The organism is Variovorax sp. SG517 (assembly GCF_013376045.1).
Taxonomy (GTDB): Bacteria; Pseudomonadota; Gammaproteobacteria; order Burkholderiales; family Burkholderiaceae_C; genus Variovorax.
Genome location: NZ_JABMJG010000001.1, coordinates 515,267 through 570,574 on the forward strand (window position 1 = coordinate 515,267; position 55,308 = coordinate 570,574).

The window sequence follows — 55,308 nt, forward strand, 5'->3', positions numbered from 1 at the left end:
TGGTGAACGCCATCGCGAAGAAGATCGGCGTGAAGCCGGTGCTCAAGCAGATCGCCGTGGCCGCGCGCATTCCCGAGCTGCAGCAGGGCCACGTCGACCTGGTGGCCGCCGGCCTCACGCACAACAAGGAGCGCGAGGCGCAGATCGACTTCTCGCTCACCACCTTCGTCACCGGCCAGAAGGCCATCGTGAAGAAGGACAGCGGCATCACCGAGGTGCCGCAACTCGCCGGCAAGAAGGTGCTGACCATCCGCGGCGGCACGCAGGAGCCGAACATCCGCAAGGCCGTGCCCAACGTCGAGGTCGTGACCTTCGACACGAGCCAGCAGGCCTTCCAGGCCCTGCAGCAGGGCAAGGGCGTGGGCTACGTGGACGACGAGGCCGCGCTGCTGCGCAGCTACGCCAAGCTGGGTCCGCAGAAGGCGCAGTACGTGGTGCTCAAGCAGAACCTGAGCACCGAGGCGCTGGCCATCGGCATCAAGAAGGGCGAGAGCGGGCTGAAGGCCGTGGTGGACGACACACTGCGCGAGCTCGAGAAGTCGGGCGACGCCGAGAAGATCTTCGTCAAGTGGTACGGCCCGAACACGGCATCGGGCTTCCAGTCGCGCGACTTCAAGCTCGACTCCGACAAGATCGACTGAGCCCGGCCTCAGGTCTTTCTCCTTCCCCCGCTGGGGGAAGGCCGGGATGGGGCAAGCGGCCTTCACATGAGCACCGCGTCTTTCCAGACGCCGCCGTGCCCCACCCCAACCCTCCCCCAGCGGGGGAGGAAGCCACCTCCCCTCGCGGCGGTGATACTGTCGCCCCCCATGCCCCTGTTCGACTATTCCTTGCTGCTGACCGGCAAGTACCACGACATGCTCGTCGCGGGCCTGCTGCTGTCGCTGCAGCTGCTCGCGGCCTCTCTGGTGCTGGCGCTGCCCATCGCGCTGGTGGTGGCGCTGCTGCGGCTGTCGCCCTTCGCGCCGCTGCGCTGGCTCGGCTTCGCGTACGTGGAGTCGATCCGCAACATTCCGCTGCTCGCGCACATGCTCTTCTGGTACTTCGGCGCGCCCGAACTGCTGCCGGAAGACATCAAGCAGTGGCTCTACGCAGGACACATCGAGGCCTACAGCGCCATCATCGCGCTCGCGCTGTACACGGCCGCCTTCATGGCTGAGGACATCCGAAGCGGCATCCGCGCGATTCCGACGGTGCAGTTCGAGGCCGGCCGGGCAATGGGCTTCAGCTACCTGGCCACCATGCGCCGCGTGGTGCTGCCGCAGGCGCTTCGCGTGACCATCCCGCCGCTCATCTCGCAGACGCTGAGCCTGTGGAAGAACACATCCATCGCCACCGTGATCGGCGTGGCCGAGCTGATGTACCAGGCCGGCCAGGTCGAGAGCGCAACCTTCCGCAGCTTCGAGTCCTTCGCGTTCGCGAGCGCGGCGTACCTGACGGTGTCGCTGGCGATCACGGGACTTGCCACCTGGTACCACCACCGTTACCCGGTGCGGACGATCTGAGGAAGGCGACGGCGCGATGCTTCAGATCATAAACGACTACTGGGTCTACTTCCTCATCGGCCAGTATCCGAACGGTCCGCTCGGCGGGCTGGTGCTCACGCTGATCCTCGCCTCCTGCGGTCTGGTGCTGGCGCTGCCGCTGGGCATCGTGCTCGGGCTGGCGCGCGTGAGCCCGTGGCGCTGGCTGCGCTGGCCCGTCACTGGCTTCGTGTACGTGGTGCGCGGTCTGCCTCTGCTGATGGTGATCTTCTGGGCCTACTTTTTCCTGCCCAGCGTCACCGGCGTGAAGACCGACCAGTTCACCACCATGCTGATCGCACTGGTGGTGTTCGACGCCGCCTACCTCGCCGAGATCGTGCGCGCCGGCATCCAGGGCTTGCCGCGCGGACAGATGGAAACCGCCCGGGCGCTGGGCCTGGGCTACGGCGCTGCGATGCGCCTCGTGGTACTGCCGCAGGCGCTGCGCAGCATGCTGCCTTCGCTGGTGAACCAGTTCGTCTCGACCATCAAGGAGACCTCGCTGGGCTACATCATCGGGCTGGCCGAAGTGTCGTTCATCGCGACGCAGATCAACACGCAGGTGTTCACCAAGCCCGCGCAGATCTACCTGATCCTGGGCGGCACGTACTTCATTTTGTGCTTCGGCCTCTCGCGCTTCGCCTACTGGCTCGAACGCCGGCTCGCACGCCGCGGCATCTCCACCGCAGCCACCAAGGTGTCCGCATGATCGAACTCGAAAAAGTCAACAAGTGGTACGGCAGCTACCACGCGCTGGTCGACGTGACCGAAACCATCCACAAGGGCGAGGTCGTCGTGGTGTGCGGGCCGTCGGGCTCGGGCAAGTCGACGCTGATCCGCACCTTCAACCGGCTGGAGCCGATCCAGTCGGGCCGCATCGTGGTGGACGGGCAGGACATCCATGCGCCGGGGCTGGACGTGAACGAATTCCGCTCGCGCATCGGCTTCGTGTTCCAGCAGTTCAACCTGTTCCCGCACCTCACGGTGCTGCAGAACTGCACGATGGCGCCGATGCAGCTGCGCGGCCTTACGCGCAAGCAGGCCGACGAGCGCGCGATGGCGCTGCTGCACCGCGTGGGCCTGTCGAACAAGGCCAACGCCTGGCCCAGCGAGCTCTCGGGCGGCCAGCAGCAGCGCGTGGCGATCGCCCGCGCGCTCGCGATGCAGCCGCCGCTGATGCTGTTCGACGAGCCCACCAGCGCGCTCGACCCCGAGATGGTCGGCGAGGTGCTGCTGGTGATGCGCGACCTCACGCGCGACGGCATGACGATGGTGTGCGTCACGCACGAGATGGGCTTCGCGCGCGAAGTGGCCGACCGCGTGCTCTTCATGGACGAAGGCAAGGTGCTGGAGCGCGCCACGCCCGACGACTTCTTCAACCGGCCGCAGCATCCGCGCGCGCAGCAGTTCCTGGCCGACATCCGCTCCCCCTTCGCGAGAGACGCATGACCAAGATGCAAGACAACGCCCTACCCCTCATCGACGTGTCCGCGCTCGTCGCGGGCGCCGCCGCACGCGATGCCGTCGCGGCGCAGATCGGCGCCGCCTGCCGCGCCCACGGCTTCTTCTACGTGACCGGCCACGGCGTCGACCCGGCGCTGGTGAAGCGGCTCGAAGACCTGAGCCACCGCTTCTTCGACCTGCCCGAGGAAACCAAGATGCAGTGGCGCATGGCCCTCGGCGGTCGCGCCTGGCGCGGCTACTTTCCGCTCGGCGGCGAGCTGACCTCGGGCCGGCCTGACTGGAAGGAAGGCCTCTACCTGGGCACCGAGCTGCCCGCCACGCATCCGCTGGTGCAGGCGAAGACGCCGGTGCACGGGCCAAACCTGTTCCCCGGCGTGGCGGGCTTTCGCGAGACCATCCTCGATTACATGGCCGCCGTCACGCAGTTGGGCCACCGGCTGATGGAAGGCATCGCGCTGAGCCTGGGCCTCGAGGCCGGCTACTTCGCGAAGCGCTACACGGCCGACCCGCTGATCCTGTTCCGCCTCTTCAACTACCCCTCGCAGCCGGTGCCCGAGGGCCTGGACGTGCAATGGGGCGTGGGCGAGCACACCGACTACGGGCTGCTGACGATCCTCCACCAGGACCACATCGGCGGGCTTGCGGTGCACACGCCGGGCGGCTGGATCGACGCGCCGCCGGTTGCGGGCTCCTTCGTCTGCAACATCGGCGACATGCTCGACCGCATGACCGGCGGGCTCTACAAGTCGACGCCGCACCGCGTGAAGCGCAACACCTCGGGGCACGACCGGCTGTCGTTTCCCCTCTTCTTCGATCCGAACTTCGAGGCGCGCGTGCAGCGCATCGAGGGCCTCGCGGGCGCGGAGGCCCGCGACGACAGCGCCGAGCGCTGGGACCGCGCCAACGTGCACGCCTTCAACGGGCGCTACGGCGACTACCTGCTCGCGAAGGTGTCGAAGGTCTTTCCGCAGCTGCGCGACGAAGTGCTCTGAGGCGCAGGAGCCGGCGCCGGCAGGAGACCGGGCTCTTCGAGGAACGCGTCTTCCCAGTGCTCGACGCGGGCGTCGGGGTCGGAAATGGGCACGAGCTTGTCGCTGCGGCAGTAGAAGGTCCAGCCCTCGAACAGCACGTCGTAGTAGGTGCCGGGCAGGTAGCGCTCGCTCGGCGCTTCATAGGGCGCGGACACCACCTCCACGATCCGCCCCACCGCACGCTCTGTGAAGGGCGACGCCAGGCAGCTGTCGACCACATGGCAGAGCGTGCCGATCTTGATCATGCCGTCACACCTTCTGCATGACCTGTTGGGGAAACCAGCGCGGCAGGTGCGCCAGTGCGTCGTTCAGCGAATCGAGCACGTGGAAGGCCCGCTCGACGATCGATGCGGGCGGATGCTTGAGGTCGGGAACCACCACCACCCGCAGGCCCGCCGCCAGCGCCGCCTTGGCGCCGTTCTCGCTGTCCTCGAAGGCGATGCATTCGGCGGGGTCCACGCCCAGGCGCTCGGCCGCAAGCAGGTAGAGCGCCGGATCGGGCTTGGCGCGCTGCACCTCGTCGCCGCCCGCGAAGGCCGAGAAATGGTGCAGCACATCGAGGCTGCCCAGGCAGGCCTGGATCTGCACACTGGTCGACGAAGAGGCGACGGCGCAGCGCGTGCCACGCTCGCGCAGCGCCGCCAGGAATTCGGCGGCACCAGGTTTGATGGGAAAGAGCGGCGTGCCATCGGAGCGCTCCAGCTGCAGGCGCTGGCGCACGAGGCCCACCGCGTGGGTGTAGGCGGCCGGTCCGCCAAGCAGCGAGGCGAGGACGATCTGGGACTCCGCCGTGGACAGCCCCACCACCTGCATGTACTGGCTGTGCGAAAGCTCGATACCGAGCGTGCGGGCGACATCGATCCAGGCAGCCATGATGGGGCGCTCCGAGTCGATCAGCAGCCCGTCCATGTCGAAGATTGCCGCGGCGAACATCGGGGCATCGTAATGAAAAACGAAAAAGGGACCTCGAAGGTCCCTTTTTCGTGGTTGCGCGGAAAAGACTCAGTCCCGTGCCAGCGCCCGGTTGAGCCCCAGTGCCGCCAGCGTGGCGATGGCACCCGAGAGCAGGTAAACGCTCACGTAGGCCAGGCCGAAGTGGGCCGAGAGGCCCAGGGCGACCACCGGAGCGAAGGCCGCGCCGATCAGCCAGGCCACGTCGGCCGTGAGCGCGGCACCGACGTAGCGGTACTTGGGCGCGAAGTTGGAGGTCACCGCGCCGGCCGCCTGGCCGTACGACAGGCCCAGGATCACGAAGCCCAGCAGGATGAAGATGTCCTGGCCGATGCGGCCGCCGTCGAGCAGCGTGGGGGCGAAACCGCTGAACGCGGCGATCACCGCGGCGAGGCCGCCCAGCGTGAAGCGGCGGCCGATGCGGTCGGCCAGCAGGCCCGAGGCCACGATGCCGGCGGCGCCGAACACCGCGCCGACCATCTGGATCACAAGGAACTCGGTGACCGACTGGTCGGAATACAGCGTGATCCACGACAGCGGGAACACCGTGATCAGGTGGAACAGCGCATAGCTGGCCAGCGCGGCGAAGGCGCCGATCAGGATGTTGCTGCCCTGCGAGCTGACGAGCTCGGTGATGCTGGTGGGCTCCAGTTCGCGCTCTTCGAGAAGGCGCGAGTATTCGTCGGTGGCCACCAGGCGCAGGCGGGCGAAGAGCGCCACCACGTTGATCGCGAAGGCCACGTAGAAGGAATAGCGCCAGCCCCAGTCGAGGAAGTCTTCCGAGGGCAGGCTGGAATACAGGTAGGCGAACAGCGCGCTGGCGATGAAGAAGCCGATGGGGGCGCCGAGCTGGCCCAGCATGGCGTACCAGCCGCGGCGGTTGGCGGGCGCGTTCAGCGCCAGAAGCGAGGGCAGGCCGTCCCACGAACCGCCCAGCGCCAGGCCCTGGCCGAATCGGAAAACCGACAGCAGCACGATGGCGGTGAATCCCAGGCTCGCATAGCCCGGCAGGAAGGCGATGCCGGCGGTGGAGGTGCCGAGCACGAAGAGCGCCAGCGTGAGCTTGGCTTCCCGTCCGAAACGTCGCTGGATCATCATCGAGATGACGGTTCCGAACGGACGCGCGATGAAGGCGAAGGAGAAGACCAGGAACGAATAGAGGACGCCCTCGAGGTGCTGCTCGAACGGGAAGAAGACCGCCGGGAACACCAGCACCGAGGCGATGCCGTAGACGAAGAAGTCGAAATATTCGGAGGCGCGGCCGATGACCACACCCACCGCGATCTCGCCGGGCGAGATGTGCGAGTGGTCGTCGCCCGGCCGGGCGCCGCCGTGATCGGCCGGGTTCGGCATCGGCTGTGCGCCTTGCGAAATGATGCTGGACGTCGTCATTGCTTGCTGTAATTCAGATGTAACGCCGCGGCGAGACACCATAGGACCATGGGAGACCCCAGAGCGTCGCACCGAATCACGTTTACCGCCATAGGACAAAACGTCCAATAGGCGAAACCCGTCTTCAGGCGTAGATTGTGGGGTCTTTTTGCGTCGCCCCCTGCGTCCCTGCATCTCTTTTCCCCGGCATGCACATCCTCAAGAACCTTCGCCGAGCACTCCTGCTGCTCCCCGCCATGCTCCTGGCGGGCTGCAACACGGTGCTGATGAACCCCTCCGGCGACATCGCCCATCAGCAGGGACGCCTGATCGTCGTCTCCACCGTGCTGATGCTGATCATCATCATTCCGGTGATCGCCCTGACCATCTTCTTTGCCTGGCGCTATCGCCAGTCGAACAAGGAGGCCACCTACAGCCCCGACTGGGACCACTCCACCCAGCTCGAGCTGGCGATCTGGGCGGCGCCGCTGCTCATCATCATCGCGCTGGGCGCCGTCACCTGGATCAGCACCCACACGCTCGACCCCTACCAGCCGCTGCGCCGTCTCGACGCCCAGCGCGCAATTCCGGCCGAAACCAAGCCGCTGACGGTGGAAGTGGTCGCCCTCGACTGGAAGTGGCTCTTCATCTACCCCGAGCAGGGCATCGCCACGATCAACGAGCTGGCCGCCCCGGTGGACCGTCCGATCAGCTTCAAGATCACGGCCTCCTCGGTCATGAACTCCTTCTTCATCCCCGCGCTGGCTGGCCAGATCTACGCCATGCCTGGCATGGAGACCAAGCTGCACGCGGTCATCAACAAGCCGGGCGAGTTCGAAGGCTTCTCCGCCAACTACAGCGGCGCCGGCTTCTCGGGCATGCGCTTCAAGTTCCACGGCCTGAGCAACGAAGGCTTCGACCAGTGGGTGCAGAAGGTCAAGACGGGCAAGGACGGCGAACTCTCGCGCGACCTCTACAAGAAGCTCGAAGTGCCGAGCGAGCGCGAACCCGTGCGCCACTACCCCACCGTTGCATCCGACCTGTACGACGCGATCCTCAACCAGTGCGTGGACCGCAACAAGATGTGCATGAAGGAAATGATGGCCATCGACTCCAGCGGCGGCATGGGCAAGCCCGGCGCCTTCAACGTTGCCACCAAGCTGGCATGGGACGTCGAATCCCTCGATACGCCCAAGCGCAAGTACGTCACCGCGATGTGCACCACTGAAGAATAAGATGTTGCAGAACCTAGACCTGACGAAGCTCGTCTTCGGCCGCCTCTCCTGGGAGGCGATTCCCCTACACGAGCCGATCCTGCTCGTGACCTTCGCCGGCGTGATCCTGGGCGGCCTGGCCGTGCTGGGTGCACTGACCTACTTCAAGCTGTGGGGCATGCTGTGGCGCGACTGGATCACCAGCATCGACCACAAGAAGATCGGCATCATGTACATCATCCTGGGCTTGGTGATGCTGCTTCGCGGCTTCGCCGACGCGCTCATGATGCGCGCCCAGCAGGCCATCGCCTTCGGCGACAACGCGGGCTTCCTGCCGCCGCACCACTACGACCAGATCTTCACCGCCCACGGCGTGATCATGATCTTCTTCGTGGCGATGCCGCTGGTCACGGGCCTCATGAACTTCGTGGTGCCGCTGCAGATCGGCGCGCGCGACGTGGCCTTCCCGTTCCTGAACAACTTCAGCTTCTGGATGACCACCTTCGGCGCCGGCCTGGTGATGGCGTCGCTGTTCGTCGGCGAATTCGCCAAGACCGGCTGGCTGGCCTATCCGCCGCTGTCGGGCATCCTCTTCAGCCCCGACGTGGGGGTCGACTACTACATATGGTCGTTGCAGATAGCGGGGGTGGGCACGCTGCTGTCCGGCGTGAACCTGCTGGCCACCATCGTGAAGATGCGCGCGCCCGGCATGACCATGATGAAGATGCCCGTCTTCACCTGGACCGCCCTGTGCACCAACGTGCTGATCGTCGCCGCCTTCCCGGTGCTGACCGCCGTGCTGGCCCTGCTGTCGCTCGACCGCTACGCAGGCACCAACTTCTTCACGAACGACCTCGGCGGCAACGCCATGATGTACGTGAACCTGATCTGGATCTGGGGCCACCCCGAGGTGTACATCCTGATCCTGCCGGCCTTCGGCATCTTCTCCGAAGTGGTCTCCACCTTCTCCGGCAAGCGCCTCTTCGGCTACGCCTCGATGGTGTACGCCACGGTCGTGATCACCATCCTGTCGTACCTCGTCTGGCTGCACCACTTCTTCACCATGGGCTCCGGCGCCAGCGTGAACTCGTTCTTCGGCATCACGACGATGATCATCTCGATCCCGACAGGGGCGAAGATCTTCAACTGGCTGTTCACCATGTACCGCGGCCGCATCCGCTTCGAGCTGCCCATGATGTGGACCATCGGCTTCATGATCACCTTCGTGATCGGCGGCATGACCGGCGTGCTGCTGGCCGTTCCCCCGGCCGACTTCGTGCTGCACAACAGCCTGTTCCTGATCGCCCACTTCCACAACGTGATCATCGGCGGCGTGCTGTTCGGCATGCTGGCGGGCATCACCTACTGGTTCCCGAAGGCCTTCGGCTACAAGCTCGACCCGTTCTGGGGCAAGTGCTCGTTCTGGTTCTGGATCGTCGGCTTCTGGTTCGCCTTCATGCCGCTGTACATCCTGGGCCTGATGGGCGTCACCCGCCGCATGAACCACTTCCAGGACATGTCGCTGCAGATCTGGTTCCAGATCGCCGCCTTCGGCGCCGTGCTGATCGCGCTGGGCATCGCCTCGTTCCTGATCCAGCTGGTGGTGAGCTTCATCCGCCGCGACCAGCTGCGCGACACCACCGGCGACCCGTGGAACGGCCGTACGCTGGAATGGGCGACCTCGTCGCCGCCGCCGGCCTACAACTTCGCGTTCACGCCGCGCGTGCATGACAACGACGCCTGGTCCGACATGAAGGCCCGCGGCTACCAGCGTCCGCTGGAAGGCTTCAGCCCGATCCACATGCCCAAGAACACGGCCGCCGGCTTCATCATCGCGGCGCTGAGCGCGGTGTGCGGCTTCGCCCTGATCTGGCAGATGTGGCTGCTGGCCGGCATCGGCTTCGTCGCCATGCTCGCCGCCGTGATCATCCACACCTTCAACTACAAGCGCGACTACTACATCCCCACGGAAGAAGTCGTCCGTACCGAAGAAGCGCGCACGCGCCTGCTGGCTGCCAATGTCTAACAGTACCGTCCTCAATTCCAGCCACACGAACACCGTGGGCAACGCCGCGAGCGTGCCCACCTTCGAGGTGTTCAACGTCCGCAACGAAGACCACCACCCCGAGAACGGCACGCTGCTGGGGTTCTGGCTCTACCTGATGAGCGACTGCCTCATCTTCGCCTGCCTGTTCGCGGTGTACGGCGTGCTGGGTCGCAGCTATGCGGCCGGCCCCTCGGGCGCCGACCTGTTCGACCTGCCGCTGGTGGCGATCAACACCTCGCTGCTGCTGCTGTCGTCCATCACCTATGGCTTCGCCGTGCTCGAGATGCAGAAGCGCCGCATGCGTGGCATGCTGGTCTGGCTGGCCATCACCGGCCTGCTGGGCGCGGGCTTCATCGGCCTGGAGCTCTACGAGTTCGCGCACCTGATCCACGAAGGCGCGGGCCCGCAGCGCAGCGCCTTCCTGTCGTCGTTCTTCGCGCTGGTGGGCACCCACGGCCTGCACGTGACCTTCGGCATCGTCTGGCTCATCGTGCTGATGATCCAGCTGCCCAAGCACGGCTTCACCGCCGCCAACCGCCGCCGCCTGATGTGCCTGTCGATGTTCTGGCACTTTCTGGACGTGGTCTGGATCGGCGTTTTCACCTTCGTGTATCTGATGGGATCGCTGCAATGAGCGCGCACACCGAAACCGCCGGCCACGGCGCACATGGCCATGGCCACGACGACCACGGGCACGATGACGGCCCGGTGAGCCACAGCACCTTCAAGGGCTACATGACCGGCTTCGTGCTGGCCGTGATCCTCACCGCCATTCCGTTCTGGCTGGTGATGGGCAAGGTCTTCGACAAGCCGAGCACCACCGCGCTCGTCATCCTGGCCTTCGCCGTGGTGCAGATCGTGGTGCACATGGTGTACTTCCTGCACATGGACGCCAAGTCCGAAGGCGGCTGGAACATGCTGGCGCTGATCTTCACGCTCGTGCTCGTGGTCATCACGCTGGCCGGTTCGCTGTGGGTCATGTACCACATGAACACCAACATGATGCCGCACTCGGTGCACGACATGAAGAACATGCCCTGATGGCGCAGCAGGCCGTCCGCCGGCGCTCCACCGCCGCACGGGTGGCGCTGGCGGTCTGCGCCGTCCTCGCCTTCGCCGGCTTCGTCGCGCTCGGCACCTGGCAGGTCGAGCGCAGGGCCTGGAAGCTGGATCTCATCGCACGCGTCGACCAGCGCGTGCACGCCCCGGCCACCGCGGCCCCCGGGCGGACCGAATGGCCCACGGTCAACGCGGCCAACGACGAATACCGGCATGTCCGCCTTGCCGGCACCTTCCTCCACGACAAAGAGACGCTGGTGCAGGCCAGCACGAAGCTCGGCGCCGGCTTCTGGGTGCTGACCCCGCTGCGCAGCAGCGCCGACGGCAGCGTCGTGCTCGTCAACCGGGGATTCGTGCCTCCTGAAGCGCAGAAACGCGAGGCGCGCACTGCGACCGAACCGCAGGGCGAGACCACCGTGGCAGGCCTGCTGCGCCTGACCGAGCCCAAGGGCGGCTTCCTGCGCAAGAACGATCCGGCCGGCGACCGCTGGTTCTCGCGCGACGTGCAGGCCATCGCCGCCGCGCGCGGCCTGAGCGATGTGGCGCCCTACTTCGTCGATGCCGAGGCCGCGCAAGCCCCTTCGTCAGCCGCCGACACCCCCGCCTGGCCCGCAGCCGGCCTGACGGTCATTTCCTTTCCCAACAGCCACCTCGTCTACGCCCTGACCTGGTATGGCCTGGCCCTGATGGTGCTGATCGCGGCCTGGTTCGTGCGGCGCAGCGAAAATGCGGCCCATGCCGACGCCCGCCCCGCCGACCAAGATGCCCGCCGCGACGGCTGAGTCCGCCGCAGTCGCGGGCGAGCTGCAGCCTCCCCGCGCCGGCGTCGCGAGCCTCGACAACGCCATCGGCCACCAGAACATGCAGCAGCTGATACAGCTGCGCTGGTTCGCGGTGGTCGGACAGGTCGCCACCATCCTGGTGGTGCACTACGGCTTCGAGATCCGGCTGCCGCTGGACCACATGCTGCAGGTGCTGGCCTGCCTCGCCCTCTTCAACATGGTGAGCCTGCTGCGCTCGCGCAGCCACCGGCGCGTGACCAACGGCGAGCTGTTCGTCGCGCTGCTGGTCGACGTGGCCACCCTCACCGCGCAGCTCTACCTGAGCGGCGGCGCGACCAACCCCTTCGTGTTTCTCTTCCTGCTGCAGGTGACGCTGGGCGCGGTGCTGCTGAAGGCCTGGTCGACCTGGACCATGGTGGTCATCACCAGCATCTGCTTCGCCGGACTCGCGCTGTTCTCGCGCCCGCTCGCGCTGCCGCTGGACCACGACCGCGGCCTGTGGAGCCCCTACATCCAGGGCATGCTGGTGTGCTTCGCGCTCAATGCGGCGCTGCTCGTGATCTTCATCACCCGCATCAGCCGCAACCTGCGCGCGCGCGACGCGCGGCTGGCCGACCTGCGGCAGCGCGCCTCGGAAGAAGAGCACATCGTGCGCATGGGCCTGCTGGCTTCGGGCGCAGCGCACGAGCTGGGCACGCCGCTTGCCACGCTCGCGGTGATCCTCGGCGACTGGCGCCGACTGCCGCATTTCAGCTCCGACCCCGAGCTGCTCACCGAGGTGGCCGAGATGGAACTGCAGATCCAGCGCTGCAAGAGCATCGTGAGCGGCATCCTGCTGTCGGCCGGCGAGGCGCGTGGCGAGTCTTCGGAGGAAACCACCGTCAGCACCTTCCTCGACGACCTCGTCGAGGAGTGGCGCACCACCCGCCCCGTGGAAGACTTCGAGTACGACAACCGCTTCGGCCGCGACCTGCCCATGGTTTCCGACTCGGCCCTCAAGCAGATGATCTGCAACGTGCTCGACAATGCGCTGGAGGCGTCGCCGCACTGGCTGCGCCTCGAGGCGGCGCACGACGCCGACGCGCTGACGATCACCGTCACCGACGCAGGCCCCGGCTTCCTGCCGGCCATCCTCAAGGAGTTCGGCAAGCCCTACCAGTCGAGCAAGGGCCGCGCGGGCGGCGGGCTGGGGCTGTTCCTGGTGGTGAACGTGGCGCGCACCGTGGGTGGACGCGTCGTGGCGGCCAACCGACCCGAGGGCGGCGCCGTCGTGAAGATCACGCTGCCGCTCGCGGCCATCGTGCTCGAGGAAGAAGAGACGGAAGTGGACGACGACGCGGACGACGAAGAAGCCCTCGCGGCCGCCGGCAGGACCATCGGAATGGAAGGCAATGAGCGAAACAGAAGCTGAAGCGCAGCGCCAGTTGCTGATCGTCGAGGACGACGGCGCCTTCGCGCGCGCGCTCGGCCGCTCGTTCGAGCGCCGTGGCTATGCGGTGGCGCACGCGAGCAATCTCGCGGAAGTGGAAGCCCTGCTGGCTGGCGGCACGCCCGGCTACGCGGTGGTCGACCTCAAGCTCAACGGCGAGGCCTCGGGCCTGGCCTGCGTGCAGATGCTGCACCGGCACAACCCGAAGATGCTGATCGTGGTGCTCACGGGCTTCGCGAGCATCGCCACCGCGGTGGAAGCCATCAAGCTCGGCGCCTGCCACTACCTGGCCAAGCCCTCGAACACCGACGACATCGAGGCCGCCTTCGGCCGCGCCACCGGCACCACCGAGGTGGAGCTGACCAACCGCTCCACCTCGATCAAGACGCTCGAATGGGAGCGCATCCACGAGACGCTGGCCGAGACCGGCTTCAACATCTCCGAGACCGCGCGCAGGCTCGGCATGCACCGGCGGACGCTGGCACGCAAGCTGGGCAAGCAGCAGGTCAAGTAGGCAAGCCCTCTCGGCTTCCAACCCGACACACTTCATTGCGAACGGACAGACGATGACCTTTTCACCGCCCTCTCCCTCATCCCCGCAACGCAGCAAAACCGCCGTCCTCGCCGCGCGCGACCAGACGGCGATGGAGGAGCTCTTCAACGCCCTGAGCCACGGCCTGGGCCTTGCGCTGGCGATTGCCTCGCTGCCGATCCTGGTCTACAGCGCCGCACAGAAGGGCCAGGCCGCGGCCGTGGTCGGCGCCAGCCTGTTCGCGGGCACGGCCATCGTGCTGTACCTGATCTCCACGCTCTACCACGCGCTGCCCATCGGCCGCGCCAAGGCCTGGTTCAACCGGCTGGACCACGCGGCCATCTACCTCTTCATCGCGGGCAGCTACATGCCCTTCCTGTTCGGCGTGCTGCGCGGCCCGCTGGGCTGGACGCTGTTCGGCGCCATCTGCGCGGCCGCGGCGCTGGGCGTGGGCGCCAAGCTGTTCAACCGGCTGAAGCATCCGCTGTGGTCCACTGGCCTGTACGTGGCGATGGGCTGGATGGCGCTGATGGCCGCCGTGCCGCTGTACGAGCGCATGTCGGCAGCGGGCCTTGGCTGGCTGGTGGCCGGCGGGCTGTTCTATACGGCCGGTGCGGTGGTGTTCCTGTTTGACAACAAGGTGCGCTTTGCCCACTCCGTGTGGCACCTCTTCGTGCTCGCCGGCAGCACCTGCCACTTCTTCGCCGTGCTCTGGCATGCGCATGGGTAACTCCCCCAGGCTTCGCGCACTTCGTGTCGCTTCGCCAACCCCCTCGCCGGGGGCAGCACCGGCGGCCCGGCAAAGCCGGTTCCGCGGTGCTCCGCGAAAGAGCCTCTACTAATAGTGCGGTGGGAGCTCGTCGCGCGGGTTGCGCGGCGCGCCATCCGGGCCTGTGCTCTGCATCTGTTCCTTCAGCTGCGTGACCTGCAGGATCAGCCGGTCGATTTGCTGCTGTTGGCGGTAGATCGTCATGTTCAGCTGGTCGAGCAGGTCTTCGGCGTAGCTAGCCTTGATCTCGAGCTCGGTCACGCGTTCGGCAATGAGGTCGTGGGACGGGTTTTCCATGCCGCTATTGGACAGGAAGACCGCCTCGCTCTTTGTGACGCCTTGCTTAGCGACGCACCTTCGCCTCCAGCAGGTCGGCCATGCCGATGCGCTTCGTGTCCGATGGACTCAAGCCAGGCCGCCATTGGCACGCAGGATCTGGCCATTGACCCAGCCCGCGTCGGGCCCGGCGAGGAAGGACACCACCGATGCGATGTCCTCGGGCTGGCCCAGGCGCTGCAGCGGCGGCATCTTTGCGAAGGCCTGGACCTGCTCCTCGGTCTTGCCGTCGAGGAACAGCGAGGTGGCGATCGGGCCCGGCGCCACGGCGTTCACCGTGATGCTGCGGCCGCGCAGCTCCTTGGCGAAAACGTGCGTGAAGGCCTCGACCGCCGCCTTGGTGGCGTTGTAGATCGCGTAGCCGGGCATGTTCAGCGCGAGCGTGGTGCTGGAGAAGTTGACGATGCGCCCGCCCTCGTTGAGCCGTGCGGCGGCTTCGCGCAGCGTGTTGAAGGTGCCTCGCACGTTGATGTCGAAGGTCTGGTCGTAGTGCGCGTCGCTGTGCTCGGCCAGCGGCAGGGTATTGAGCACGCCGGCGTTGTTGACCAGCACGTCGACCTTGCCGAGCTGCGCCTCGACGGCGTCGAACATCGCGCGCACTTCGTCGGCGCTGGCCACGTCGGCCTTGATGGCGACGGCCTTGCCGCCGGCGGCCTTCAGCTCGGCGACGAGGGCCTCGGCCTGGGCAGGGCTCGACGCGTAGTTGACGGCGACGGCGAAGCCGTCACGGGCGAGGCGCTGGGCGACGGCGGCACCGATGCCGCGCGATGCGCCGGTGACGATGGCGACCTTGGGGTTGGAAGAGGGGGTCATGGCGGGTGTCCTTTGGTGGAAGTTCGTTGGTGAGGCGAATCTTCGATCGTTCCACTCAAAAGATAATCAGCGCCATATCGCCATTACCATTCCATTTATTTCAACAATAAACCGGTGAATCGCCCATGGACCGCTTCCAGGAAATGCAGGCCTTCGTGCGCATCGCCGAGCGCCAGAGCTTCACGCAGGCCTCCGAAGACCTGCAGATTCCCCGCGCGACCGTCACCAACCTGATCAAGCGCGTGGAGCAGCGCCTCGGCACCCGGCTGCTGGAGCGCACCACCCGCACCGTGCGCCTCACGCAGGACGGCGAGGCCTACTACCGCCGCTGCGTGCGGCTGCTAGCCGACGTGGAGGAAGCCGAGGGCCTGTTCCGCGACGCGGCGCCCAAGGGCCTGCTGCGCGTGAACCTGCAGGGCACGCTGGCGCGGCATTTCGTGGTGCCGGCGCTGCCTGGCTTCCTGGCGCACCATCCGGAGCTGGAGCTGCACATCGGCGAGGACGACCGCCTCGTCGACCTGGTGCGCGAGGGCGTCGATTGCGTGCTGCGCGCGGGCACGCTGCAGGACTCGTCGATGGTCGGGCGGCGCGTGGCGCTGCTGCCGCAGGTCACGGTCGCGAGCCCCGCCTACCTGGCGGCGCACGGCGAGCCCCGCAGCCCGGATGAGCTGGCCTCGCACCGCGCCATCCACTACGTCTCCAGCGCCACGGGCAAGGCCCTGCCGCTCGAATTCACGGTCGACGGGCGGGTGACGAGCGTGCAGCTCGGCGGCATCGTCTCGGTGACCGGTGCTGACCTCTACACCGGCTCGGCCGTCGCGGGACTGGGGCTGGTGCAGGTGCCGCGCTACCGCGTGGCCAGTGAACTGGCGGACGGGCGGCTGAAGGTTCTGCTGGCGGAGTTCGCGCCGCCGCCGATGCCCGTCTCGGTGCTCTATGCGCAGAACCGGCAGCTGTCGTCGCGCGTGCGCGTGTTCACGCAGTGGCTGCGCGACATCTTCGAGGCCGCCGAGGCATCCTGAATCAGCAGGCCGTCGACTCCAGCGCCACCGCGCCGGCCTCGGCATGCGTCTGGCCGCGCAGGAAGGAGAACACGACGAACGCCGTCAGCACCGTCACCCCCGCCAGCACGCACAGCAGCGTGCCGAACGCCGCGCCATAGGCATGCAGCAGCCCCGCGCGGTCCATGCCGGGCAGCAAGGCCAGCGCCTGCGAGAGGTTGCCGGTGGTCACGCGCTGCGCCGCCTGCGATGCGCCGGCGACTTGCCCCAGATGCGCCGTCACCAGCGCAGTCAGGCCCGCTCCGACGAGCGCCAGCGCGATGCCCTCACCCGCCACCCGCACTGTGTTGAAGATGCCCGACGCCATGCCCGCGCGCTCGCGCGGCACCACGCTCACGGCCAGCCCGTCCATCAGGCCCCAGGGCAGCCCGATGCCCGCGCCGATCAGCAGCAGCGGCCACGCCATCCCGGCAAGCGGCGTGCCCGGCGCGCAGCGGCTGAGCCAGAAAAGGCCCGCCGCGCACACCAGCAGCCCCACGGCCGAGATCGCGCCGGCCGAGAACCGGTGCGCCAGCGACGCCGCCAGCGTCGGCACCACGAGGATCGGCCCCGAGAGCGCGAACATGAAGGCGCCCGCCTCGATGGCACTGCGCCCTTCGAGCCCGATGAAGCGGATCGGCAGCAGCACCAGCAGCACGACGAAGCCGTAGGCTGGCGCAGCCGCCAGCAGTTGCACGCCCACGAAGCGCGGGAAGCGGAACAGCGACAGGTCGAGCATCGGATGCGCCACCCGCCTTTCGATGGCGACGAAGACTGCGCCCATCGCCGCCGCGCCCATGAGCGCACCAAGCACCCACGGGCTGCCCCAGCCGCTGTCGGGCGCCTGCAGCACGCCCAGCGTCAGCAGGCTCAGCGCGGCGGTGAAGCTCAGCGTGCCCGGCACGTCGAGCCCCATCGCCTGCGAGTTGCGCGACTCGCGCATCGCCAGCGAAGCGATGCACAGCGCCGCGAGGCTCACCGCGCCCGGGCTCAGCATCACGGCCTGCCAGCCGAAGCGCTCCGCGAGCCAGCCCGAGACGATGGCGCCGCAGGACAGCCCCACGCCGAACGAGGTGCCGATCAGGCTGAAGGCCCGCGTGCGCGCCGCGCCGTCGAACACCTGGGCCAGCGCGGCCGTGCCAGCCGCGAAGGCCGCCGCCGAACCCAGCCCCTGCAGCGCGCGCGCCAGGTCGAAGGCCAGGATGCCTGGCGCCAGCGTCAGCAGCGAACCGCTGAACGCCACCACCGCGAGCCCCAGCAGGAAGACGCGCTTGCGCCCGTACGCATCGGCCAGCGCGCCGGCCGCCATCAGCGTGGCGCCGAAGCTCAGCATGAAGGCGTTGGTCACCCAGTTGAGCTGCACCGGGCTGCCGCCCAGCGCGTCGCGCACGGCGGGCAGCACCACCGCCGGGCCGGTGAAGCTCAGCGGCATGCCCAGCGCCGCGAGGCAGACCGCGGCCAGGAGCCAGTTTCTGGAGGAAGAGGCGGACATCAGAAACGTGCTTTCGCGGAAGGTGAAAAGGAAGGCACGAAGATAGAAAGGAATCAATGCGCTGAGAATCGCCCCATTGCTCCACACACTCCCAGCCAAAGGTTGCCAATCCATGGACAGCTTCAGCGGACTCGAATCCTTCGTGCGGGCGGCCGACCTGTCGAGCTTTGCCAAGGCCGGCCGGCTCCTGGGCATCTCGGCCTCGGCCGTGGGCAAGAACGTCGCGCGGCTCGAAGAGCAGCTAGGCGTGCGCCTCTTCAACCGCACCACGCGGCACATGCGGCTCACGCAGGAAGGCGCCCTCTTCCATGAGCGCTGCCGCCGCATCCTCGACGAGCTGGACGACGCGCGGGCCATGATGCAGGACGCCATCGCCGCGCCGCGCGGCCGGCTGCGCGTGAGCCTGCCGACCATCGGCTACCGATTCCTGCTGCCGATGCTGCCGGCCTTCAGGGAGCGCTACCCCGAGATCGAGCTCGACCTCGACTTCAACGACCGGCTTGTCGACGTGATCGCCGAGGGCGTCGACGTGGCGATCCGCAGCGGCGAGCTGGTCGACTCGCAACTGGTGGCGCGCCGGCTCGGCCCGTTCCACTTCGTGCTCGTCGCCTCGCCGGCCTACCTCGAGCGCCACGGCGTGCCGCAGACCCCGGCCGACCTCGCGCGGCACACCTGCCTGCGCTACAAGTTCGCCACCGGCGGAAAGATCGAGGACTGGGTCCTGCCCGGCCTGCCCGCGCAGCTGCCGCCCGGCCTGCTGTGCAACAACATGGAAGCCATGCTCGGCGCAGCGGTCGCCGGCCTCGGCGTGGCCTACATGCCCGACTTCCTCGCGCGCGACTCGCTGTGCCGCGGCGAACTGCAGCGCGTCCTGGCCACGCACCTCGTGCGCCAGGGCCAATTCACGGCGCTATGGCCGTCGAGCCGGCAGCTGTCGCCGAAGGTGCGGGCGTTCGTGGACTTTGCGGGGGAGCACATGTTCAGGGAGGAAGCGATGGCGCCATGAACCGAGGAAGGACCTGCGCACGCGGCTCATGGTCGGCGCCGCATGAGTTGAAAGGCCCGCCCGTCAGGCGACTTCTGCCGGCTGCTCTGCTTGCTGACCGATGGCGGCAACCGGCTCCTCGACGCTTTGCGTCACGGGAGTCTCCGCGGGCATGGCAGCCACGGCGACCGGCGCCGCCGCGACAGGCTCGACTGGCTTGGTGCTCTCGGCGATCAGCGGCTTTCCCGATTCGGGCATCGCAGCCGTAACGACGGGCTCTACCGCTTCGGGCTTGGCTGCATCGGTCTTCGCGGGAGCGGCAGCCTTCGCCGCCTCGGGCATCGCGGGCGCGGGCGCGGCCACTGCGACAGGTACCGCTTCCACCGGTTTGGCACTTTCCACGACCACGGGCTTCGCGAGTTCTGGCTTCACAGGCTCCGGCTTGGGCGTCTCGGCGGACTTTGCCGATTTCACAGCCTTGACGGGCGCGGGCTTCACCGGTTCCTGTATCGCCGCCACCGGCTTCGCAGCCTCCTGCTTCACCGGCTCGCTCGCCATCCGGCTCAGCGCCAGCGCGGCCTTCAGCGGGAACAGCGTGCGCTCGTCGCCCTCCGCGGCATTGCTCACCGTGGTGCCCGCCGTCTCGCTCAGGCTCGCGGTACGCACGGCGTCGAGGCGGTGCGTGGGCACCATGAACGGCGAATGCGTGGTGTAGATGACCTGGTTGCCGGCGAAGTCCTTTTCGAGGTGGGCCAGCAGGTCGGCCTGCGAATGGGGGTGCAGGTGCAGGCCGGGTTCGTCGAGCAGCAGCACGGCGTCTTCGGCCTGGCCGCCCTGGGTGTCGGCGAAGAAGGCGACGTAGAACGAGAAGAACCACTGGAAGCCGCGGCTGCGCTCCTCCAGGTTCACCTCGACCTCGTAGGCGGCGTTCGGGTCGGACACCAGCGTGTCGAGGTACTGGCCGTCGAGGTTGAAGCGCACCTTCAGCGCGCGGTCCTTCCAGAGGCGGCGGATCTCGGCCGTCACCACCGAGCCGGCGCGGTTGACGAGCTGGTTGCGCGTGGCCTGGTCGTTCTTCTCGAGCAGGGCCTGCAGCTGCCGCAGGTCGAGCCCCGCGACCTTGCACAGCCTGCCGAAGCTCTGCTGCTCGGGCGTGAGCTGGCCCCAGCCCTCGCGCCCCAGGTATTCGGCGATGTTCTGGCGCCCGGGCAGCGCCGGGTATTCGTCGACGTAGACGAAGCGCGGCAGCTTGCCGATCACCCATTCCTGGGCGCGCTCCAGCGCGGGCGCGTCGTTGGCGATGGAAAGCGCGGTTTCCTCCAGCTCGGCGAGCATCTGGTCCTGCTTGTCGCTGAGCTCGGCGCCCGCCACGGCCAGCGCCTTGCGCAGGGCCTGGGCCGCCTTGATGGCGCCTGCCGACCACTTGATGTAGTCGGGGCTCATGATCATCGCGGCGTCGAAGACGTCGGCTTCCTGCTCGAGCGCGGCCTTCGCGGCTTCGTCGGTGACCTTCTCGGCCGCCGCCTTGACGGCCGGCACGATCTTGCGGACCTTGGCCTTGGTGTCGCTCACATCGAGCGACAGGGCGCCGAGTCCTTCGAACCCGGCCGAGCGGGCGGCGGCATAGCCCCGGCTCGCGGTGACGTGGCGCACGCCGGCCGCGCGCGGCAGGATCGCGGCCAGCTCGGCCTGCTCGCTCTCGTCGAGGCTCCAGCGCGTGAACACGACCGGTGTTTCGCCCGTGCACTCTTCCAGGCGGCGATGGCGCGGGAAGTCCTTGATGGGGCTGAGTTCGGCGACGCCTTCCGCCGGGTTCAGGCTGTGCAGCGCGCGCAGCAGGTTCGACTTGCCGCTGTCATTCCGGCCGAGGATCGCCGTGATCTGCGTGGAATCGATGGGGCCGCTGTCGTTGATCGAGCGAAAGTTGGTGATCTGGAATGACGCCAGGCGCATGCGAGGATTTCTCTCTTCTGAAATGGATACGGGGCCGGGGAATGTATTGCATCCCCGGCCCCGTCCCGTCTCGACGAAAAGAAAAAAATTACTCGGCCGCGCGCCGCAAGGTGTCGACCACCGGCCGGCGCAGCACTTCGCGCAGGCCCCACCACCCGGCGCCGAGCGCCAGCACCGCGCCGGCCAGCGCACCGGCGACCGGCACCAGCGGCGAAGCGGTCCAGGTGAAGTCGAACACGTAGCGTGCGAGCCCCCAGCCGATCAGCGCGGCCACGATGCTCGCGAGGAAGCCCGCGAGCAGGCCCACGCCCGCGAGCTCGGCGCGCTGCACCTGCCGCAGCAGGCTGGCACGCGCGCCCACCGCGCGCATCACCGCGAACTCGCGCGCGCGTTCCTCGCGGGTGGCGGTCACCGCGGCGAACAGCACCACGAGGCCGGCCGCGAGCGTGAAGCCGAACAAGAACTCGACCGCGCGGATCACCTGGTCGAGCACGCGCTGCACCTGGTTGATGGTGGCGCTCATGTCGACGTTGGTCACGTTCGGGTAGCTGCGCACCAGCGCGTTGTCGAAGCCGCGCGTTTCGGGCGCGCGGAAGGCGCCCATGTAGGTGGTGGGCACGTCGGCCAGCGAGGCCACCGTGTACATCACGAAGAAGTTCGCGTGCATCGAGCCCCAGTCGACCTTGCGCAGCGAGGTGATGCGCGCGTCGTTCTGCATGCCGCCGATGTCGAAGCGCAGCACGTCGCCCATCTTCAGGCCCAGCGTCTCGGCCAGGCCCTCTTCCACGCTCACCTCGCCGGCCGCGCCGGGCGTCCACTTGCCGGCGGTGATGCTGTTGTGCGCGGGCGCGTCCACGCTGTTGCTGAGGTTGAACTCGCGGTCCACCAGGCGCTTGGCGCGGTCTTCGGTGTAGTCGTCGGGCGATACCGGCTTGTCGTTGATGGCCACGAGCCGGCCGCGGATCATCGGGTACCAGTCGAACTTGCTCACGCCCGCGTCGCGCAGCGACTTCTGGAAGGCCTCGCTCTGATCGGGCATGACGTTGATGACGAAACGGTTCGGCGCGTCGGGCGGCGTGGCCTGGCGCCAGCTCGCGACGAGGTCGGTGCGCAGCAGCACCAGCAGCACCAGCGCCAGCAGCCCCACCGAGAGCGCGCTGACCTGCACCACCGCGTAGGCCGGCCGCGCCGAGATCTGCCGCGTGGCCAGCACCAGCCAGCGCGGTGCGGTCGCTTCGTTGACGCTGCGGCGCAGTACCTTCACTGCCAGCCAGCTCAGGAGCGCGAACACCGCCACCGCGCCCGCGAAGCCGCCGACGGCAATGAGCCCCAGCTTGATGTCGCTGCTCGCCGCCATCAGCAGCGCCGCGAAGCCCGCCACGCCCACGCCCAGCACCGCGAGCGACGCGGGCTTGAGCCCGCCCACGTCGCGCCGGATCACGCGAAGCGGCGGCACGCGCGCCAGCTGCAGCACGGGAGGCAGGCCGAAGGCGAAGAGCAGCGTGAGCCCCATGCCGAGCCCGAAGGCCACGGGCCACAGCGTGGCCGCGGGCAGCGCGGTCTCGACCAGCCCCGCCAGCAGCAGCACGAACACGTAGTGCACCGCGAAGCCGATGGCCACGCCCAGCGCGCTGGCCACGATGCCGATCACCGCGAATTCGAAGGCATAGGCGATGGCGATGGTGCGCTGGCTCTGGCCGAGCACGCGCAGCATCGCGCAGTCGTCGAGGTGGCTGGCCGCGAAGCCGCGCGCGGCCAGCGCCACCGCCACGGCCGACAGCAGCGCGGCGAGCAGCGCGACCAGGCTCAGGAATTTCTCGGCGCGATCGAGCGTCTGGCGCATCTCGGGCCGGCCGCTCTCGAAGGAGTCGAGCCGCACGCCGCGCAGTTCGCCCTTCTTGATCGTGGCGTCGGCCCAGTCGGTGAAGCGCTTGACCGCCGCGTCGTTGCCCGCCACGGCATAGCGATAGCCGACTCGGCTGGCCGGCTGCACGAGCCCGGTGCGGGCCACGTCGGCCTGGTTGAGCATCACGCGCGGCGAGAAGCTCATGAAGCCGGCGCCGCGATCGGGCTCCAGCGTGATGACGCGGCCCACGCGCAGGCCGGTGTCGCCCAGCAGCAGCGTGTCGCCGACCTTCAGGCCCAGCGAGTCGAGCAGCGAGGCATCGACCCAGGTTTCGCCCGGCGGCGGGATGTCGCGCGTGACGACGCCCGCGCCATCGATGGTGGTGGAGGTCTGCAGGCTGCCCCGCAGCGGATAGCCGGCCGTCACGGCCTTCAGCGCCACCAGCTTGCTGGCGCCGCCCTGCGCGTCCTCGGCGCGGGCCATGGTCGGGAAGCCGTAGGTGGATGTGCCCTGGAGCCCGAGCGACTTCGCCTGCGCCACGAAGGCCTCGGGCGTGGGGTTGTCACTGACGATCACCGCGTCGCCGCCCAGCAGCTGTCGCGCGTCGCGCTTGAGCCCGCCCTGCAACCGGTCGGCGAAGAAGCCGACGGCCGTGAGCGCGGCCACGGCCAGCAGCACGGCGACGATCAACAGGCGCAGCTCGCCGGCGCGCAGGTCGCGCCAGAGCGTGCGCCAACCCAGGCGGAGGGAGGCATTCATGGCCGCGACGATAGCCCAGCGGGCCCCGCGCGGCCGGATTCAAGGGTTATTGCCGGTTTTGGCCTACTTGCCCGAGTCATGGTGCTGCCGCATGATGCGAGAAAACACCCCACTGCGCCGATCAGGCATTTATTGCAGGCTGCGGCGGGCGAAATAAAAACATTCCACTATCTGGCCGTCCTTTCCCCCGAAGGAGTGTCAATGCTGCGATGTCAGCGTCTGCAAACCCTGGGCCTGTGTCTGGCCCTCGGCATGCTGTTGAGTGCCTGCGATCCCAAACCCTCGGCCGGTGCCGCTGCGCCGACGTCGCCCACTTCGCCGACCGCGGGTGCTTCGGGCACCCCGGGGGCGAGCCCGAGCAGCATCAAGCCTGCCGATTCCGGCGACAAGGTCGACGAATCCACCGCCCACAAAGGCCCGTCCGAAGGCGGTGCGGCCATCGGCGGCATGAGCGGGCCGAACGGCGGCGGCACATCCGGTGGTGCGGCGCCCGCGCCGAGCGGCGGCGACGGCTCGGCACCCAAGTAGCACGGCCGGCCCCGTACTGTCGATACAGCCCCCACAGATTTCCCACGCAAGGCAAGAAGAAGAGACCCCGATGAAACACCCAACTTCACCGCCGCAGGAGGTTCCGTCATGGACATGAACCGCCGGCAATTCTTCCGCGTCAGCAGCGCGGGGCTGGTCGGCTCCAGCATCGCCGCGCTCGGCTTCTCGCCGACCGCCGCGCTGGCCGAGGCCCGCAACTTCAAGCTCGCGCGCACCACCGAGACACGCAACACCTGTCCGTACTGCTCGGTGGGCTGCGGGCTCATCATGTACAGCCTGGGCGACAAGGCGAAGAACGTGGTGTCCGACATCCTCCACATCGAGGGCGATGCCGACCACCCCGTGAACCGAGGCACGCTGTGCCCGAAGGGCGCCGGCCTGCTCGACTTCGTGCACAGCCCCATGCGCCTGAAGTACCCCGAGGTGCGCGAACCCGGCGCCACGGAGTGGAAGCGCATCGGCTGGGACGAGGCGCTCGACCGCATCGCCAAGCTGCTGAAGGCCGACCGCGACGCCAACTTCCAGACCACCAACGCCGACGGCAAGACCGTGAACCGCTGGACCAGCTCCGGCATGCTCTGCGCCTCGGCCTCGTCCAACGAAACCGGATACATCACGCACAAGGCATTCCGCTCGACCGGGATGCTGGTGTTCGACAACCAGGCACGCGTCTGACACGGACCTACGGTGGCCAGTCTGGCCCCGACGTTCGGCAGAGGCGCGATGACCAACCACTGGCAGGACATCCAGAACGCGGATGTCGTGCTGATCATGGGCGGCAACGCCGCGGAGGCGCATCCGTGCGGCTTCAAGTGGGTCATCGAAGCCAAGAAACAGAACAAGGCCCGCCTGGTGGTGGTCGACCCGCGCTTCACGCGCTCGGCCGCCATGGCCGACTACTACGCGCCGATCCGCGCGGGGTCGGACATCGCCTTCCTGGGCGGGGTCATCAACTTCCTGCTGACCAACGACAAGATCCAGACCGAGTACGTCCGCAACTACACCAACGCGACTTTCATCGTCGGCCCCGACTACAAGTTCGAGGACGGCCTGTTCAGCGGCTACAACGCCGAGAAGCGCAACTACGACCCCAAGTCGTGGGGCTACGCGCTCGACGAGCAGGGCATGGCCAAGGTCGACATGAGCATGCAGGACCCGAACTGCGTGCTGCAGGTGATGAAGCGGCACTATTCGCGCTACACGCCCGACATGGTGAGCCGCATCACCGGCACGCCGAAGGACAAGTTCCTGAAGGTGTGCGAGTACATCGCGAGCACCAGCACCTCCCAGCGCACCATGACCATCATGTACGCGCTGGGCTGGACGCAGCACAGCCAGGGCTCGCAGATGATCCGCACCGGCGCCATCGTGCAGCTGCTGCTGGGCAACATCGGCGTGCCCGGCGGCGGCATGAACGCGCTGCGCGGCCACAGCAACATCCAGGGCCTGACCGACCTGGGGCTGCTGTCGAACTCGCTGCCGGGCTACATGTCGCTGGCGCGTGACAGCGAGCAGACGCTGGAGGACTACTACAAGACCCGCGCGCTCAAGCCCCTGCGCCCCAACCAGATGAGCTACTGGCAGAACTATCCGAAGTTCTTCGTCAGCATGCAGAAGTCGTGGTGGGGCGACGCGGCCACGGCGGAGAACGAGTGGGGCTTCCACTACCTGCCCAAGATCGACAAGCTCTACGACGTGCTGCAGGCCTTCGAGCTCATGAACCAGGGCAAGCTCAACGGCTACATCTGCCAGGGCTTCAACCCAGTGGGCTCGTTCCCCGACAAGAAGAAGATCGTCGACGGGCTCTCCAAGCTCAAGTTCCTGGTCACCATCGATCCGCTGCAGACCGAGACCAGCGAGTTCTGGCGCAACTTCGGCGAGTTCAACGACGTCAGGACCGCCGACATCCAGACCACGGTGTTCCGCCTGCCTTCCACCTGCTTCGCGGAGGAGGACGGCTCGCTCACCAACTCCAGCCGCTGGCTGCAGTGGCACTGGAAGGGCGCGGAGCCACCGGGCGAGGCCAAGGGCGACATCGAGATCGTCGCCGGCATCTTCAACCGGCTGCGCACCGCCTACGCAAAGGACGGCGGCGCCTTCCCCGACCCGATCGTCAAGCTCACCTGGCCCTACAAGATTCCGCACTCGCCTTCCGCGCAGGAACTGGCGATGGAATACAACGGCCGCGCGCTGGTCGACCTGACCGACCCGAAGGACCCGAGCAAGCCGCCGCTGGCCAAGGCCGGCGAGCAGCTCTCGGGCTTCGGCCTGCTGCGCGACGACGGCAGCACCGCCAGCGGCTGCTGGATCTACTCGGGCGCATGGACGCAGGCCGGCAACCAGATGGCGCGGCGCGACAACGCCGACCCGTACGGCATCGGCATGGTGCAGAACTGGGCGTGGGCCTGGCCGGCGAACCGGCGCATCCTCTACAACGGCGCGTCCACCGACCCCGCCACCGGCAAGCCGTGGATCGCCAGGCGCGGCCTGATCGCGTGGAACGGCAAGCAGTGGGCAGGTTCGGACATTCCCGACATCCGCCCCGACGCGAACCCGACGGAAGCCGACGCGGTGCGCCCCTTCATCATGACCGCCGAGGGCGTAGCGCGCCTGTTCGCGCCCACCGGCATGGCCGAAGGACCGCTGCCCGAGCACTACGAGCCGTTCGAGTCGCCGCTGGTCAACAACCTGATGCACCCGAACAACGAGAAGGCGCGCGCCAACCCCGCGGCGCGCATCTTCAAGGGCGACCTCGAGAGGCTCGGCGTGCCGAAGGACTTCCCGTACGTGGCGACCAGCTACCGGCTCACCGAGCACTTCCACTACTGGACCAAGAACGTGCGCACCTCGGCCATCATCCAGCCGCAGCAGTTCGTCGAGATCGGCGAAGAGCTCGCGAAGGAGAAGGGCATCGGCCACGGCGACATGGTCAAGGTGTCGAGCAAGCGCGGCTACATCAAGGCCGTGGCCGTGGTCACCAAGCGCATCGTCGGTCTGCAGGTGGACGGGCGCACGGTCCATACCGTGGGCTTGCCGAACCACTGGGGCTTCATCGGCATCGCGAAGCCCGGCTATCTGGTGAACACGCTAACGCCCTTCGTGGGCGATGCGAACACGCAGACGCCGGAATACAAGTCCTTCACCGTGAACATCGAGAAGGCCTGAACGATGTCCTCTCTTCAAACCCTAGACATCGCCGCCCGCTCGGCCACGACCACGCCGTCGCCCGAGATACGGCATCGGCCGCAGATCCAGCCGGTCGCGAAGCTGATCGACGTGTCGGCCTGCATCGGCTGCAAGGCCTGCCAGGTCGCATGCATGCAGTGGAACGACCTGCGCGACGAAGTCGGCACCACGCACGGCACCTACGACAACCCGGTCGACCTCACGCCCGCCTCCTGGACGGTGATGAAGTTCTCCGAGGTCGAGCCCGAGGCCGGCAAGCTCGAATGGCTGATCCGCAAGGACGGCTGCATGCACTGCGAGGACCCCGGCTGCCTGAAGTCGTGCCCGGCGCCGGGCGCGATCGTCAAGTACGCCAACGGCATCGTCGACTTCATCAGCGAGCATTGCGTGGGCTGCGGCAACTGCGTCACGGGCTGCCCCTTCGACGTGCCGCGCATCAGCAAGGCCGACAACAAGGCCTACAAGTGCTCGCTGTGCTCCGACCGCGTGGGCGTGGGCCTGGAGCCGGCCTGCGTGAAGGCCTGCCCCACCGGCGCGCTGCACTTCGGCACCAAGGAAGACATGCACGAGTACGCCTCGGAGCGCATCGTCGACCTGAAGGAGCGCGGTTTCGCCAACGCCGGCGTGTACGACCCGGCGGGCGTGGGCGGCACGCACGTGATGTACGTGCTGCAGCACGCCGACCGGCCGCAGCTCTACGCCGACCTGCCGAAGGACCCGCACATCAGCCCGCTGGTGTCGCTGTGGAAGGGCGTGGCCAAGCCGCTGGCCGTGGTCGCCATGATCGGCGCCGTGGTGGGCAGCTTCTTCCACTACATGAAGACCGGCCCCATCGAACCCAAGGACGACCACCCCGACGCCGACCGCGACGGCAGGCCCGACGACGTGGCGGTGATCGAGGAGCCGCCGGCTTCGCCCTCGCCCTCTTCGACGCCGCCCACCGCGCCCCGCGCATGAGGAGAAGAACGCGATGACACGCTACTACCTTCGCCGCTACCGCGACGCCACGCGCATGAACCACTGGTTCGTCGCGATCATGTTCTTCGCCGCGGCGCTCTCGGGCCTGGCCTTCTTCCACCCGAGCCTGTTCTTCCTGAGCGCGCTCTTCGGCGGCGGGCCCTGGACGCGCATCCTGCATCCCTTCATGGGGCTGCTGATGGTACTGGGCTTCGTGTTCCTGTTCTTCACCATGTGGCGCGAGAACATCCTCGACAAGGGCGACCGCGAGTGGATCGCCAACGCGCCGAAGATGCTCAAGGGCGACAAGTCGAGCATGCCGCCAGTGGGCAAGTACAACGCCGGCCAGAAGCTGGTGTTCTGGGCCTTCGGCATCAGCCTGCTGCTGTTGCTGGTGACGGGCTTCATGTTCTGGAGCCCGTGGTTCGTCGGCTTCTTCCCGATCCTTTTGCGGCGCATCGCGGTGGTGGTCCACGCGGCCTCGGCCGTGGTGCTGATCCTCTCGGTCATCACGCACATCTACGCTGCCATCTGGGTCAAGGGCACGCTGCGCGCGATGACGCGCGGCACGGTCACCGAAGGCTGGGCCAAACTCAACCATCCGTTGTGGCACCGCAAGATGACCCGGGGGGAATGAACTCTTCCCGGGCTTCGCGCATCGCATATCCCGCCCCATTCCGGGGGCGGTGCCTGCGGCCCGGCCGAGTCGGCTCCGCGGTATCCCGCGAACAGGCCCGGCCCCTGCGGGGACTCGGGCGATCGCGTATCGCGAATCGTGCGAATGGCTGTAGAGTCGTCCGGATGAGCAGTTCCAACGGCAATCCACCGCCGATCCGGACCACCCGCGTCCTCGAGCCGGAGCAGATCGCCATGCAGGCCGGGCGGCAGATGCCGTTCCTGCGCCTGCCGGTGCGCTCCCTCGCCTTTTCCGACCGCCAGCTTCGCCTGCGCCAGCTCGCGGCATCGCATCCGATGCGCGAGTACCTGATCTTCATCGCCGACCTCGCGCAGGCGCAGCACCAGGTGCTGCAGGACTACGCCCCGGTCGAGCTGCCCGAGGCCGAAGCGCTCGAAGCCGCCGCGAGGGTGCTCAAGCCCCCGATGCCCGCCTTCGGCTGGACGCGCGATGCGGTGTGGCTGAAGGAATTGCGCCGGCTGCTCGCGTTATTTCGCGCAAGACTGCCCGAAGGCTCCGCGCGCGACACGCTCGACCGCGTGGCGGCCGCCGACGACGCATGGATCGACGCGCAGGCCGACCGGCTCTCGCGCCGCATCATGTTCGGGCTCGACCTCGCGGCCGCGCCGCTGATCGCCGCCGGGCTGCAGGCCTACTGGACGCACTTGGTGCTGCAGGTGGCCGAGCGCGCAGGCGAGAACATCTACGGCCGCACCGATCCCGGCAACGAATGCCCCTGCTGCGGCAGCGCGCCCACCGCGAGCATCACACGCATCGGCGCCGACGAGGCAGGCTTCCGCTACCTGCACTGCTCGCTGTGCGGCACAGAGTGGCACTACGTGCGCATCAAGTGCACGCATTGCGAGAGCACCAAGGGCATCCATTTCGAATCGCTGTCGCCGCAGCCCGGCGTGGAAGTGCCTGCCACCGGCGCGCGCGAGGGCGCGGTGAAGGCCGAGTGCTGCGACAGCTGCGGCCACTACCTCAAGCAGGTCGTGATGGAGAAAGATCCCGAGGTCGAACCCGTAGCAGACGACCTGGCGAGCGTCACGCTCGATCTGCTCGTCTCCGAAGCCGGGCATCAACGCAGCGGCCACAACCTGATGCTCCTTTTCGGCGAACCCGAAGTTCCCGACGACGGCGGAGGCGGCTGATGGCGATGCCCGAAGAGTCCGTGGTCCACGGCTCGACGGCAAGGCCCCAGGATCTGCCTTCTGTCGATCAATTGTTGCGCCTCGCCGTGCCGGGCGCATTGCTGGCCGAGCATGGCCACACGCTCGTGGTGAAAGAGGCGCGTGCGCTGCTCGACAGCCTGCGCGCGAAAGCCGTCGTGGGCAAACTCGCTGCTGCAGAGGTGCAGCCTGATGCACTGGGCGACGCACTCGCTGCGCGCATACAGTCGCGCCTCGCGCCGCGCATGAAGGCGGTGCTGAACCTCACGGGCACCGTCATCCACACCAACCTGGGCCGCGCGCTGCTGGCCGACGCGGCGCTGCAGCGGCTGCTGGCGGTGATGACATCGCCCAACAACCTCGAGTACGACCTCGCCACCGGCAGCCGCGGCGACCGCGACTCGCTGGTCGAAGAGCTTCTGTGCGCCATCACCGGCGCCGAGGCCGCCACGGTGGTCAACAACAACGCCGCCGCCGTGCTGCTCACCATCGCGGCGCTGGCGCGCGAGCGCGAGGTGATCGTCTCGCGCGGCGAGCTGGTGGAGATCGGCGGCGCCTTCCGCATGCCCGACGTGATGGCCAGCGCGGGCGCGCGCATGGTCGAGGTCGGCACCACCAACCGCACGCATCCGCAGGACTACGAGCGCGCCATCAACGAGCGCACTGCCCTCGTGATGAAGGTGCACACCAGCAACTACGCGGTGCAGGGCTTCACCTCGGCCGTCGACGAGGCCACGCTCGCCGGCATCGCGCATGCGCGCGGCGTGCCGCTGGCCACTGACCTGGGCAGTGGCTCGCTGATCGACCTCGCGCGCTACGGCCTGCCGCGCGAGCCGCTGCCGCAGGAGATGCTCGCGGCCGGCTGCGACGTGGTCACCTTCTCGGGCGACAAGCTGCTGGGCGGCCCGCAGGCCGGCCTCATCGTGGGCAGCAAGGAGGCCGTGGGCCGCATCCGCAAGTTCCCGATGAAGCGCGCGCTGCGCATGAGCAAGCTGCCGCTGGCCGCGCTCGAAGCCACGCTGTCGCTCTACCTGCGGCCCGAGCGCCTTGCGCAGGACCTGCCGACGCTGCGGCTGCTCACGCGCCCCGCCGATGCGATCCGCGAGATGGCCGAGGCGCTGCGCGAGCCGGTGCAGGCGGCCGTGGCGCCGCGCTTCGACGTCGAGGTGGTGCCGCTGCTCGGGCAGATCGGCTCGGGCTCTTTGCCGGTGGAGCGCCTGCCCTCTGCAGGCCTTGCGATAGCACCGGCCGGCACCTCGAAGAAGGGCATCGGCACCGCGCTCGATGCCCTTGCCACCGCGCTACGCGGCCTGCCGCTGCCGGTGGTCGGGCGCATCGCTGAAGACCGGCTGCTGCTCGACCTGCGCTGCCTGGAAGACAGCGCGCCCTTCACGGGCCAGCTTGCCCTGCTGCACGAGCGGCTGCAATGATCATCGGCACCGCAGGCCACATCGACCACGGCAAGACCACGCTGGTGCGCGCCCTCACCGGCGTCGACACCGACCGGCTGCCCGAGGAGAAGCGGCGCGGCATTTCCATCGAGCTCGGCTATGCGTACCTGCATGCGCCCGACGGCGTGTCGCTGGGCTTCGTCGACGTGCCGGGCCACGAGCGCCTGCTGCACACCATGCTGGCCGGCGCGACCGGCATCGACCACGCGCTGCTGGTGGTGGCGGCGGACGACGGCGTGATGCCGCAGACGCGCGAGCACTTCGCGGTGGTGGCGCTGCTGGGCGTGCGCGAGGCGACGGTGGCCATCACCAAGATCGACCGCATCGATGCAGGCGTGCGCGAGGCGCGGCTGGCCGAAGTGCGAGCCGGCATCGCCGCCCTGCTCGCGCCCACGCCGCTGGCCGGTGCGCCGATGCTGGCGGTATCTGCAACGACGGGCGAAGGCATCGACGCGCTGCGCGAGCGGCTGCTCGGCGTGGCGCGGCAGGAGCGCGCGCGAGAAGACGACCTGGCCTTCCGGCTCGCGGTGGACCGGTCGTTCAGCCTCTCGGGCGTGGGCACGGTCGTCACCGGCACGGTCTTCAGCGGCACGGTGCGCATCGGCGACGAGCTGCGCATCGCGCCGGGCAGCCGCACGGTGCGCGTGCGCGGCATCCATGCGCAGAACCAGCAGGCAGAGTCAGCGCATGCGGGGCAGCGCTGCGCGCTCGCGCTGGCCGGTGTCGGCAAGGACGAGGTGCATCGCGGCGAGTGGGTCTGCACGCCCTCGGTTGCGCTCGCCTCGGCGCGCATCGACGTGCTGCTCACGCTGTGGCCCGACGAAGCGAATCCGCTGCGCTCGGGCGCGACGGTGCATGCGCACCTGGGCGCGAGCGACGTGATGGCGTCGGTCGCGCTGCTCGACCGCGATGCCCTCGCGCCCGGAGAGACCGCCCTTGCGCAGCTGGTGCTGCGCGAGCCCGTGGCCGCATGGCATGGTGACCGCGGCGTGCTGCGCGATGCCTCGGCCACGCGCACGGTGGCGGGCGTGCGCGTGCTCGACCCCTTCGCGCCGGTGCGCTATCGCCGCACGCCCGAGCGGTTGCGCACGCTGGCGGCCTGGGCCATCGACGACCGCGCTGCTCGCGTGGCCGCGCTGCTGCACAACGCGCCGCTGGGCATCGACACCGCGCAGGCTGCGCGTGCGCTCTCGCTGGCCGACGAAGAGGCACTGCCGCTGCCGAACGGCGCGGTGCGCATCGGCCATACGGCGATCGCTCGGCCGCACCTGGGCGCGCTCGAGGAGCAGATCGCCGAGCGCCTCGCGGATTTCCATCGCACCGCGCCGGACGAGGTCGGCCCCGACGCACGGCGTCTCAAGCGCCTGGCCGGGCCGCGCACCGACGACGCGCTCTGGCGCCATGCGCTCGACGAGCTGGTCGCGCGCGGCACGCTGGTGCGCAGCGGCACATGGCTGCATCTGCCGGACCATGCCGCACGCCTCAACGAGGCCGAGCAGAAGCTCGCGCAGAAGCTGCTGCCCAGGCTGACCGACGGCGGCTTCGATCCGCCCTGGGTGCGCGACCTGGCCAAGGACTGCGCGGCGAGCGAGGCGATGGTGCGGCAGACGCTCGCGAGCCTCGCGCGGCGCGGCGAGACCTTCCAGGTGGTGAAGGACCTGTACTATCCCCTGGCGACCGTGGAGCGCCTTGCGGCGATCGCGCGCGATTGCCTCGACCGGCCGGCGGGCCTGGAGGCCGCGAGCTTCAGGGACGCGACCAGGCTGGGACGCAAGCGTGCGATCCAGCTGCTGGAATTCTTCGATCGTGTGGGCTACACGCGGCGCGTGAAGGACACGCACCTGCTGCGGCCCTACACGTCGTTGTTCGGGGCGAGGCCGTGAACGACAACGAAAGCGATCATGGGAGGGGATCGTCCCTGGTGGGGCGGCCGGGCTTCAAACCCGGTTGGTGGCGCCAGCCGTCGCCGGGAAGGTTCGACTCCTTCCCCCTTCCGCCGTCGAGCGGGCATTCGCCTGCTGCGCGATCCGATCTTGCACCTGCGATGCTCGACGTACCCATGTACGTCTGCGCTTCTCGGCGCAAGCTCGGACCGCTCGCGACGGCGACTGCCCACTCGACGAGTCGGCGTAGAACCGCTGCTTCAGGGCACCACGTGCAGCGACGACTCACCAGCTTCCACACGGCCGATGACGGCCGCGCGCGCGAAGCCTTCGTCGCGGAAGACCTTCAGCACTGCATCGACCGCATCGGGCGCGCAGCTCACGAGCAGGCCGCCCGAGGTCTGCGGATCGCTCAGCAGGTTCTGCGTGGTGGCATGCAGGCCGGGCGCGAGGCTCACCTCGGCGCCGTAGCCGGCCCAGTTGCGGCCCGAGGCGCCGGTGACGAAGCCTTCGGCGGCCATGGCCAGCACGTTCTCGAGCAGCGGCACCTTCGACCACTCGACGACGGCCCTGAGCTTCGCGCCGCGCGCCAGTTCGAGCGCGTGGCCGGCGAGGCCGAAGCCGGTGACGTCGGTCAGGGCGTGCACGCCGTCGAGGGCCGACAGCGCGATGCCGGGCGTGTTGAGCTTGGTCGTGCTTTCGATGAGCTGGCGGTAGCCGGTCTCGGAGAGCTGTTCCTTCTTGAGCGCGGCGGAGAGCACGCCCACGCCCAGCGGCTTGCCCAGCACGAGCACGTCGCCGGCCTTCGCGTCGGCGTTGCGGCGCACGCGATCGGGGTGCACCAGGCCCATGGCGACGAAGCCGTAGATCGGCTCGACCGAATCGATGGTGTGGCCGCCCGCAATCGGGATGCCGGCCGCGCGGCACACGTCCTGCCCGCCGCGCACGATCTCGGCAATGACTTCCACCGGCAGCTGGTTGATGGGCATGGCGACGAGCGCCAGCGCCATGATCGGGCGCCCGCCCATCGCGTACACGTCGCTGATCGCGTTGGTCGCGGCGATGCGGCCGAACTCGTACGGGTCGTCGACGATGGGCATGAAGAAGTCGGTGGTCGCGATCAGCGCCTGCTCGTCGTTGAGCCGGTAGACAGCCGCGTCGTCGGCGGTCTCGATGCCCACCATGAGCTCGGGCGGGATCAGCCCGCCGCCCTGGTTCTTCAGGATCTGCGACAACACGCCGGGCGCGATCTTGCAGCCGCAGCCGCCGCCATGCGAAAAACTCGTGAGGCGCAGCGGCGCGAGCGGGTTCATGAGAGTCGGGTTCATGGCGCGATTATCGAATCGGGCCCGCTTTCTACAATCCCGTCCCTTCCTATCCCGCACGTCCCAGAGGCGCATCCATGAAAAAGACTCTCACCCGACTGGCCCTTGGCCTGACCTTCTCCGCCGCGAGCCTCGGCGCCTTCGCGCAGGGCGTGCTGCGCGTCTCGGCCATTCCCGACGAGGCGCCCACCGAGCTGCAGCGCAAGTTCACGCCGCTGGGCGACTACCTGAAGAAGGAAACCGGCATGGACGTGCAGTTCACGCCCGTGACCGACTACGCCGCCGTGGTCGAGGGCCTGGCCACCAACAAGATCGACCTGGCCTGGCTCGGCGGCTTCACCTACGTGCAGGCGCGCATCCGCACCAACGGCGGCGCGGTGCCCATCGTGCAGCGCGCGGAGGACGAGGTGTTCACCAGCAAGTTCATCGTGCCGGTCGACAGCACCGCGAAGACGCTGGCCGACCTGAAGGGCAAGACCTTCGCCTTCGGCGCGCCCTCCTCCACCTCGGGCAGCCTGATGCCGCGCTACTTCCTGCTGCAGGCGGGCATCAACCCCGAGAAGGACTTCAAGACCGTCGCGTTCTCGGGCGCGCACGACGCCACCGTGGCCTTCGTGGCCGCCTCGCGCGCCGAGGCCGGCGTGCTCAACGCCTCGGTGTGGGACAAGCTGGTGGAGGCCAAGAACCCCAACGCCGCCAAGGTGCGCGTGCTGGCCACCACGCCGACCTACTACGACTACAACTGGACCGTGCGCCCCGGCCTCGATCCCGCGGTCACGAAGAAGCTGACCGACGCCTTCCTCAAGCTCGACCCGGCCAACCCAGCGCACAAGGAAATCATGGCGCTGCAGCGCGCGAGCAAGTTCATTCCGACCAAGTCGTCGAACTACGACGGGATCGAGACGGCGGGCAAGTCGGCTGGTCTGATCAAGTGATTCGTCCGGAGGCGGGGGCACCAGCGTCCGAAAGCCCCTCCGCATGAGCTTCTCCCTCGAAGCCGTCGGCGTGATCCATCCCAACGGCCAGCGCGCGCTGGCCGCTGTGACGCTGTCCGCGCGCGACGGCGAACGCATCGCCGTCATCGGCCCCTCGGGCGCGGGCAAGACCACGCTGCTGCGCGTGCTCGGCGCGGCGCTGCGGCCCACCGAAGGCGAGGTGCAGGCGCTCGGCGCCAGGCCGTGGCAGCTACCCGCGCCGGCGCTGAAGAAGCTGCGCGCACGCATCGGCACCGTGCACCAGTCACCACCCATCGCGCCGAGGCTGCGCGTGGTCACTGCCGTGCTCGCGGGGCGTCTCGGCGAATGGTCGATGCTGCGCGCGCTGGGCTCGCTGCTGCATCCCTCGGACATTGCGGGCGCGCACGAGGCGCTCTCACGCCTGGCGCTGGAAGACCGCCTGTTCGAGCGCTGCGACCGGCTCTCCGGCGGCCAGCTCCAGCGCGTGGGCATCGCGCGCGTGCTCTACCAGCGCCCTGCCCTGCTGCTGGCCGACGAGCCGGTGTCGGCGCTCGACCCCACGCTGGCCGACGCGGCCATCGGCCAGCTCGTGGCGCAGAGCGAATCGACGGGCGCGACGCTGATGGCCTCGCTGCACGCGGTGGACCTCGCGCTGCGCTGGTTTCCGCGCATCGTCGGCATGCGCGGCGGTGCGGTGATGTTCGACCTGCCGGCATCGCAGGTCACGCCCGAGATGCTCGATGCGCTCTACGCGAGCGAAGGCGGTGTTGCGACGCAGCGGCCGCTGCCGCCGGGTGCGACGACAGCTGCTGCGGCGGTGGAGGCGGCCTTCCAGCGGCCCGACTGCCCTTGAGCACGAACCTCGCCTCCCCGGCCATGCGCGACCCGCACGCCGCGCGCCGGCTGGCCGCTTGCGCCGCCGCGCTCGTCGTCGCGTGGCCGATGCTGGCGCTTTCCGAATTCAGGCCCTGGGCGCTGTTCGACGGCGGCAATCTCGCGGTCATCGGCGGCTTCCTGGCGGGCTTCTTTCCGCCTGATGGCTCGCCGGCATTTCTCGCCCTGCTCTTCAAGGCCACGCTGGAGACGCTGGCCATGGCCACGGCAGGCACCGCGCTCGCGTTGCTGATCGGCGCGCCGCTGGGCTTCGTGACGACGCGCGCGCTGTCCATCTCGCGCATCGGGCCGGGGCCGGGCCGCGTGCAGGCTGGCATCGTTCGGCAGGCCGCGCGCTGGCTGCTGATGGTGCTGCGGGCGATTCCGGAGATCGTCTGGGCGCTGCTCTTCGTGCGCGCGCTCGGGCTCGGTCCGGCCTCGGGCGTGCTGGCGCTGGCCATCACCTACGGCGGCATGCTGGGCAAGGTCTACGCCGAGATCCTGGAATCGGCCGACACACGGCCTGCGCGCGCGCTGCTCGAGGGCGGCAGCGGCCGGCTCGCGGCGCTGTGCTACGGCCTGCTGCCGAACACGGCTCAGGAGCTGGCGTCGTACACCGTCTACCGCTGGGAGTGCGCGGTGCGCGCCTCGGTGGTGATGGGCTTCGTCGGCGCAGGCGGGCTGGGGCAACTGATGGACCAGTCGATGAAGATGCTCAACGGCGGCGAAGCCAGCAGCATCCTGCTGGTGTTCCTGGCGCTGGTGCTGCTGGCCGACCTGCTGAGCAGCGCGCTGCGGAGGCTGCTGGCATGACGGCGAAGACGCTGCCTCCGCGACCGCCACCGTGCTGGCGCTGCCGCATCGCGCTGCTGCTGATCGGCGCGGCCGTCGTGGCGAGCTTCGTGTACCTGGGCATCGACTACCGGGCCCTGGGCTCGGCGGAATCGCTCAGGCTCATGGGCAAGTTCGTCGCCGAGTTCTTCCCGCCCGACATGTCGCCGGACTTCCTCGCCAAGGCCGGCCACGGGGCCTTGCAGACGCTGGCGGTGTCGGCGCTGGGCACCGTGCTTGCAGCCCTTGCAGGCGCGGTACTGGCCTTGCCGGCTTCGGGGCGCGCCGGATGGATGCCGCGCCACGTGGCGCGCTTCGCGCTCAACTTCCTGCGCAGCGTGCCCGAACTGGTCTGGGCCGCGCTGATGGTGCTGGCCGCCGGCATCGGGCCGTTCGCGGGCGCGCTGGCGCTGTCGCTGCACACCACGGGCGTTCTGGGGCGCCTGTTCGCCGAGGCGCTGGAGAACGCGCCGCGCGAGCCCGAACACGCGCTCACGCTTTCGGGCGCGAATGCAGTCACCGCCTTCAGCTACGCCAGCCTGCCCATCGTGCTGCCGCAATGGGTGGCCTACACGCTCTACCGCTGGGAAATGAACATCCGCATGGCGGCCGTGCTGGGCTTCGTGGGCGGCGGCGGGCTGGGGCAGCTGCTGTACTTCCACCTGTCGATCTTCCAGCAGCAGCAGGCGATGACGGTGCTGATCGCGATGTTCGTGCTGGTCACGCTGGTGGACTGTGCAAGCGCTCGCTTGCGTAGAGGACTTGGGCCAGCCTACGCCTGAGCGCCCCTGTCGCCGACAATCGGGGGCATGAGGTTCCTTCTGCCATGAGTCACCGCCAGCCCGTGCGGGTGGCCGACCGCCACGCCTTCGACACGCTGATCGACGCCCGCTCGCCCGCCGAGTTCGCGCTCGACCACATTCCCGGCGCCATCAACTGCCCGGTGCTGAACGACGAGGAGCGCCATATCGTCGGCACCGTCTACGTGCAGACCGGCGCCTTCGAGGCCCGCCGCATCGGCGGTGCGATGGTGGCTGCCAACATCGCGCGGCACCTGCGCGAGACGCTGGCCGACCGGCCCGAGAACTGGAAGCCGCTGGTGTATTGCTGGCGCGGCGGCATGCGCAGCGGCTCGATGGTGACGTGGCTGCGCCTCGTCGGCTGGGACGCGCAGCAGCTCGCGGGCGGCTACAAGAGCTTCCGCCGGCACGTGATCTCGCAGATCGACACGCTGACGCCGAAGCTCGACCTGCGCGTGATCTGCGGCGCCACCGGCAGCGCCAAGACGCGCGTGCTGCACGCACTGGCTGCGCGCGGCGCGCAGGTGCTCGACCTGGAAGATTTCGCCCGCCACAAGGGATCGCTGCTCGGTTCGCTGCCGGGCGTGGCGCAGCCTTCGCAAAAGCACTTCGAGACCCTGATCGCGGCGGTGCTTGAAACGGTAGATCTTTCGCGACCGCTGTACGTGGAGGGCGAGAGCATCCGCATCGGGCGCTTGTCCTTGCCCTTGTCGCTGGTGGCTCGGATGCGGGCGGCGCCGTGCATCGAGGTGTGCGCCACGCCAGAAGCGCGGCTCGCCTATCTGCTGCGCGACTACGCCTACCTTGGCGACGACCGCGACGCGCTGGCCGACAGGCTCGGCGCGCTCAAGGAATTGCAGGGCAAGGAGACCGTCTCGCGCTGGCAGCAGTGGGCGCACGAGGCTGACCTGCCGCATCTGTTCTCGGAGCTGATGTCGCTGCACTACGACCCGCATTACCAGAAGTCGCAGGAACTGCATTTCCGCGCCTGGGCGCAGCGGCAGCGCGTGGCGGCCGGCGATCTTTCGGATCAGGGCATCGAGGCCGTGGCCGATGCGGTGCTGGCGCTCGAAAGAGCCGCGCCGCCGAGCCCGTCGGCATAGAGCACGCCCCGCGGCGCGCGGCACAGCCCCCAGAACCGCAGGCCGCACAACTCGGCCATGCGCACGCCCATGGCGGTGGGCGCGGAGATGGTCGCCATCGCCGCGATACCCACGCGCGCGCACTTGCGCACGAGTTCATGGCTGCCGCGGCTGGACATCAGCACGAAGCCCGGCTCCTGCAGGCGGCCCGCTTGCGCGAGGCTGCCGATGAGCTTGTCGAGCGCGTTGTGGCGGCCCACGTCTTCCATCAAGTCGGTGAGTTCACCGTCGACGCTGGCCCATGCGGCTGCATGGATCGCACCCGCCTTGGCATTGAAGACCTGGCGCGGCGGCATGGCGGCGAAGGCGCGCAGCACGGTCGCGAGGTCGATGCGCTCGATCCAGTCGCACCGGGGCACCGGCTGCGGAGAGAGGTCGAGCCCCGCGAAGCTCTCGACGCCACACACGCCACAGCCGGTGCGGCCGGCGAGGCTGCGGCGGCGGTCCTTCAGACGCTCGAAGCTGCGCGTGGAAATCTCGAGCTGTACCTCGATGCCTGGCATGCCGGCGGGCAGGCCGGCTTCGGAGGCATCGACGGTGCGCACGTCGATGCCGCGGCAGTCGGCGGCGGTGTCGAGGATGCCCTCGCTCAGCGCGAAGCCGAGGGCGAAGGCTTCCATGTCCTGCGGGGTGGCCATCATCACCGCGTGCGAGACGCCGTTGAACACGAGCGCCACCGGCACCTCGGCCGCGAGCGTGTCGTCGCGCAGTTCGCCTTCGGGCGCGACGCCGCGTTCGCCGAACACGCGCACGGCGTGCCGCGACAGCGGCGGCAGGGTGTCTTCGGAATCGTCGTGATCTGGCTTCGACATGTGGGCTCCGGCTGGGCGAGCCATTGTCGGCTCAGTCGCGGTTTTCGTCTTCGTCGGGAGGAAGTGTTCCCACCTGCGCCCGCCCGGCTTCGAGCAGGTGCGCGACCCAGCGGTCGTCGTGCTGCACCACGCGCACCCAGCCCGGGCCGCGCACGCCGCCGATGGCGGCATCGCCCATCATCGTGAGCCGGCGCATCAGCACGCTGGCGCCCTGGCCGAGCCGCTTGCCCAGGCGCGGCAGCGAGACGCCGCTGCCGTCCGGCTCCTGCGCGAGCATGCGCAGGATGGCGACGGACAGGCTGTCCTGCAGCAAGGCACTCATCAGGCCGCCACCATCCCGTCCGCTTCGTCCTCCGCCAGCTTCTGGATCGGCAGCTCATGCGGCACCAGCACCACGGGAATGGACTTGGAGGTCGGCGTGCCCGCGTTCTCGGCCACTGCCGACAGCGGCACCAGCGGATTGGTCTCGGGGTAGTAGGCCGCGAGGTTGCCGCGCGGGATGTCGTAGGCCACCAGCTTGAAGCGGTCGGCGCGGCGCTCCTGGCCGTCGTTCCACACCGTCTGGATGTCGACCCAGTCGCAGTCCTTCATGCCCAGGGCGCGGATGTCTTCCTGGTTGATGAAGACCACGCGGCGCTGGCCGAACACGCCGCGGTAGCGGTCGTCCATGCCGTAGATGGTGGTGTTGTACTGGTCGTGCGAGCGCGTGGTCAGCAGCGTGAAGACGATGGTGTCGCCTTTCTTCGCGAAAAGCGTGCGGGCGCGGTGCGAGGGCGTGTCCAGCGGCACGGCGTGAGTGAAGAACACGGCCTTCTTCGACGCCGTGTTCCACACGCGCTCGCTCGCGGTGTTGCGCAGGCGGAAGCCGCCGGGGTGCGCCACGCGGGCGTTGAAGTCCTTGAAGTCGTCGAAGACGGCTTCGATCTTGTCGCGGATGCGCGAATAGTCCTCGATGAGCCAGAGCCACGGCGTCTTGCTGCGCGCGCCCAGCGTGGCCGCCGCGAGCCGCGCCACGATGGCCGGCTCGGACAACAGGTGCTCCGACGCGGGCGGGTTGATGCCCATCGAGATGTGCACCATGCTCATCGAGTCTTCCACCGTCACGCCCTGCTGGCCGCCGGCCTGCATGTCGATCTCGGTGCGGCCCAGGCACGGCAGGATCAGCGCCTCGCGCCCATGGATCACGTGGCTTCGGTTGAGCTTGGTCGTAACGTGCACGGTCAGCTCGCACTGCTTCAGCGCCTTCCAGGTCTGGTAGGTGTCGGGCGTGGCGGCCGCGAAGTTGCCGCCGAGCGCGAAAAACACCCGGCCCTTGCCGTCGAGCATCGACTGGATGGCCTCGACGGTGTCCACGCCGTTGCGGCGCGGCGGCTCGAAGCCGAATACCTGCTGCAGGCGGTCGAGCAGCGCCGCGGGCGGCTTCTCCCAGATGCCCATGGTGCGGTCGCCCTGCACGTTGCTGTGGCCGCGCACCGGGCAGGCGCCCGCGCCTTCGCGGCCCATGTTGCCGCGCAACATGAGCAGGTTGCCGATCATCTGGATCGTGGCAACCGAATGCTGGTGCTGAGTGATGCCCATGCCCCAGCAGGCGATGACGCGCTCGGCGCCCAGGTACACGTCGGCCGCGGCGCGGATCTGTTCCTCGCTCAGGCCCGATTCGCTCACCAGCATGTCCCACTGCTCGGCACGCAGGTCATCCGCCACGGCCTCGAAGCCGGTGGTGTGCTCGGCGATGAATGCATGGTCGAGCACCGAAGGCTCGCCGCGTGCCACGGCCTCGTCCTCGCGCTCGATGACGTGCTTCATCATCCCCTTGATGGCGGCGAAGTCGCCTCCCACGCGTAGCTGGAAGTAGTGCGTACTGATGGGCGTGGAGCCCAGGGTCGCCATCTCCAGCTTGTCCTGCGGGTCGGCGAAGCGCTCCAGGCCGCGCTCGCGCAGCGGGTTGAAGCTCACGATGCGCGCGCCGCGCTTCGATGCCGCGCGCAGCTCGCCGAGCATGCGCGGGTGGTTGGTGCCGGGGTTCTGGCCGAAGATGAAGATCGCGTCGGCCTTCTCGAAGTCGTCGAGCGTGACCGTGCCCTTGCCCACGCCGAGCTGCGGGCGCATGCCGCTGCCGCTGGGCTCGTGGCACATGTTCGAGCAGTCGGGAAAATTGTTGGTGCCGTACTCGCGCACGAAGAGCTGGTACAGGAAGGCCGCCTCGTTGCTCGCGCGGCCCGAGGTGTAGAAGATGGCCTGGTCGGGGTCGGGCAGCGCGTTCAGGTGGCGGGCGATGCGCGCGAAGGCGTCGTCCCACTCGATCGGCACGTACTTGTCGCTCGCCGCGTCGTAGGCCATGGGGTGGGTGAGCCGGCCCTGGTCCTCGAGCCAGAAGTCGCTCTGCTCGGCCAGTTCGGCCACCGTGTGCTTCGCGAACAGCTCCGGACCGGCGCGGCGCGCGGTGGCTTCGGCGGCCACGGCCTTGACGCCGTTCTCGCAGAACTCGAAGGTGGAGGCGTGGTTGCGGTCGGGCCAGGCGCAGCCGGGGCAGTCGAAACCGTCAGGCTGGTTGGCCGAGAGCAGCGTCTTCGCGCCCTTGATGGGAATGTCCTGCCGCAGCAGCGCGTTCGTCACGCTGCGCAATGCGCCCCAGCCGCCCGCCGGGCCCTTGTAAAACTCGATCTTCTGCTCGCTGCTCATGCGGGCGAGTGTTCGCCGCGGGCCGGCGGAGCGTCAAATTGAATCGGGACATGCGGCGATTCAAAAAGGAAATGAACCGGCCGCCGTGTCGTCAGTGATAGTCGTCTTCGCGCTGATGCCTGACGGCGGCCACGACGATCAAGTCGCTTGCTTCTATTTCGAACAGTGCGACATAGCCGCTGGCGCCGAACGGAATCACGAGCTCTCGGATGAAGGGATTTTCGCCCGCCTTACGACAGGTGAAGGGCGAAAAACCGAGGGTCGCTATGCCGTGCTCGATCGCTTCGAGGGCCCGCTCGGCAAGCGCGAGATCGCCGCCCCTGGCGAGCTCCCGTTCGAGGACGAAGTCATACAGCCGCTCCAGGTCTTCGGCCGCCTGACGCGTGAACCGGACCGAGTAGCTCACCGGCGAGCTGCGCCTTGCTGTTTCTTCGCCGCCGATTCGAGCTTGGTCCTGAGGCGCTGCATCATCTCGCCCGCCTCGACATATTCCCCGCTGCGCCGCGCGCTGGTCAGCGACTTCATGCCGCGCGCCACGAACTCGGCCTGGCTCTTGCGCTGCTGAACGCAGGCGCGGACGGCCGCCTCCACGAACTGGGACAGGGTCTCCCCCTCGCCAAGCACCTGTTCGACTTCATCCCGGAATTCGGGCTCGACACGCACGGAGGGGATGGTGGCGGTTTTCATCGCCAAAGTGTATCGCTTATGCGATGCAAAGCATCAGCTGCGCACATCCCTCATCAGCAGCCCCCTAAGCTTTCGCCGCAGCGGCGTGTCTTCCACGACGCGAGCGCCGGCCGCCTCGTGCAGCGCGAACTCGCGGCTCTCGGCGTTGTGCAGGTCGATCTCGCGCACCACCCGGCCTTCGCTGTAGACGAAGGCCACGTCGGCCAGGGCGAGAACGTCTTCGATGTCGTGCGTGATCATCAGCACCGGAATGCCCCACTGCCTGCGCACCTGGGCGAGTTCCTCGCGCAGTTCGGCGCGCAGCATGGGGTTGAGGGCGGCGAAGGGCTCGTCGAGCAGCAGCACCTGCGGTTCGCAGGCCAGGGCGCGGGCGAGCGCCACGCGCTGCCGCTGGCCGCCGGAGAGAGTCTGCGGGCGGCTGTCGGCGAGCGCGGCTAGGCCGAAGCTTTCGAGCAGTGCGTGGACGCGCTCGGCGTCCTTCGCGGCGGGCTTGCGGCGGTGCCATGCGGTCAGGCCGAAGGCGACGTTCTCGCGCACGCTCAAGTGCGGGAAAAGCGCGTAGTCCTGGAAGAGATAGCCGATGCGCCGCGCCGGCGCGGGCACGTCGATGCCCTGGGCCGAGTCGTACAGCGTGCGGCCGTCGAGCCGCACGTGCCCCGAGCTGGGATGCAGCAGGCCGGCAATGGCCTGCAGCGTGAGCGACTTGCCCGCGCCCGACGGGCCGTAGAGCGCGGCGAAGGGCACGTCCGTCGCGAAACGCACCGCGAGATCGAAGCGCCGCCGGCCGTCGGCCACCGTGAGCTTCAGATCGACATCGATCATGGCTTGCCGAATCCGTAGCGCGCGAGCACTTCCTGCGCGGCGGGCGTCGAGAGGAAGGCGATGAAGTCGCCGGCCAGCGCCTTCTGCCTGCTCTCGGCGACCACCGCGATCGGGTAGGTCACGGGCGTGTGGCCGGTGGGAGTGAAGGCGATCTTCACCTTGTCGCCGGCGATGGCCGCGTCGGTGCGGTAGACGAAGCCGGCCTCTGCCTCGCCGCGGCTCACGTAGTCGAGCACCTGGCGCACGCTGTCGGCCTGCACGAACTTGGGCTCCAGCGCGGTCCAGAGGTTGACGTTATCCAGGACCTGCTTGGTATAGCGGCCGACCGGCACGGTCGCGACCTTGCCGACGGCGATCTTCCTGACGCCGGCGCCGCTCAGGTCCTGCAGCGACTTCAGGCCCACGCCTTCCCTGGCGGGCTCGATGAGCACCAGGCTGTTGGTGACGAAGTCCTTGCGCGTGGCGGTGTCGACGAGCTTCTGCTCGGCGCCGCGGTTCATCGTTTCCTGGTCGGCGCTGGCGAACACGTCCACTGGCGCGCCCTGCCCGATCTGCTGCAGCAGCACGCCCGAGGCCGCGAAGTTAAAGCGCACCGAGGCGCCCGCCTTGGCGGCCTCGAACTTCGGTCCGATCTCCTTGAACGCGTCGGTCAGGCTCGCGGCGGCGGACACGGTGATCTGCTGGGCCGAGGCAGCCAGCGGCAAGCCCAGAGCAACGACGAGGGACAAAAGACGCAACCGACGCATGATGATCTCCAGGAAGTAATAGGGAGCTGAGGACTAAAAAGAGTCCCCTTCCTCTTCGGGGAACACCGCGGAACCGGCTTTGCCGGGCCGCTGGTGTTGCCCCCTGCAAGGGGGTTGGCGAAGCGACACGAAGTGCGCGAAGCCTGGGGGTGTGCTCATCTCAGCGAAAAGAAGCGGTTCGACAGCACCAGCACGGTGATCGACAGCAGCGAGGTCACGATGACCAGCAGCAGCGCGAGGTCGTCGTGCCCCGCCTGCACCGCGTCGTAGATGGCCATCGACAGCGTCTGGGTCTGCTTCGGAATGGAGCCGGCCACCATCAGCGAGGCGCCGAACTCGCCCATGGCGCGCGCGAAGGCCAGCAGCGTGCCCGCCAGGATGCCTGGCCACGCCAGCGGCAGCGTGACGCGCAGGAACACCGAAAACGGCGACTGCCGCAGCGTGCTGGCCGCGGCTTCGAGCGAGCGGTCCACGCCCGAGAACGCCGCGCTGGCCGACTTGAGCACCAGCGGCAGCGCCACCACGGCCGAGGCGACCACGGCGCCGTGCCAGCTGAAGATGATGGTGTAGTCGAGGTGCTCGCGCAGCCACGCGCCCAGCGGGCTGCGGCGGCCGGCCGCCACGAGGATGGCGTAGCCGATCACCGTGGGCGGCAGCACCAGCGGCAGCATGAAGACAGCTTCGAGCACGTTGCTGCCGAAGAATTTCTTGCGCGCGAACATCCAGCCCAGCGCCACGCCGACGATCAGCGCCAGCACGGTCGCCACGGCCGCGACCTTGAGCGACAGCACCAGCGGGAACCAGTCGGTCGAAGCGATTAGCGAATTCGTCGTGTTCATGAGAATACGGCGAGATTGTTACACGTCCCGCCCCATGGTCCTTCAGGAGTGCGCAAATCGGTCATCCTCCATATACTGACGGATATAGCGTAGGAGACACCTGCCATGCGCGCATCCGCCCACGACGCCGTCGTCCGTTCGATCTCGGGTCGGCCGGAGCTTCGCCATCGCGTGACACAGGTACGGGAATGGCGCATCGAACGCACCACGGATGCCGCCGGCTTCGTGCTGTCCATCACCGGCGCGGACGGCGCGAGCCAGTCCTTCTTCGTGGGCGCCACCGACGCGGGCGACATCGGGGAGGTGCTGCGCCGCGAGGCGGCGTGGGCCGTGCCGCCGGCCGGAAGAGGCATTCCGGGAACGATCAAGGAGCAATGAACCGCGCGTGCCGGCAGCTCGATGGTCGCTTGCAGACCTATTGCGCCAGGAGCCGCGTCAGGGCCCGGATGTCCGCCGCGGCAGCAAGGCGCGCGGCGTTCTCGATGGCCCGGTAGTGCTTGACGATCTCCTCGCCGACCGGTGTGAGCGCCGTGCCGCCGCCGCGCGAGCCGCCTGCCGCCGTGTTCACGGCCGGAGAGGCCAGCGCCTGGTTCATCTCGTCGATCAGCATCCAGGCCCGGCGGTACGACATGCCCAGCAGCCGGGCGGCCGCCGAGATCGAGCCGGTCTCGGCCACGGCTTCGAGCACCGCGATCTTGCCGGGGCCGATGGCGATGGCGTCGTCCCGGTAGATGCGCAGGCGGAACTGGACTTTGGATTTCATGTGGGCGCCAAGCGTAAACCAATGCTGGGCGCCATTGTCCGCCTGCAGCGGCCAGCAGCCGGGGCGCGCCGCTGGCGCCGCCGACTGCCGTTGCGGACCGCCTTCAGTTGAAGAACTTGGCGGCGCTCACCAGCGTCTTGTAGACGCCCCAGGCCAGCGGAATGCCCACCGCCAGCCAGGCCAGCGCGACGACCGCCGGGCTCACCGTGTCGGCGCGGCCCGAGCCGCTGCCCACTTCGGCGGCCGAGGCCTTCTCGTGCGCCAGCTTCTTCTCGACGGCCAGCTCTTCATCGCTCATGAAGTGCTTGTCGGCCACCGGGCGCACCAGCAGGTTGGCGATGAAGCCGATCACCAGCATGCCCACGAGGATGTACATGGTCTGGTTGTAGACCTGCTCGCGCGGCAGGCCCAGGCCCAGCTGGTACTCGCGCATGTAGTTCACCACCACCGGGCCGAGGATGCCGGCCGTGGCCCATGCCGTCAGCAGGCGGCCATGGATGGCGCCCACGAACTGCGTGCCGAACAGGTCCGCCAGGTAGGCCGGCACGGTGGCGAAGCCGCCGCCGTACATCGACACGATCACGCAGCACGCGCCCACGAAGAGCAGCTTGCTGCCAGCGCCAGCCGACGAGGGAATGCTCGCGTACAGGATGCCGCCGAGCACGAAGAACACCGTGTAGGTGAGCTTGCGGCCCAGCTTGTCCGACATGCTCGCCCACACGAAGCGCCCGCCGATGTTGAAGAGCGACAGCAGCGCCGTGAAGCCGCCCGCCACCACGGCGATGGCCGCGAGCTGCGTCTTGTCGAGTTCGCCGTATTTGGCCGGCAGATCGATCAGCGCGCCGCCGAACACTTCCTGCAGCATGGGCGAAGCCATGCCGATCACGCCGATGCCCGCGCTCACGTTCATGCAAAGCACCAGCCACACGAGCCAGAACTGCGGAATGCCCCAGACCTTCTTCACGTGCACGTGGCGCTGCGTGATCATGGCGTTGCTGGTCTGCGCCGGCGGCGGCGTCCAGCCTTCGGGCTTCCAGCCCGAGGGCGGCACGCGGTAGCCCAGCGCGCCGGCCATCATGAAGACGAAGTAGCCCAGCGCCATGACGACGAATGTCTGCATCACGCCCACGTCGGTGGCGGTGGAGAAGCGCTTCATCAGGTCGACCGCCAGCGGCGAGCCGATCATCGCGCCGCCGCCGAAGCCCATGATGGCCATGCCGGTGGCCATGCCGCGGCGGTCGGGGAACCACTTGATCAGCGTGCTCACCGGCGAGATGTAGCCCAGGCCCAGGCCGATGCCGCCGATCACGCCGGAGCCGAGGATCATCAGCCAGAACTGGTGCAGGTGGATGCCCAGTGCCGACAGCAGCATGCCGCCGCACCAGCACAGCGCCGACACCACGCCGGCCTTGCGCGGACCCGCGCGTTCGAGCCAGCCGCCCCACAGGGCCGCCGAGCAGCCGAGGAAGACGAAGAACAGCGTGTACATCCACCCGAGGGTGGCCACGCGCCAGTCGCAGTTGGTGGCGAAGAGCTCGGCGAAGAAGCTCATGTCCTTGGCGCAGGCCTGCGCGCCGGTGCCCGCGGTGCCCAGCGCCTTCGACAGCGGCAGCCAGAACACCGAGAAGCCATAGGCCATGCCGATGCACAGGTGGATGGCCAATGCGGCCGGTGGAACGAGCCAGCGGTTGAAGCCGGGGCCCGCGATGATGCGTTCTTTTTCCAGGAAGCCGGGTTGCGTCTGCGCCCCTCCTCCAGCTACGCGTTCTCCATCGAGAACGCCTGCAGATGAACCTGCCATATTTCTCCTTGTTCGCCGGATGTGTAAGTTTTTGCTAATCCGGGGCGCGGAGTGTCTGCGAATGGTTTAAGCGCCGTCAAATTCGATCAGGGCATGGCCTGATTCAATAACTAAATGACGAAGACTTTGGTGGCAGTGCCGCGACAGTCATTCGCCGAGCGAGCCGTCGTGCTCCCGCAGATGCGCCAGCCACTCGGGCGCCTGCATGAATGAGAGCGCGGCTTCAAGCGCGCGCGAGGCGCGCACGCCCTCCTGCGTCATGAAGCCGATGGGCGTGCGCACGTCCGGCCCCACCAGCGGCAGCGCCTCCAGCTCGCGATGGGTGCGCACGGCATCCACCATGCCGCCGGGCAGCACGCTGCAGATCTTGCCCGCGCTCACCGCGAGCGCGAGCGCCAGCACCGAATTGGTCTCGATCGCCGGATTCACCGCTGCGCCCGCCTCGCGCAGCGCCTGGTCGACGATGGCGCGGTTGTGCATGTCGGAGGTCAGCAGGCACAGCGGCAGCCTGCCCGCTTCGGCCCACGACATCGGCTGGCCGATGCGCAGTTGGTCGAACGAAGGCTTCCCGGCGCGGCGCAGCAGGAAGTAGTGCTCCACGCTCTGCGGCCAGGCCGCGAGCTTGATGCCCGGCAGATGCATGCGCTCGGTGTAGCCCAGCGCGAGGTCGATGGAGAGGTTCTCCAGCCCCGTCTCCAGGTCCTGCGAGCTCATCGACAGCACCGCCGGCACGATGCCCGGATGCCGCTCCTGCAGCATGGCCGCGAAGCGCGAGAGCATCGGGATCGCGGTGGGCACGGCGGCCATGCGCAGGCTGCCGTGCGGGTTGTCCGCGTCGCTGCGCAGCTCCTGCAACAGCACCTCGTTGTCGCGCAGCATGCGCTGCGCCGTGGCCAGCACGCGCTCGCCCTCGTGCGTGAGGCCCACGTACACGCGGGCCCGCTTGACGATGACGACGCCGAACTCGGTCTCCAGCGCGCGCAGCGCATTCGACAGCGCCGGCTGCGTGATATGGCAGGCCTGGGCCGCGCGGCCGAAGTGCTTGTGCTCGTTCAGCGCCACCAGGTAGCGCATCGAGGCGAGCAGGTTCATCGAAAAAGGCCGTTCTTCTTCAGGTGTTTTTGCTGATCGAGATCGTCGGGAACTTCGCGGAGAAGTCCTTCGCCTTCTCGGCGATGCCCACGGCCACGCGGCGGGCGACCGCCTTGTAGATGCCGGCGGCCTCGCTGTCCGGGGAGGACACCACGGTGGGCGCCCCGCTGTCGGCCTGCAGGCGGATGTTGATGTCCAGCGGCAGCGCGCCCAGGTAGTCCATCTGGTACTCGGCCGCCATCTTCTTGCCGCCGTCGGCGCCGAAGATGTGCTCGGCATGGCCGCAGTTCGAGCACACGTGCACCGCCATGTTCTCGACGATGCCCAGGATCGGCACGCCGACCTTCTCGAACATCTTGATGCCCTTCTTCGCGTCGAGCAGCGCGATGTCCTGCGGCGTGGTGACGATCACCGCGCCCGTCATCGGCACGCGCTGGCTCAGCGTGAGCTGGATGTCGCCGGTGCCCGGGGGCATGTCGACGATGAGGTAGTCGAGGTCCTTCCAGTTGGTCTGGCGCAGAAGCTGCTCGAGCGCCTGCGTGGCCATGGGGCCGCGCCAGATCATGGCCTGGTCCTGGTCGACCAGGAAGCCGATCGACATGACCTGCACGCCGTGGCGCTCCATGGGCTCCATGGTCTTGCCGTCGGCGCTGTCGGGTCGGCCTTCGATGCCCATCATCATGGGCTGGCTGGGGCCGTAGATGTCGGCGTCGAGCAGGCCGACGGTGGCTCCTTCGGAGGCCAGCGCCAGCGCCAGGTTGGCGGCGGTGGTGCTCTTGCCCACGCCGCCCTTGCCCGAGGCCACCGCGATGATGTTCCTGACGTTGGGCATCAGCTGCACGCCGCGCTGCACCGCGTGGCTGATGACCTTGGTGACGATGTTCACCGACACGTTCTCCACGCCCGGCACCGCCTTGGCGGCCGCCACCAGTTCCTTGCGGATGGCCGCGTGCTGGCTCCTGGCCGGGTAGCCGAGTTCGAGGTCGAACGAGACGTCGCCCTCCGAGACCTGGAGGTTCTTGAGCGAGCGGGTCGCCGCGAAAGGCTTGCCGGTGTTAGGGTCCTGGACGGCCTTGAGCGCCTCCATGAGCCCTTCTGGGGTGAGTGCCATTGATCAAACTCCTGAATGGCCGGTAGTCTAAGGCGCTCGCCAGGCCGGCACCCCGAGCCCTTCCAATAGCCCGACAACGAACAAAAATGCCCGAGACAAGCCCCGTCACAGGCCTCCTGCTCACCGGGGGCGGCGCCCGGGCCGCCTACCAGGTCGGCGTGCTCGAAGCCATCGCCGAGATCCGCCGGGCGGCCGGCACGGCAATCACCGGCACGGCCAACCCCTTCCAGGTCATCACCGGCACCTCGGCCGGCGCCATCAATGCAGCGGCCCTGGCCTGCGGCTGCGACGACTTCAACTACGTGGTCGGCCACATCGCCGATGTCTGGGGGCGGTTTCGCGCCGAGCAGGTGTACCGCGCCGATTCGCTCTCGGTGATCGGCAGCGGCACGCGCTGGCGCATGCTGCTGGGCTTCGGACGCTTCGCGGCCAACTGGATGCGCATCAAGCCGAAGTCGCTGCTCGACAACACGCCGCTGTCGGAGTTGCTGCAGCGCATGGTGCCGCTCGACCGCCTGCCGAAGCTCATGCAGGAAGGCCACCTGCAGGCCCTGGCCGTGACTGCGTCGAGCTACAGCTCGGGCGAGCACGTCACCTTCTTCGAGGCGGCCGTGCCGATGGAGCCTTGGGTGCGCTCGCAGCGCCTGTCGGTGCGCGACAGCATCACGCATGCGCACCTGCTGGCTTCGTCGGCCATCCCCTTCGTGTTCCCGGCCACGGCGTTGCCGATGCAGGGCCACACCGAGTACTTCGGCGACGGCTCGATGCGGCAGTCGGCGCCCATCGCGGCGGCCATCCACCTGGGCGCGCAGCGCATCGTGGTGATCGGCGCGGGCCGCATGCACGAGCCGCGCGACGCCACCGCGCCCAACACCCACAGCGGCTATCCGACTATGGCGCAGATCGCGGGCCATGCGCTGTCGAGCATCTTCCTCGACGCGCTGGCGGTGGACATCGAACGCCTGCGCCGCATCAACCACACGCTCGGGCTCATTCCACAGGAGGCTCGCGCGGCGAGCATGCTGCGCCCGCTCGATCTGCTGGTGATCTCGCCGTCGGAGCGCCTCGACGTGATCGCGGCGCGGCACGTCGACGCCCTGCCTGGTGCGGTGCGGCACCTGCTGGGCGGCTCGAAGGTCGCGGCCGACGTGAAGGGCGGCGCGCTCGCGAGCTACCTGCTGTTCGAATCGGGCTACACGAGCGAGCTGATGGCGCTGGGCCGCGCCGACACAATGAAGCAGCGCGACGAGGTGCTGCGCTTCTTCGGCTGGAACGCCGCGTAGGGGGGATCCGACGCCCGGCGCTCGCGCCCGCCGGTCACGATGGACCCGATGACGCTCAGCCTGGACGTGCCGATGTCCGGGAGTCGAGCTCTGCCTCAGCGGGCGGCATCGGCATCATCGAGCGCAGCAGCAGCGCCACCGCGCAGACGATCGGCGCCAGCGCGAGCAGGCGCCCGGGCTCGAAGGCCAACCCCGCCGCCACGCCGACCGCGCAGCCGATCTTGACCCAGGGTACGACAGCCTCCCAGCCGCGCCGATGCATGAAGGCAAAGCCGACGAGCGCGATCCAGCCACAGAGGCCGCCCAGAACGGAAAAGACCCAGCTCAGCAGGTAGTAGACGGTGTCCAGGTCCCGGAGCGCGATCGCCGTGCCCAGGCTCTGCCAGGTGTGGCGCCAGCCGTCGAAGAGGAAGAAGCCGGTGGCCGAAGCGGCCCACCAGAAGAAGGCATACAGGCTCGCGATGCCTGCAAGCGCGGCGAGCCATGCGAGCGCGCGGCGCGTGATGTCGTCGAAGGGCATGTGGTCGCGCCACGCGACGGTGTGTCCGTTGTCCATTCGGGGCTCCAGTGGTTTTCGCAATGGAGGCCGAAGTTAGGCACCGGATGTGCGGGCTGCGTGAAGCCCGTGTGAAATGCGGTGAACGAAAGAAGCCCGCGCCCGGGCGCTGCCGCTATTGGAAAAGCGCGATGAAGGCGTAGATGCCGGCGACCAGCCAGCCCGCCTTCGCAGCATTGCCCGCGCTTTCCCTGGAGATCGGATACATCTTCGCGCGCCGCCAGGCCCACACGTTGAAGGCCACCGCGAGCACCAGCCCGCTCACGAACAGAAGCCCCGAATGCAGCGCCAGCCCGCCGACCAACGCGACCATGAAGATCACGATGCCGGCCACCCAGATGCCGCTGCTGGTGCTCGCCAGCACATGCGAAAGACCGCCGCAAGCCGGGCATTCGGCCGGGTTGGCACGGCTGGACCAGCGCATGGCGAGACTGCCGATGCCGGGGGCCTTGCAGTGCGGGCAGATGTGCTTCATGCGTGGAGCAGCGCGACAGTCAGGCCGAAAACGATGACGACCATGGCCACGAGTATCTCGAAGCGGGCGATGCAGGACATTACCGCTATGGGCACGTAGCTGGCAAACAACCGAAGACGATCCGCCATGCGGTTGCCGCGCGGAAGCATTGCGGCGATGAACAGAGGCACCACTGTGAGCACGAAGCCCAATGCGAGCAGCGCCGCGACCGCCTTGAAAAAGAAGATGAGCGGGGGCTTCATCGTTGCCGTCCGGCGCTCACCCCGCCTCCGAAATCCCCAGCTCCGAGCACACCCGCCCCAGCAGCGCCTTCAGCGACGCCACCTCGGCTTCGAGCCGCGCCACGTTGGCCTTGAGCGCCGCGACTTCGCCGAGCGACACGTCGTTCGCCGCATATGCCGCATCGGCCGAGCCCCCTGCGGGGCCCGCCGCCTCTTCGGCCGGCGCGCCGCTCAGCAGATGCGCCCAGCGGCTCTCGCGCGCGCCGGGCAGGCGGGGCAGCTTCACCACCAGCGCGCCCGCCGGCCGTTCGGCGAGCTCGTTGAGAAAGCCTTCGACCGAGGAGATGTCCGCGAAGTTGTGCATGCGGTCGCAGGCGATGCGCAGTTCGCCCGCGGTCTGCGGGCCGCGCAGCATCAGCACGGTGAGCAGGATCACCGACTGCGACGGAATGCGCAGCACGCGGTCGATGTTGTGCTCGTAGCGGAAGGCCCGCCCGCCGCTGGTCTCGGCCACGAGGCTGTAGCCCCGCAGGCTGTCGACGGCGGCCTGCACCTGCGATTCGGTGAGTTCGAGCACGGGGCTGCGGCTGGTCTTCTGGTTGCAGCCCGACACCAGCGAGTTGAGCGTGAGCGGATAGCTGTCGGGCACGGTGCGCTGCTTTTCGGCGAGCACGCCGAGCACGCGGGTTTCAACAAGGGACAGGACGGGCAGCGAGGTGGTGGAAGACATGGCTCGGAAATCGATGATGGAACTCAGGGCGAGACAACGCCGAGGATAGGCCCCAGCTCCCGCACGAAATCGCTTCGGTGCAGCGCCGGCGAATGCAGCGCCGAGACCGTGCCGTCGAGGTACAGCGCGTCACGGCAATGGAGCACGTCTCGGAAGTAGAGCGCGAACTCGTGGAAATTCACCGGCACCTCGCTGATGACGAAGACGGCGGTGTGGCCTGTCACGCCGACGCCGTTGCGGATCTTGCGCGAGTCGGAATGGGGAATGAACGCGGGATGCACGACGCCGCGGCGCAGCAGCAGCGGGCCCGACTGGGTCGCCAGCCGCACGCCCTTCGCCAGCGCCGGATACTCCGACGACTCGACCACGCGCGGCCCGGCGTCCGACACGAGGAACACGCCATTGGGCTTGAGGAAGAAGTTGCCCGCGCCGTCGGCCAGGTTCAGGGGCGACTCCTCGCGGCCGTCGCGCACCAGCAGGCCGACCGGCGAGAAGTCCTCGTGGTACATGCCGGCGTTCATCGCCAAGCCCAGCTGGCGGCCGCGCTCCCTCAGCCAGGCATCGAGCCGGTCGAAGCGCTTGAACGGCACGCCCGCGTCGTCGCGCAGGAACAGCTCGAGCCGTTCCTTGCGCAGGTCGATCTTCACCACGGTGAAGCGCGGGTCGGCCGCGGCAGGGCCGGCCAGGCCCGCGAACAGCAGGGCTCCCAGGAGCAGCGCAAGCCTTCTTCTCATGCAGCGCCCGCAAGCCCCGGCGGCTTCAGCCGCCGTTGATGCGGCTGACCAGCGCCTTCGTGAACGCCTCGGTGCCCGCCGTGCCACCCAGGTCGCCGGTGCGCACCTTGTCGATGTTCAGCGTCTGGTCGATGGCAGTGCGCAGGCGCGTGGCCAGTTCGGGCAGCTTCACGTGGTCGAGCATCAGCGCGGCGGCCAGCAGCAAGGCGGTCGGGTTGGCGATGCCCTTGCCGGCGATGTCGGGCGCGGAGCCGTGCACCGCCTCGAAGATCGCCGCGTCGGTGCCGATGTTGGCGCCGGGCGCCATGCCCAGGCCGCCGACCAGGCCGGCCACGAGGTCGGACAGGATGTCGCCGAACAGGTTGGTCGTGACCAGCATGTCGAATTGCCAGGGGTTGAGCACCAGCTTCATCGCGCAGGCGTCGATGATGACCGTGTCGAGCTCGAACTTGCCCTTGTACTTCTTCTCGTAGAGCTCCAGGCCGGTCTCCAGGAAGATGCCGGTGAGCGCCTTCATGATGTTGGCCTTGTGCACCAGCGTGACCTTCTTGCGGCCGGTGGCGACGGCGGTCTCGAAGGCGTATTCGAGCAGCCGGCGGCTGCCCTGACGGGTGTTGATGCCGGTGGCCATCGCCACGGCGTGCGGATCGCCGTCGATGGGCACGTAGTGCTCGTGGCCGATGTACAGGCCCTCGAGGTTCTCGCGCACCACCACGAGGTCGATCTTGTCGAAGCGCCCGCCGGGAATGATGGTGCG

The 55,308-nt window shown here is 68.4% G+C and carries 56 protein-coding genes and 1 tRNA gene (2 of these 57 only partly in view); 30 read left to right on the forward strand and 27 right to left on the reverse strand.

What is annotated here, in order from left to right:
• The 5 genes from FHT32_RS02265 to FHT32_RS02285 all read left to right on the forward strand — a co-directional run.
• On the forward strand, positions 1–641 hold the 3' portion of the coding sequence (locus tag FHT32_RS02265) for an ABC transporter substrate-binding protein (protein ID WP_176663022.1). It extends 190 nt beyond the left edge of the window; 641 of the gene's 831 nt are visible here — the last part of the coding sequence; its start codon lies beyond the left edge, outside the window; its stop codon occupies positions 639–641.
• Between the two features lie 168 nt (positions 642–809).
• The gene (locus FHT32_RS02270) at positions 810–1,505 is read left to right on the forward strand and encodes an amino acid ABC transporter permease (RefSeq protein ID WP_176663023.1); all 696 of its coding nucleotides are present in this window, start codon (positions 810–812) and stop codon (positions 1,503–1,505) included.
• Between the two features lie 16 nt (positions 1,506–1,521).
• Positions 1,522–2,232, forward strand: a complete 711-nt coding sequence (locus tag FHT32_RS02275) for an amino acid ABC transporter permease (RefSeq protein ID WP_019656680.1) — start codon at positions 1,522–1,524, stop codon at positions 2,230–2,232.
• On the forward strand, positions 2,229–2,972 hold the full coding sequence (locus tag FHT32_RS02280) for an amino acid ABC transporter ATP-binding protein (RefSeq protein ID WP_176663024.1): 744 nt from the start codon (positions 2,229–2,231) through the stop codon (positions 2,970–2,972). Before FHT32_RS02275 ends, FHT32_RS02280 begins: the two co-directional genes overlap by 4 nt.
• On the forward strand, positions 2,969–3,979 hold the full coding sequence (locus tag FHT32_RS02285) for an isopenicillin N synthase family oxygenase (RefSeq protein ID WP_256098844.1): 1,011 nt from the start codon (positions 2,969–2,971) through the stop codon (positions 3,977–3,979). The genes FHT32_RS02280 and FHT32_RS02285 overlap by 4 nt, the downstream gene beginning before the upstream one ends.
• Here the strand turns inward: FHT32_RS02285 and FHT32_RS02290 are convergent.
• From FHT32_RS02290 to FHT32_RS02300, 3 genes are all read right to left on the reverse strand, one after another.
• Entirely contained in the window at positions 3,922–4,263 is a 342-nt protein-coding gene (locus FHT32_RS02290; RefSeq protein WP_176663025.1) for a hypothetical protein, read from the reverse strand. The genes FHT32_RS02285 and FHT32_RS02290 overlap by 58 nt on opposite strands.
• A gap of 4 nt (positions 4,264–4,267) precedes the next feature.
• A complete protein-coding gene (locus FHT32_RS02295) occupies positions 4,268–4,951 on the reverse strand; it encodes an HAD family phosphatase (RefSeq protein WP_176663026.1) in 684 nt (227 codons plus the stop codon).
• A gap of 69 nt (positions 4,952–5,020) precedes the next feature.
• On the reverse strand, positions 5,021–6,361 hold the full coding sequence (locus tag FHT32_RS02300) for an MFS transporter (RefSeq protein WP_176663027.1): 1,341 nt from the start codon (positions 6,359–6,361) through the stop codon (positions 5,021–5,023).
• A 188-nt stretch (positions 6,362–6,549) separates the two neighbouring features.
• Between FHT32_RS02300 and cyoA the strand changes: the two genes are divergently transcribed.
• The 8 genes from cyoA to FHT32_RS02340 are packed head-to-tail and all read left to right on the forward strand — an operon-like array spanning position 6,550 to position 14,133.
• Positions 6,550–7,575 carry a ubiquinol oxidase subunit II gene (cyoA, locus tag FHT32_RS02305; protein ID WP_176663028.1) on the forward strand — a complete coding sequence of 342 codons (1,026 nt, stop codon included), beginning with the start codon at positions 6,550–6,552 and terminating at the stop codon, positions 7,573–7,575.
• Between the two features lies 1 nt (position 7,576).
• A complete protein-coding gene (cyoB, locus tag FHT32_RS02310) occupies positions 7,577–9,580 on the forward strand; it encodes a cytochrome o ubiquinol oxidase subunit I (RefSeq protein WP_176663029.1) in 2,004 nt (667 codons plus the stop codon).
• On the forward strand, positions 9,573–10,235 hold the full coding sequence (gene cyoC, locus FHT32_RS02315) for a cytochrome o ubiquinol oxidase subunit III (protein WP_176663030.1): 663 nt from the start codon (positions 9,573–9,575) through the stop codon (positions 10,233–10,235). The genes cyoB and cyoC overlap by 8 nt, the downstream gene beginning before the upstream one ends.
• Positions 10,232–10,642, forward strand: a complete 411-nt coding sequence (cyoD, locus tag FHT32_RS02320) for a cytochrome o ubiquinol oxidase subunit IV (RefSeq protein ID WP_176663031.1) — start codon at positions 10,232–10,234, stop codon at positions 10,640–10,642. The genes cyoC and cyoD overlap by 4 nt, the downstream gene beginning before the upstream one ends.
• Positions 10,642–11,442 (forward strand): SURF1 family protein, encoded by an 801-nt coding sequence (locus tag FHT32_RS02325; RefSeq protein WP_176663032.1) that lies wholly within the window; start codon positions 10,642–10,644, stop codon positions 11,440–11,442. The genes cyoD and FHT32_RS02325 overlap by 1 nt, the downstream gene beginning before the upstream one ends.
• Positions 11,396–12,853, forward strand: a complete 1,458-nt coding sequence (locus FHT32_RS02330; RefSeq protein WP_256098845.1) for an ATP-binding protein — start codon at positions 11,396–11,398, stop codon at positions 12,851–12,853. Before FHT32_RS02325 ends, FHT32_RS02330 begins: the two co-directional genes overlap by 47 nt.
• The gene (locus tag FHT32_RS02335) at positions 12,834–13,385 is read left to right on the forward strand and encodes a response regulator transcription factor (protein WP_176663033.1); all 552 of its coding nucleotides are present in this window, start codon (positions 12,834–12,836) and stop codon (positions 13,383–13,385) included. The genes FHT32_RS02330 and FHT32_RS02335 overlap by 20 nt, the downstream gene beginning before the upstream one ends.
• A gap of 52 nt (positions 13,386–13,437) precedes the next feature.
• Complete coding sequence (locus FHT32_RS02340) at positions 13,438–14,133, forward strand: hemolysin III family protein (RefSeq protein WP_256098846.1); 696 nt, start codon at positions 13,438–13,440, stop codon at positions 14,131–14,133.
• Between the two features lie 108 nt (positions 14,134–14,241).
• Here FHT32_RS02340 and FHT32_RS02345 read toward each other — a convergent pair whose 3' ends face one another.
• The gene (locus FHT32_RS02345) at positions 14,242–14,469 is read right to left on the reverse strand and encodes a SlyX family protein (RefSeq protein WP_176663034.1); all 228 of its coding nucleotides are present in this window, start codon (positions 14,467–14,469) and stop codon (positions 14,242–14,244) included.
• Between the two features lie 108 nt (positions 14,470–14,577).
• The gene (locus tag FHT32_RS02350) at positions 14,578–15,321 is read right to left on the reverse strand and encodes an SDR family oxidoreductase (RefSeq protein ID WP_176663035.1); all 744 of its coding nucleotides are present in this window, start codon (positions 15,319–15,321) and stop codon (positions 14,578–14,580) included.
• Between the two features lie 125 nt (positions 15,322–15,446).
• Here FHT32_RS02350 and FHT32_RS02355 point away from each other — a divergent pair, with 125 nt between their 5' ends.
• Positions 15,447–16,343, forward strand: a complete 897-nt coding sequence (locus FHT32_RS02355; RefSeq protein ID WP_176663036.1) for a LysR family transcriptional regulator — start codon at positions 15,447–15,449, stop codon at positions 16,341–16,343.
• Position 16,344: 1 nt separating this feature from the next.
• Here the strand turns inward: FHT32_RS02355 and FHT32_RS02360 are convergent, their stop codons facing one another.
• Positions 16,345–17,853 carry an MFS transporter gene (locus tag FHT32_RS02360; RefSeq protein WP_176663037.1) on the reverse strand — a complete coding sequence of 503 codons (1,509 nt, stop codon included), beginning with the start codon at positions 17,851–17,853 and terminating at the stop codon, positions 16,345–16,347.
• A 112-nt stretch (positions 17,854–17,965) separates the two neighbouring features.
• Here FHT32_RS02360 and FHT32_RS02365 point away from each other — a divergent pair, with 112 nt between their 5' ends.
• Positions 17,966–18,859 (forward strand): LysR family transcriptional regulator, encoded by an 894-nt coding sequence (locus tag FHT32_RS02365; RefSeq protein ID WP_176663038.1) that lies wholly within the window; start codon positions 17,966–17,968, stop codon positions 18,857–18,859.
• A 63-nt stretch (positions 18,860–18,922) separates the two neighbouring features.
• On the opposite strand, the gene FHT32_RS35290 is transcribed toward FHT32_RS02365, so the two are convergent.
• Positions 18,923–20,791, reverse strand: a complete 1,869-nt coding sequence (locus tag FHT32_RS35290; protein WP_305144329.1) for an AAA family ATPase — start codon at positions 20,789–20,791, stop codon at positions 18,923–18,925.
• Positions 20,792–20,879: 88 nt separating this feature from the next.
• On the reverse strand, positions 20,880–23,396 hold the full coding sequence (locus tag FHT32_RS02375) for an ABC transporter permease (RefSeq protein ID WP_176663039.1): 2,517 nt from the start codon (positions 23,394–23,396) through the stop codon (positions 20,880–20,882).
• A 78-nt stretch (positions 23,397–23,474) separates the two neighbouring features.
• Here FHT32_RS02375 and FHT32_RS02380 point away from each other — a divergent pair, with 78 nt between their 5' ends.
• The 8 genes from FHT32_RS02380 to FHT32_RS02415 all read left to right on the forward strand — a co-directional run bounded on the left by FHT32_RS02380 (position 23,475) and on the right by FHT32_RS02415 (position 33,383).
• A complete protein-coding gene (locus tag FHT32_RS02380; protein ID WP_256098847.1) occupies positions 23,475–23,924 on the forward strand; it encodes a hypothetical protein in 450 nt (149 codons plus the stop codon).
• Positions 23,925–24,032: 108 nt separating this feature from the next.
• On the forward strand, positions 24,033–27,110 hold the full coding sequence (gene fdnG, locus FHT32_RS02385) for a formate dehydrogenase-N subunit alpha (RefSeq protein ID WP_176663040.1): 3,078 nt from the start codon (positions 24,033–24,035) through the stop codon (positions 27,108–27,110).
• A gap of 3 nt (positions 27,111–27,113) precedes the next feature.
• Positions 27,114–28,088: a formate dehydrogenase subunit beta gene (gene fdxH / locus FHT32_RS02390; RefSeq protein ID WP_176663041.1), complete on the forward strand. Its 975-nt coding sequence runs from the start codon at positions 27,114–27,116 to the stop codon at positions 28,086–28,088.
• Positions 28,089–28,101: 13 nt separating this feature from the next.
• Positions 28,102–28,725 carry a formate dehydrogenase subunit gamma gene (locus FHT32_RS02395; RefSeq protein WP_176663042.1) on the forward strand — a complete coding sequence of 208 codons (624 nt, stop codon included), beginning with the start codon at positions 28,102–28,104 and terminating at the stop codon, positions 28,723–28,725.
• A gap of 164 nt (positions 28,726–28,889) precedes the next feature.
• Positions 28,890–29,918, forward strand: coding sequence for a formate dehydrogenase accessory protein FdhE (gene fdhE, locus FHT32_RS02400; protein ID WP_176663043.1), 1,029 nt, complete (start codon positions 28,890–28,892; stop codon positions 29,916–29,918).
• Entirely contained in the window at positions 29,918–31,366 is a 1,449-nt protein-coding gene (selA, locus tag FHT32_RS02405) for an L-seryl-tRNA(Sec) selenium transferase (protein WP_176663044.1), read from the forward strand. The genes fdhE and selA overlap by 1 nt, the downstream gene beginning before the upstream one ends.
• Entirely contained in the window at positions 31,363–33,270 is a 1,908-nt protein-coding gene (selB, locus tag FHT32_RS02410) for a selenocysteine-specific translation elongation factor (RefSeq protein WP_176663045.1), read from the forward strand. Before selA ends, selB begins: the two co-directional genes overlap by 4 nt.
• A 20-nt stretch (positions 33,271–33,290) precedes the next feature.
• Positions 33,291–33,383 (forward strand) — tRNA-Sec (locus tag FHT32_RS02415).
• A gap of 147 nt (positions 33,384–33,530) precedes the next feature.
• Here the strand turns inward: FHT32_RS02415 and selD are convergent.
• The gene (selD, locus tag FHT32_RS02420) at positions 33,531–34,598 is read right to left on the reverse strand and encodes a selenide, water dikinase SelD (protein WP_256098848.1); all 1,068 of its coding nucleotides are present in this window, start codon (positions 34,596–34,598) and stop codon (positions 33,531–33,533) included.
• A 74-nt stretch (positions 34,599–34,672) separates the two neighbouring features.
• Here selD and FHT32_RS02425 point away from each other — a divergent pair, with 74 nt between their 5' ends.
• The 5 genes from FHT32_RS02425 to mnmH are packed head-to-tail and all read left to right on the forward strand — an operon-like array spanning position 34,673 to position 39,158.
• Positions 34,673–35,530, forward strand: a complete 858-nt coding sequence (locus tag FHT32_RS02425; protein WP_019656645.1) for a putative selenate ABC transporter substrate-binding protein — start codon at positions 34,673–34,675, stop codon at positions 35,528–35,530.
• Positions 35,531–35,573: 43 nt separating this feature from the next.
• On the forward strand, positions 35,574–36,404 hold the full coding sequence (locus FHT32_RS02430) for a phosphonate ABC transporter ATP-binding protein (RefSeq protein ID WP_176663046.1): 831 nt from the start codon (positions 35,574–35,576) through the stop codon (positions 36,402–36,404).
• 23 nt (positions 36,405–36,427) lie between these two features.
• Positions 36,428–37,237 carry an ABC transporter permease gene (locus FHT32_RS02435; protein WP_176663596.1) on the forward strand — a complete coding sequence of 270 codons (810 nt, stop codon included), beginning with the start codon at positions 36,428–36,430 and terminating at the stop codon, positions 37,235–37,237.
• Entirely contained in the window at positions 37,234–38,037 is an 804-nt protein-coding gene (gene phnE / locus FHT32_RS02440) for a phosphonate ABC transporter, permease protein PhnE (protein WP_176663047.1), read from the forward strand. The genes FHT32_RS02435 and phnE overlap by 4 nt, the downstream gene beginning before the upstream one ends.
• A gap of 44 nt (positions 38,038–38,081) precedes the next feature.
• Positions 38,082–39,158, forward strand: a complete 1,077-nt coding sequence (gene mnmH, locus FHT32_RS02445) for a tRNA 2-selenouridine(34) synthase MnmH (RefSeq protein ID WP_176663048.1) — start codon at positions 38,082–38,084, stop codon at positions 39,156–39,158.
• On the opposite strand, the gene fdhD is transcribed toward mnmH, so the two are convergent.
• The 8 genes from fdhD to modB form a co-directional block, all read right to left on the reverse strand.
• Positions 39,086–40,009: a formate dehydrogenase accessory sulfurtransferase FdhD gene (fdhD, locus tag FHT32_RS02450; RefSeq protein ID WP_176663049.1), complete on the reverse strand. Its 924-nt coding sequence runs from the start codon at positions 40,007–40,009 to the stop codon at positions 39,086–39,088. The genes mnmH and fdhD overlap by 73 nt on opposite strands.
• A 31-nt stretch (positions 40,010–40,040) precedes the next feature.
• Positions 40,041–40,331: a hypothetical protein gene (locus FHT32_RS02455; protein WP_176663050.1), complete on the reverse strand. Its 291-nt coding sequence runs from the start codon at positions 40,329–40,331 to the stop codon at positions 40,041–40,043.
• Positions 40,331–42,691: an FdhF/YdeP family oxidoreductase gene (locus FHT32_RS02460; protein ID WP_176663051.1), complete on the reverse strand. Its 2,361-nt coding sequence runs from the start codon at positions 42,689–42,691 to the stop codon at positions 40,331–40,333. The genes FHT32_RS02455 and FHT32_RS02460 overlap by 1 nt, the downstream gene beginning before the upstream one ends.
• 91 nt (positions 42,692–42,782) lie before the next feature.
• On the reverse strand, positions 42,783–43,097 hold the full coding sequence (locus tag FHT32_RS02465; RefSeq protein ID WP_176663052.1) for a type II toxin-antitoxin system RelE/ParE family toxin: 315 nt from the start codon (positions 43,095–43,097) through the stop codon (positions 42,783–42,785).
• Positions 43,094–43,378 carry a YlcI/YnfO family protein gene (locus FHT32_RS02470; RefSeq protein WP_176663053.1) on the reverse strand — a complete coding sequence of 95 codons (285 nt, stop codon included), beginning with the start codon at positions 43,376–43,378 and terminating at the stop codon, positions 43,094–43,096. The genes FHT32_RS02465 and FHT32_RS02470 overlap by 4 nt, the downstream gene beginning before the upstream one ends.
• Before the next feature lie 33 nt (positions 43,379–43,411).
• Complete coding sequence (locus FHT32_RS02475; protein ID WP_176663054.1) at positions 43,412–44,200, reverse strand: ABC transporter ATP-binding protein; 789 nt, start codon at positions 44,198–44,200, stop codon at positions 43,412–43,414.
• Positions 44,197–44,946 (reverse strand): molybdate ABC transporter substrate-binding protein, encoded by a 750-nt coding sequence (gene modA / locus FHT32_RS02480; protein ID WP_176663055.1) that lies wholly within the window; start codon positions 44,944–44,946, stop codon positions 44,197–44,199. Before modA ends, FHT32_RS02475 begins: the two co-directional genes overlap by 4 nt.
• 155 nt (positions 44,947–45,101) lie before the next feature.
• Positions 45,102–45,785: a molybdate ABC transporter permease subunit gene (modB, locus tag FHT32_RS02485; protein ID WP_176663056.1), complete on the reverse strand. Its 684-nt coding sequence runs from the start codon at positions 45,783–45,785 to the stop codon at positions 45,102–45,104.
• A 105-nt stretch (positions 45,786–45,890) separates the two neighbouring features.
• Between modB and FHT32_RS02490 the strand changes: the two genes are divergently transcribed.
• On the forward strand, positions 45,891–46,163 hold the full coding sequence (locus FHT32_RS02490) for a hypothetical protein (RefSeq protein ID WP_176663057.1): 273 nt from the start codon (positions 45,891–45,893) through the stop codon (positions 46,161–46,163).
• A gap of 37 nt (positions 46,164–46,200) precedes the next feature.
• On the opposite strand, the gene FHT32_RS02495 is transcribed toward FHT32_RS02490, so the two are convergent.
• The 4 genes from FHT32_RS02495 to apbC form a co-directional block, all read right to left on the reverse strand.
• A complete protein-coding gene (locus FHT32_RS02495; protein ID WP_176663058.1) occupies positions 46,201–46,548 on the reverse strand; it encodes a winged helix-turn-helix domain-containing protein in 348 nt (115 codons plus the stop codon).
• 103 nt (positions 46,549–46,651) lie between these two features.
• Complete coding sequence (locus tag FHT32_RS02500) at positions 46,652–48,349, reverse strand: OFA family MFS transporter (protein ID WP_176663059.1); 1,698 nt, start codon at positions 48,347–48,349, stop codon at positions 46,652–46,654.
• A 147-nt stretch (positions 48,350–48,496) separates the two neighbouring features.
• Positions 48,497–49,441 carry a LysR family transcriptional regulator gene (locus FHT32_RS02505; protein ID WP_176663060.1) on the reverse strand — a complete coding sequence of 315 codons (945 nt, stop codon included), beginning with the start codon at positions 49,439–49,441 and terminating at the stop codon, positions 48,497–48,499.
• 19 nt (positions 49,442–49,460) lie between these two features.
• Positions 49,461–50,552, reverse strand: coding sequence for an iron-sulfur cluster carrier protein ApbC (gene apbC, locus FHT32_RS02510; RefSeq protein ID WP_176663061.1), 1,092 nt, complete (start codon positions 50,550–50,552; stop codon positions 49,461–49,463).
• An 86-nt stretch (positions 50,553–50,638) separates the two neighbouring features.
• Between apbC and FHT32_RS02515 the strand changes: the two genes are divergently transcribed.
• The gene (locus tag FHT32_RS02515) at positions 50,639–51,835 is read left to right on the forward strand and encodes a patatin-like phospholipase family protein (RefSeq protein ID WP_176663062.1); all 1,197 of its coding nucleotides are present in this window, start codon (positions 50,639–50,641) and stop codon (positions 51,833–51,835) included.
• Between the two features lie 55 nt (positions 51,836–51,890).
• Here the strand turns inward: FHT32_RS02515 and FHT32_RS02520 are convergent, their stop codons facing one another.
• From FHT32_RS02520 to FHT32_RS02545, 6 genes are all read right to left on the reverse strand, one after another.
• Positions 51,891–52,391, reverse strand: a complete 501-nt coding sequence (locus FHT32_RS02520; protein ID WP_176663063.1) for a hypothetical protein — start codon at positions 52,389–52,391, stop codon at positions 51,891–51,893.
• Positions 52,392–52,506: 115 nt separating this feature from the next.
• Complete coding sequence (locus tag FHT32_RS02525; protein WP_176663064.1) at positions 52,507–52,866, reverse strand: hypothetical protein; 360 nt, start codon at positions 52,864–52,866, stop codon at positions 52,507–52,509.
• The gene (locus FHT32_RS02530) at positions 52,863–53,108 is read right to left on the reverse strand and encodes a hypothetical protein (protein WP_176663065.1); all 246 of its coding nucleotides are present in this window, start codon (positions 53,106–53,108) and stop codon (positions 52,863–52,865) included. Before FHT32_RS02530 ends, FHT32_RS02525 begins: the two co-directional genes overlap by 4 nt.
• Before the next feature lie 16 nt (positions 53,109–53,124).
• Positions 53,125–53,817, reverse strand: a complete 693-nt coding sequence (locus FHT32_RS02535) for a YceH family protein (RefSeq protein ID WP_176663066.1) — start codon at positions 53,815–53,817, stop codon at positions 53,125–53,127.
• 23 nt (positions 53,818–53,840) lie between these two features.
• Complete coding sequence (locus tag FHT32_RS02540; RefSeq protein ID WP_176663067.1) at positions 53,841–54,551, reverse strand: phosphodiester glycosidase family protein; 711 nt, start codon at positions 54,549–54,551, stop codon at positions 53,841–53,843.
• 25 nt (positions 54,552–54,576) lie between these two features.
• Positions 54,577–55,308, reverse strand: the 3' portion of a protein-coding gene (locus FHT32_RS02545) for an isocitrate/isopropylmalate dehydrogenase family protein (RefSeq protein WP_176663068.1). The gene runs 300 nt beyond the window's last position; the window shows 732 of its 1,032 coding nt (coding positions 301–1,032); its start codon lies beyond the right edge, outside the window; the stop codon is at positions 54,577–54,579.

Coding starts and splice junctions, on each gene's coding strand:
- FHT32_RS02325 (WP_176663032.1), top strand. CDS start 10,642: ATGGCGCAGCAGGCCGTCCGCCGGCGCTCCACCGCCGCACGGGTGGCG.
- FHT32_RS02350 (WP_176663035.1), bottom strand. CDS start 15,321: ATGACCCCCTCTTCCAACCCCAAGGTCGCCATCGTCACCGGCGCATCG.
- FHT32_RS02535 (WP_176663066.1), bottom strand. CDS start 53,817: ATGTCTTCCACCACCTCGCTGCCCGTCCTGTCCCTTGTTGAAACCCGC.
- FHT32_RS02330 (WP_256098845.1), top strand. CDS start 11,396: ATGCCGACGCCCGCCCCGCCGACCAAGATGCCCGCCGCGACGGCTGAG.
- cyoB (WP_176663029.1), top strand. CDS start 7,577: ATGTTGCAGAACCTAGACCTGACGAAGCTCGTCTTCGGCCGCCTCTCC.
- FHT32_RS02295 (WP_176663026.1), bottom strand. CDS start 4,951: ATGTTCGCCGCGGCAATCTTCGACATGGACGGGCTGCTGATCGACTCG.
- FHT32_RS02505 (WP_176663060.1), bottom strand. CDS start 49,441: ATGAACCTGCTCGCCTCGATGCGCTACCTGGTGGCGCTGAACGAGCAC.
- FHT32_RS02515 (WP_176663062.1), top strand. CDS start 50,639: ATGCCCGAGACAAGCCCCGTCACAGGCCTCCTGCTCACCGGGGGCGGC.
- FHT32_RS02435 (WP_176663596.1), top strand. CDS start 36,428: ATGCGCGACCCGCACGCCGCGCGCCGGCTGGCCGCTTGCGCCGCCGCG.
- selA (WP_176663044.1), top strand. CDS start 29,918: ATGGCGATGCCCGAAGAGTCCGTGGTCCACGGCTCGACGGCAAGGCCC.
- FHT32_RS02280 (WP_176663024.1), top strand. CDS start 2,229: ATGATCGAACTCGAAAAAGTCAACAAGTGGTACGGCAGCTACCACGCG.
- FHT32_RS02340 (WP_256098846.1), top strand. CDS start 13,438: ATGACCTTTTCACCGCCCTCTCCCTCATCCCCGCAACGCAGCAAAACC.
- phnE (WP_176663047.1), top strand. CDS start 37,234: ATGACGGCGAAGACGCTGCCTCCGCGACCGCCACCGTGCTGGCGCTGC.
- fdhE (WP_176663043.1), top strand. CDS start 28,890: ATGAGCAGTTCCAACGGCAATCCACCGCCGATCCGGACCACCCGCGTC.
- mnmH (WP_176663048.1), top strand. CDS start 38,082: ATGAGTCACCGCCAGCCCGTGCGGGTGGCCGACCGCCACGCCTTCGAC.
- FHT32_RS02285 (WP_256098844.1), top strand. CDS start 2,969: ATGACCAAGATGCAAGACAACGCCCTACCCCTCATCGACGTGTCCGCG.
- FHT32_RS02375 (WP_176663039.1), bottom strand. CDS start 23,396: ATGAATGCCTCCCTCCGCCTGGGTTGGCGCACGCTCTGGCGCGACCTG.
- FHT32_RS02290 (WP_176663025.1), bottom strand. CDS start 4,263: ATGATCAAGATCGGCACGCTCTGCCATGTGGTCGACAGCTGCCTGGCG.
- FHT32_RS02475 (WP_176663054.1), bottom strand. CDS start 44,200: ATGATCGATGTCGATCTGAAGCTCACGGTGGCCGACGGCCGGCGGCGC.
- FHT32_RS02335 (WP_176663033.1), top strand. CDS start 12,834: ATGAGCGAAACAGAAGCTGAAGCGCAGCGCCAGTTGCTGATCGTCGAG.
- FHT32_RS02270 (WP_176663023.1), top strand. CDS start 810: ATGCCCCTGTTCGACTATTCCTTGCTGCTGACCGGCAAGTACCACGAC.
- FHT32_RS02425 (WP_019656645.1), top strand. CDS start 34,673: ATGAAAAAGACTCTCACCCGACTGGCCCTTGGCCTGACCTTCTCCGCC.
- FHT32_RS02520 (WP_176663063.1), bottom strand. CDS start 52,391: ATGGACAACGGACACACCGTCGCGTGGCGCGACCACATGCCCTTCGAC.
- modB (WP_176663056.1), bottom strand. CDS start 45,785: ATGAACACGACGAATTCGCTAATCGCTTCGACCGACTGGTTCCCGCTG.
- FHT32_RS02360 (WP_176663037.1), bottom strand. CDS start 17,853: ATGTCCGCCTCTTCCTCCAGAAACTGGCTCCTGGCCGCGGTCTGCCTC.
- fdhD (WP_176663049.1), bottom strand. CDS start 40,009: ATGTCGAAGCCAGATCACGACGATTCCGAAGACACCCTGCCGCCGCTG.
- FHT32_RS02275 (WP_019656680.1), top strand. CDS start 1,522: ATGCTTCAGATCATAAACGACTACTGGGTCTACTTCCTCATCGGCCAG.
- FHT32_RS35290 (WP_305144329.1), bottom strand. CDS start 20,791: ATGCGCCTGGCGTCATTCCAGATCACCAACTTTCGCTCGATCAACGAC.
- modA (WP_176663055.1), bottom strand. CDS start 44,946: ATGCGTCGGTTGCGTCTTTTGTCCCTCGTCGTTGCTCTGGGCTTGCCG.
- apbC (WP_176663061.1), bottom strand. CDS start 50,552: ATGGCACTCACCCCAGAAGGGCTCATGGAGGCGCTCAAGGCCGTCCAG.
- FHT32_RS02525 (WP_176663064.1), bottom strand. CDS start 52,866: ATGAAGCACATCTGCCCGCACTGCAAGGCCCCCGGCATCGGCAGTCTC.
- cyoD (WP_176663031.1), top strand. CDS start 10,232: ATGAGCGCGCACACCGAAACCGCCGGCCACGGCGCACATGGCCATGGC.
- FHT32_RS02530 (WP_176663065.1), bottom strand. CDS start 53,108: ATGAAGCCCCCGCTCATCTTCTTTTTCAAGGCGGTCGCGGCGCTGCTC.
- FHT32_RS02365 (WP_176663038.1), top strand. CDS start 17,966: ATGGACAGCTTCAGCGGACTCGAATCCTTCGTGCGGGCGGCCGACCTG.
- cyoA (WP_176663028.1), top strand. CDS start 6,550: ATGCACATCCTCAAGAACCTTCGCCGAGCACTCCTGCTGCTCCCCGCC.
- FHT32_RS02495 (WP_176663058.1), bottom strand. CDS start 46,548: ATGAAATCCAAAGTCCAGTTCCGCCTGCGCATCTACCGGGACGACGCC.
- FHT32_RS02470 (WP_176663053.1), bottom strand. CDS start 43,378: ATGAAAACCGCCACCATCCCCTCCGTGCGTGTCGAGCCCGAATTCCGG.
- FHT32_RS02540 (WP_176663067.1), bottom strand. CDS start 54,551: ATGAGAAGAAGGCTTGCGCTGCTCCTGGGAGCCCTGCTGTTCGCGGGC.
- FHT32_RS02300 (WP_176663027.1), bottom strand. CDS start 6,361: ATGACGACGTCCAGCATCATTTCGCAAGGCGCACAGCCGATGCCGAAC.
- FHT32_RS02455 (WP_176663050.1), bottom strand. CDS start 40,331: ATGAGTGCCTTGCTGCAGGACAGCCTGTCCGTCGCCATCCTGCGCATG.
- FHT32_RS02490 (WP_176663057.1), top strand. CDS start 45,891: ATGCGCGCATCCGCCCACGACGCCGTCGTCCGTTCGATCTCGGGTCGG.
- FHT32_RS02500 (WP_176663059.1), bottom strand. CDS start 48,349: ATGGCAGGTTCATCTGCAGGCGTTCTCGATGGAGAACGCGTAGCTGGA.
- fdxH (WP_176663041.1), top strand. CDS start 27,114: ATGTCCTCTCTTCAAACCCTAGACATCGCCGCCCGCTCGGCCACGACC.
- cyoC (WP_176663030.1), top strand. CDS start 9,573: ATGTCTAACAGTACCGTCCTCAATTCCAGCCACACGAACACCGTGGGC.
- selD (WP_256098848.1), bottom strand. CDS start 34,598: ATGAACCCGACTCTCATGAACCCGCTCGCGCCGCTGCGCCTCACGAGT.
- FHT32_RS02395 (WP_176663042.1), top strand. CDS start 28,102: ATGACACGCTACTACCTTCGCCGCTACCGCGACGCCACGCGCATGAAC.
- FHT32_RS02460 (WP_176663051.1), bottom strand. CDS start 42,691: ATGAGCAGCGAGCAGAAGATCGAGTTTTACAAGGGCCCGGCGGGCGGC.
- selB (WP_176663045.1), top strand. CDS start 31,363: ATGATCATCGGCACCGCAGGCCACATCGACCACGGCAAGACCACGCTG.
- FHT32_RS02355 (WP_176663036.1), top strand. CDS start 15,447: ATGGACCGCTTCCAGGAAATGCAGGCCTTCGTGCGCATCGCCGAGCGC.
- FHT32_RS02380 (WP_256098847.1), top strand. CDS start 23,475: ATGGTGCTGCCGCATGATGCGAGAAAACACCCCACTGCGCCGATCAGG.
- FHT32_RS02345 (WP_176663034.1), bottom strand. CDS start 14,469: ATGGAAAACCCGTCCCACGACCTCATTGCCGAACGCGTGACCGAGCTC.
- FHT32_RS02430 (WP_176663046.1), top strand. CDS start 35,574: ATGAGCTTCTCCCTCGAAGCCGTCGGCGTGATCCATCCCAACGGCCAG.